56 protein-coding genes and 1 tRNA gene (2 of these 57 running past the window's edge) are annotated in these 56,125 nt (G+C 71.6%); 29 read left to right on the top strand and 28 right to left on the bottom strand.

Translation table 11 applies throughout. The features are described 5' to 3' along the window. Positions 1-1,029, bottom strand: the 5' portion of a protein-coding gene (gene ssd / locus EIY87_RS14935) for a septum site-determining protein Ssd (protein WP_125308295.1). The gene continues 45 nt to the left of window position 1, outside the view; only the first 1,029 of its 1,074 coding nucleotides appear in the window; its start codon is at positions 1,027-1,029; the stop codon falls past the left edge of the window. Between the two features lie 562 nt (positions 1,030-1,591). Here ssd and EIY87_RS14940 point away from each other — a divergent pair. The 8 genes from EIY87_RS14940 (at position 1,592) to EIY87_RS14975 (ending at position 12,184) form a co-directional block, all read left to right on the top strand. Next, positions 1,592-2,422 carry an HAD family hydrolase gene (locus EIY87_RS14940; protein WP_125308296.1) on the top strand — a complete coding sequence of 277 codons (831 nt, stop codon included), beginning with the start codon at positions 1,592-1,594 and terminating at the stop codon, positions 2,420-2,422. 666 nt (positions 2,423-3,088) lie between these two features. Continuing rightward, positions 3,089-4,777, top strand: coding sequence for a glycoside hydrolase family 3 protein (locus tag EIY87_RS14945; RefSeq protein WP_404800058.1), 1,689 nt, complete (start codon positions 3,089-3,091; stop codon positions 4,775-4,777). Continuing rightward, positions 4,774-6,042, top strand: coding sequence for an exo-beta-N-acetylmuramidase NamZ family protein (locus EIY87_RS14950; protein WP_125308297.1), 1,269 nt, complete (start codon positions 4,774-4,776; stop codon positions 6,040-6,042). Before EIY87_RS14945 ends, EIY87_RS14950 begins: the two co-directional genes overlap by 4 nt. Before the next feature lie 47 nt (positions 6,043-6,089). Next, positions 6,090-7,811 (top strand): serine hydrolase, encoded by a 1,722-nt coding sequence (locus EIY87_RS14955; protein ID WP_125309775.1) that lies wholly within the window; start codon positions 6,090-6,092, stop codon positions 7,809-7,811. 238 nt (positions 7,812-8,049) lie between these two features. After that, positions 8,050-9,027: a MurR/RpiR family transcriptional regulator gene (locus tag EIY87_RS14960; RefSeq protein ID WP_449657945.1), complete on the top strand. Its 978-nt coding sequence runs from the start codon at positions 8,050-8,052 to the stop codon at positions 9,025-9,027. A 20-nt stretch (positions 9,028-9,047) separates the two neighbouring features. Further along, positions 9,048-9,977: an N-acetylmuramic acid 6-phosphate etherase gene (locus tag EIY87_RS14965; protein WP_125308298.1), complete on the top strand. Its 930-nt coding sequence runs from the start codon at positions 9,048-9,050 to the stop codon at positions 9,975-9,977. A 61-nt stretch (positions 9,978-10,038) separates the two neighbouring features. Further along, complete coding sequence (locus EIY87_RS14970) at positions 10,039-11,130, top strand: Nickel transporter NicT (protein ID WP_125308299.1); 1,092 nt, start codon at positions 10,039-10,041, stop codon at positions 11,128-11,130. Positions 11,131-11,194: 64 nt separating this feature from the next. Further along, a complete protein-coding gene (locus EIY87_RS14975; protein ID WP_125308300.1) occupies positions 11,195-12,184 on the top strand; it encodes an NAD-dependent epimerase/dehydratase family protein in 990 nt (329 codons plus the stop codon). Here the strand turns inward: EIY87_RS14975 and EIY87_RS14980 are convergent. Continuing rightward, on the bottom strand, positions 12,181-12,903 hold the full coding sequence (locus tag EIY87_RS14980; RefSeq protein ID WP_125308301.1) for a Fic family protein: 723 nt from the start codon (positions 12,901-12,903) through the stop codon (positions 12,181-12,183). The two genes, EIY87_RS14975 and EIY87_RS14980, sit on opposite strands and share 4 nt — an antisense overlap. Beyond that, positions 12,896-13,393 carry a phosphoribosyltransferase gene (locus tag EIY87_RS14985; protein ID WP_125308302.1) on the bottom strand — a complete coding sequence of 166 codons (498 nt, stop codon included), beginning with the start codon at positions 13,391-13,393 and terminating at the stop codon, positions 12,896-12,898. The genes EIY87_RS14980 and EIY87_RS14985 overlap by 8 nt, the downstream gene beginning before the upstream one ends. A 113-nt stretch (positions 13,394-13,506) precedes the next feature. On the opposite strand from EIY87_RS14985, the gene EIY87_RS14990 reads away from it, so the two are divergent. The 3 genes from EIY87_RS14990 to EIY87_RS15000 all read left to right on the top strand — a co-directional run bounded on the left by EIY87_RS14990 (position 13,507) and on the right by EIY87_RS15000 (position 16,811). Then, the gene (locus EIY87_RS14990; RefSeq protein ID WP_125308303.1) at positions 13,507-14,109 is read left to right on the top strand and encodes a GNAT family N-acetyltransferase; all 603 of its coding nucleotides are present in this window, start codon (positions 13,507-13,509) and stop codon (positions 14,107-14,109) included. A 100-nt stretch (positions 14,110-14,209) separates the two neighbouring features. Next, positions 14,210-16,192, top strand: coding sequence for an acetate--CoA ligase (gene acs, locus EIY87_RS14995; protein ID WP_125308304.1), 1,983 nt, complete (start codon positions 14,210-14,212; stop codon positions 16,190-16,192). A gap of 142 nt (positions 16,193-16,334) precedes the next feature. Continuing rightward, positions 16,335-16,811 carry a DUF6319 family protein gene (locus tag EIY87_RS15000; protein ID WP_125308305.1) on the top strand — a complete coding sequence of 159 codons (477 nt, stop codon included), beginning with the start codon at positions 16,335-16,337 and terminating at the stop codon, positions 16,809-16,811. A gap of 54 nt (positions 16,812-16,865) precedes the next feature. On the opposite strand, the gene EIY87_RS15005 is transcribed toward EIY87_RS15000, so the two are convergent. Next, positions 16,866-17,438 carry a DinB family protein gene (locus EIY87_RS15005; protein ID WP_191984095.1) on the bottom strand — a complete coding sequence of 191 codons (573 nt, stop codon included), beginning with the start codon at positions 17,436-17,438 and terminating at the stop codon, positions 16,866-16,868. Positions 17,439-17,445: 7 nt separating this feature from the next. Further along, the gene (locus tag EIY87_RS15010; protein WP_125308307.1) at positions 17,446-17,787 is read right to left on the bottom strand and encodes a cupin domain-containing protein; all 342 of its coding nucleotides are present in this window, start codon (positions 17,785-17,787) and stop codon (positions 17,446-17,448) included. A gap of 130 nt (positions 17,788-17,917) precedes the next feature. Between EIY87_RS15010 and EIY87_RS15015 the strand changes: the two genes are divergently transcribed. Continuing rightward, positions 17,918-18,634 carry a VIT1/CCC1 transporter family protein gene (locus tag EIY87_RS15015; protein WP_125308308.1) on the top strand — a complete coding sequence of 239 codons (717 nt, stop codon included), beginning with the start codon at positions 17,918-17,920 and terminating at the stop codon, positions 18,632-18,634. On the opposite strand, the gene EIY87_RS15020 is transcribed toward EIY87_RS15015, so the two are convergent. After that, positions 18,631-20,088 carry a peptide MFS transporter gene (locus EIY87_RS15020; RefSeq protein ID WP_125308309.1) on the bottom strand — a complete coding sequence of 486 codons (1,458 nt, stop codon included), beginning with the start codon at positions 20,086-20,088 and terminating at the stop codon, positions 18,631-18,633. The genes EIY87_RS15015 and EIY87_RS15020 overlap by 4 nt on opposite strands. A gap of 191 nt (positions 20,089-20,279) precedes the next feature. Here EIY87_RS15020 and nhaA point away from each other — a divergent pair, with 191 nt between their 5' ends. From nhaA to EIY87_RS15035, 3 genes are read left to right on the top strand one after another with little or no spacing between them, the layout of a single operon-like run. Continuing rightward, the gene (gene nhaA / locus EIY87_RS15025) at positions 20,280-21,467 is read left to right on the top strand and encodes a Na+/H+ antiporter NhaA (protein WP_125308310.1); all 1,188 of its coding nucleotides are present in this window, start codon (positions 20,280-20,282) and stop codon (positions 21,465-21,467) included. A gap of 42 nt (positions 21,468-21,509) precedes the next feature. Further along, a complete protein-coding gene (locus EIY87_RS15030) occupies positions 21,510-22,004 on the top strand; it encodes a phage holin family protein (RefSeq protein ID WP_125308311.1) in 495 nt (164 codons plus the stop codon). A gap of 4 nt (positions 22,005-22,008) precedes the next feature. Beyond that, positions 22,009-22,935, top strand: coding sequence for an alpha/beta fold hydrolase (locus EIY87_RS15035; protein WP_125308312.1), 927 nt, complete (start codon positions 22,009-22,011; stop codon positions 22,933-22,935). Here the strand turns inward: EIY87_RS15035 and EIY87_RS15040 are convergent. Further along, the gene (locus tag EIY87_RS15040) at positions 22,922-24,010 is read right to left on the bottom strand and encodes an FAD-dependent monooxygenase (RefSeq protein ID WP_125308313.1); all 1,089 of its coding nucleotides are present in this window, start codon (positions 24,008-24,010) and stop codon (positions 22,922-22,924) included. The genes EIY87_RS15035 and EIY87_RS15040 overlap by 14 nt on opposite strands. A gap of 109 nt (positions 24,011-24,119) precedes the next feature. Here EIY87_RS15040 and EIY87_RS15045 point away from each other — a divergent pair, with 109 nt between their 5' ends. Further along, entirely contained in the window at positions 24,120-25,001 is an 882-nt protein-coding gene (locus EIY87_RS15045; RefSeq protein ID WP_125308314.1) for a GntR family transcriptional regulator, read from the top strand. Here EIY87_RS15045 and EIY87_RS15050 read toward each other — a convergent pair. From EIY87_RS15050 to nth, 4 genes are read right to left on the bottom strand one after another with little or no spacing between them, the layout of a single operon-like run. Next, complete coding sequence (locus EIY87_RS15050; RefSeq protein WP_125308315.1) at positions 24,998-26,182, bottom strand: MarP family serine protease; 1,185 nt, start codon at positions 26,180-26,182, stop codon at positions 24,998-25,000. The genes EIY87_RS15045 and EIY87_RS15050 overlap by 4 nt on opposite strands. 4 nt (positions 26,183-26,186) lie before the next feature. After that, positions 26,187-26,885 (bottom strand): NUDIX hydrolase, encoded by a 699-nt coding sequence (locus EIY87_RS15055; RefSeq protein WP_125308316.1) that lies wholly within the window; start codon positions 26,883-26,885, stop codon positions 26,187-26,189. Beyond that, a complete protein-coding gene (locus EIY87_RS15060; RefSeq protein WP_125308317.1) occupies positions 26,882-27,481 on the bottom strand; it encodes a TlpA family protein disulfide reductase in 600 nt (199 codons plus the stop codon). Before EIY87_RS15060 ends, EIY87_RS15055 begins: the two co-directional genes overlap by 4 nt. Beyond that, positions 27,478-28,161: an endonuclease III gene (gene nth, locus EIY87_RS15065; RefSeq protein WP_125308318.1), complete on the bottom strand. Its 684-nt coding sequence runs from the start codon at positions 28,159-28,161 to the stop codon at positions 27,478-27,480. Before nth ends, EIY87_RS15060 begins: the two co-directional genes overlap by 4 nt. 227 nt (positions 28,162-28,388) lie before the next feature. Between nth and EIY87_RS15070 the strand changes: the two genes are divergently transcribed. The 4 genes from EIY87_RS15070 (at position 28,389) to EIY87_RS15085 (ending at position 32,480) form a co-directional block, all read left to right on the top strand. Continuing rightward, a complete protein-coding gene (locus tag EIY87_RS15070) occupies positions 28,389-28,640 on the top strand; it encodes a hypothetical protein (RefSeq protein WP_013230551.1) in 252 nt (83 codons plus the stop codon). A gap of 150 nt (positions 28,641-28,790) precedes the next feature. Continuing rightward, complete coding sequence (locus EIY87_RS15075; RefSeq protein WP_003081747.1) at positions 28,791-29,465, top strand: Crp/Fnr family transcriptional regulator; 675 nt, start codon at positions 28,791-28,793, stop codon at positions 29,463-29,465. A gap of 404 nt (positions 29,466-29,869) precedes the next feature. Then, positions 29,870-31,123, top strand: coding sequence for an MFS transporter (locus EIY87_RS15080; protein ID WP_404800042.1), 1,254 nt, complete (start codon positions 29,870-29,872; stop codon positions 31,121-31,123). 295 nt (positions 31,124-31,418) lie between these two features. Further along, entirely contained in the window at positions 31,419-32,480 is a 1,062-nt protein-coding gene (locus EIY87_RS15085; RefSeq protein ID WP_125308320.1) for a DNA polymerase III subunit beta, read from the top strand. A 1-nt stretch (position 32,481) separates the two neighbouring features. Here EIY87_RS15085 and EIY87_RS15090 read toward each other — a convergent pair whose 3' ends face one another. Continuing rightward, positions 32,482-33,447 (bottom strand): Lrp/AsnC family transcriptional regulator, encoded by a 966-nt coding sequence (locus tag EIY87_RS15090; protein ID WP_125308321.1) that lies wholly within the window; start codon positions 33,445-33,447, stop codon positions 32,482-32,484. Between the two features lie 83 nt (positions 33,448-33,530). On the opposite strand from EIY87_RS15090, the gene EIY87_RS15095 reads away from it, so the two are divergent. Together EIY87_RS15095 and EIY87_RS15100 are read left to right on the top strand one after the other, a co-directional pair. Next, entirely contained in the window at positions 33,531-34,352 is an 822-nt protein-coding gene (locus EIY87_RS15095) for a VOC family protein (protein ID WP_125308322.1), read from the top strand. Beyond that, on the top strand, positions 34,349-35,515 hold the full coding sequence (locus EIY87_RS15100) for a carboxylesterase family protein (RefSeq protein WP_125308323.1): 1,167 nt from the start codon (positions 34,349-34,351) through the stop codon (positions 35,513-35,515). Before EIY87_RS15095 ends, EIY87_RS15100 begins: the two co-directional genes overlap by 4 nt. Here the strand turns inward: EIY87_RS15100 and EIY87_RS15105 are convergent. From EIY87_RS15105 to EIY87_RS15135, 7 genes are all read right to left on the bottom strand, one after another. Then, complete coding sequence (locus EIY87_RS15105) at positions 35,493-35,747, bottom strand: glutaredoxin domain-containing protein (RefSeq protein WP_125308324.1); 255 nt, start codon at positions 35,745-35,747, stop codon at positions 35,493-35,495. The genes EIY87_RS15100 and EIY87_RS15105 overlap by 23 nt on opposite strands. Then, positions 35,744-36,514 (bottom strand): MBL fold metallo-hydrolase, encoded by a 771-nt coding sequence (locus tag EIY87_RS15110; RefSeq protein WP_125308325.1) that lies wholly within the window; start codon positions 36,512-36,514, stop codon positions 35,744-35,746. The genes EIY87_RS15105 and EIY87_RS15110 overlap by 4 nt, the downstream gene beginning before the upstream one ends. Then, positions 36,511-37,329 carry an NUDIX hydrolase gene (locus tag EIY87_RS15115; protein WP_125308326.1) on the bottom strand — a complete coding sequence of 273 codons (819 nt, stop codon included), beginning with the start codon at positions 37,327-37,329 and terminating at the stop codon, positions 36,511-36,513. Before EIY87_RS15115 ends, EIY87_RS15110 begins: the two co-directional genes overlap by 4 nt. Before the next feature lie 107 nt (positions 37,330-37,436). Then, complete coding sequence (locus EIY87_RS15120) at positions 37,437-38,576, bottom strand: hypothetical protein (RefSeq protein ID WP_125308327.1); 1,140 nt, start codon at positions 38,574-38,576, stop codon at positions 37,437-37,439. A gap of 36 nt (positions 38,577-38,612) precedes the next feature. After that, positions 38,613-39,239, bottom strand: coding sequence for a hypothetical protein (locus EIY87_RS15125; protein WP_086859607.1), 627 nt, complete (start codon positions 39,237-39,239; stop codon positions 38,613-38,615). Next, entirely contained in the window at positions 39,239-39,694 is a 456-nt protein-coding gene (locus EIY87_RS15130; protein ID WP_086840822.1) for a RidA family protein, read from the bottom strand. Before EIY87_RS15130 ends, EIY87_RS15125 begins: the two co-directional genes overlap by 1 nt. A gap of 5 nt (positions 39,695-39,699) precedes the next feature. After that, the gene (locus EIY87_RS15135) at positions 39,700-39,861 is read right to left on the bottom strand and encodes a DUF4177 domain-containing protein (protein ID WP_086679227.1); all 162 of its coding nucleotides are present in this window, start codon (positions 39,859-39,861) and stop codon (positions 39,700-39,702) included. 105 nt (positions 39,862-39,966) lie between these two features. Here EIY87_RS15135 and EIY87_RS15140 point away from each other — a divergent pair, with 105 nt between their 5' ends. Genes EIY87_RS15140 through EIY87_RS15150 form a run of 3 tightly spaced genes read left to right on the top strand, consistent with a single transcriptional unit; the run spans position 39,967 to position 42,350 of the window. Then, positions 39,967-40,215: a hypothetical protein gene (locus EIY87_RS15140; protein ID WP_125308328.1), complete on the top strand. Its 249-nt coding sequence runs from the start codon at positions 39,967-39,969 to the stop codon at positions 40,213-40,215. A gap of 21 nt (positions 40,216-40,236) precedes the next feature. Then, on the top strand, positions 40,237-41,244 hold the full coding sequence (locus EIY87_RS15145) for an ArsA-related P-loop ATPase (protein ID WP_125308329.1): 1,008 nt from the start codon (positions 40,237-40,239) through the stop codon (positions 41,242-41,244). Positions 41,245-41,264: 20 nt separating this feature from the next. Then, a complete protein-coding gene (locus EIY87_RS15150; RefSeq protein WP_191984159.1) occupies positions 41,265-42,350 on the top strand; it encodes an ArsA family ATPase in 1,086 nt (361 codons plus the stop codon). 42 nt (positions 42,351-42,392) lie between these two features. Here EIY87_RS15150 and EIY87_RS15155 read toward each other — a convergent pair whose 3' ends face one another. Then, positions 42,393-42,689, bottom strand: coding sequence for a WhiB family transcriptional regulator (locus EIY87_RS15155; protein WP_125308331.1), 297 nt, complete (start codon positions 42,687-42,689; stop codon positions 42,393-42,395). A 344-nt stretch (positions 42,690-43,033) separates the two neighbouring features. Between EIY87_RS15155 and EIY87_RS15160 the strand changes: the two genes are divergently transcribed. Continuing rightward, the gene (locus EIY87_RS15160; RefSeq protein WP_225439877.1) at positions 43,034-45,211 is read left to right on the top strand and encodes a transglycosylase domain-containing protein; all 2,178 of its coding nucleotides are present in this window, start codon (positions 43,034-43,036) and stop codon (positions 45,209-45,211) included. Between the two features lie 39 nt (positions 45,212-45,250). Here EIY87_RS15160 and EIY87_RS15165 read toward each other — a convergent pair whose 3' ends face one another. Next, the gene (locus EIY87_RS15165) at positions 45,251-47,146 is read right to left on the bottom strand and encodes a serine/threonine-protein kinase (protein WP_125308332.1); all 1,896 of its coding nucleotides are present in this window, start codon (positions 47,144-47,146) and stop codon (positions 45,251-45,253) included. Positions 47,147-47,263: 117 nt separating this feature from the next. Here EIY87_RS15165 and EIY87_RS15170 point away from each other — a divergent pair, with 117 nt between their 5' ends. After that, positions 47,264-48,244, top strand: coding sequence for a metallophosphoesterase (locus EIY87_RS15170; protein WP_191984097.1), 981 nt, complete (start codon positions 47,264-47,266; stop codon positions 48,242-48,244). Positions 48,245-48,273: 29 nt separating this feature from the next. Beyond that, positions 48,274-48,347: transfer RNA gene (locus tag EIY87_RS15175), tRNA-Pro, on the top strand. 41 nt (positions 48,348-48,388) lie between these two features. On the opposite strand, the gene EIY87_RS15180 is transcribed toward EIY87_RS15175, so the two are convergent. Beyond that, positions 48,389-49,153 carry a methyltransferase domain-containing protein gene (locus EIY87_RS15180; protein WP_125308333.1) on the bottom strand — a complete coding sequence of 255 codons (765 nt, stop codon included), beginning with the start codon at positions 49,151-49,153 and terminating at the stop codon, positions 48,389-48,391. A gap of 39 nt (positions 49,154-49,192) precedes the next feature. Here EIY87_RS15180 and EIY87_RS15185 point away from each other — a divergent pair, with 39 nt between their 5' ends. Next, complete coding sequence (locus EIY87_RS15185) at positions 49,193-51,043, top strand: prolyl oligopeptidase family serine peptidase (protein WP_125308334.1); 1,851 nt, start codon at positions 49,193-49,195, stop codon at positions 51,041-51,043. A 63-nt stretch (positions 51,044-51,106) separates the two neighbouring features. On the opposite strand, the gene EIY87_RS15190 is transcribed toward EIY87_RS15185, so the two are convergent. The 6 genes in view from EIY87_RS15190 to EIY87_RS15215 are tightly spaced (at most 23 nt apart) and all read right to left on the bottom strand, a layout consistent with a single transcriptional unit that may run on beyond the window. Then, positions 51,107-51,292, bottom strand: a complete 186-nt coding sequence (locus tag EIY87_RS15190; protein WP_086859558.1) for a tautomerase family protein — start codon at positions 51,290-51,292, stop codon at positions 51,107-51,109. A gap of 9 nt (positions 51,293-51,301) precedes the next feature. Further along, complete coding sequence (locus EIY87_RS15195) at positions 51,302-52,324, bottom strand: GNAT family N-acetyltransferase (RefSeq protein ID WP_191984098.1); 1,023 nt, start codon at positions 52,322-52,324, stop codon at positions 51,302-51,304. Then, positions 52,318-53,361, bottom strand: a complete 1,044-nt coding sequence (locus tag EIY87_RS15200) for a GNAT family N-acetyltransferase (RefSeq protein WP_125308335.1) — start codon at positions 53,359-53,361, stop codon at positions 52,318-52,320. The genes EIY87_RS15195 and EIY87_RS15200 overlap by 7 nt, the downstream gene beginning before the upstream one ends. Continuing rightward, positions 53,358-54,389 carry a hypothetical protein gene (locus EIY87_RS15205; protein WP_125309785.1) on the bottom strand — a complete coding sequence of 344 codons (1,032 nt, stop codon included), beginning with the start codon at positions 54,387-54,389 and terminating at the stop codon, positions 53,358-53,360. Before EIY87_RS15205 ends, EIY87_RS15200 begins: the two co-directional genes overlap by 4 nt. 23 nt (positions 54,390-54,412) lie before the next feature. Then, positions 54,413-55,444 carry a GNAT family N-acetyltransferase gene (locus tag EIY87_RS15210; protein ID WP_125308336.1) on the bottom strand — a complete coding sequence of 344 codons (1,032 nt, stop codon included), beginning with the start codon at positions 55,442-55,444 and terminating at the stop codon, positions 54,413-54,415. Beyond that, positions 55,441-56,125, bottom strand: the 3' portion of a protein-coding gene (locus EIY87_RS15215; RefSeq protein WP_125309787.1) for a hypothetical protein. It continues 23 nt past the right edge of the window; 685 of the gene's 708 nt are visible here — the last part of the coding sequence; its start codon lies off the right edge, out of view; it ends in the stop codon at positions 55,441-55,443. The genes EIY87_RS15210 and EIY87_RS15215 overlap by 4 nt, the downstream gene beginning before the upstream one ends.

Genomic DNA, 56,125 nt, shown 5'->3' on the forward strand with positions numbered 1-56,125 from the left:
TCGGGATGCTGCTTTGACTACCGGGCCCGTCGACTTGGCTGGGAACTCGCCGCGCTCGACTGCTGCGGGGAGGCCGCGTTCCGGGGGCATTGCGGCCAGGAGGGGCGGGCCCAGGAGGCCGGCTGCTTGGGCTCGGCCGGCGTCGGTGCTTGACCGTCCACATGCGACGACGCCGGTTCGGGCCGTCAGTTCCGACAGGCGGCGCAGGACCTGCTTCGCCGCCATGCAGGCGCGGAGTTCGATCGGGACCACCAGTACCACCAGGTCGGCCACCGCGACCGCTTCCGCGGCCGCGTCGGTGAGGGTTCGGGGCAGGTCGCAGACCACCGTGCGGCCCGAACGGCGGCCCGCGGACAGGACCGCCGACAGCGACTCGACCGAGGGGCCTTCGCCCTCGGGGCCGCAGGCCAGTACCGGCAGGCCGCCGCCGCGGTGTCTTCGGCGGGGCAGGGTCGCCGCCAGGGAGGGCAACGAGACTCGGCCCGTCAAGCGGACGTCCGACCAGCGAGGGCCTGGAGCCTTTTCCAAGCCCAGCAACACATCCAGGCCGCCGCCGAGCGGGTCGCAGTCCACCAGGAGGGCGCCGCCGGGGTCTCGGTCGGCCGCCAGTGCCAGCGTCGCCGCGAAGACCGACGCGCCCGCGCCGCCCCGGCCGCCGATCACGCCGAGGACCAGGCCGGGTTCCTCCGCCGGGGTTTCGACGACGTCGGCGAACGCGCCGGCCAGCTCGCTCTCCTCGTCCGGCAACGAGATCACGCGCTCGACGCCGCCGCGGAACGCGTGCTGCCACGTCTCCGGTCCCGGGCTGCCCTTGCAGACCAGAAGGATCCCCCTGCGCCGGGGCAGGGCCGGTGGCAGCCGCACGGCTTCTTCGTCCAGAACCACCAGGGGCGCGCGGGCCCAGTGGCCGTGCGCCGCGGTCAGGTCCGGGGCCCGGTCCAGCTCGCAGCCCGCCACCGCGGCCACGCGCAGTATCTCGTCGAGCACGGTCTCGTCCCCCGCGACCACCAGCGGTCGTTCCCCCGTCATGCGTTCCTCCCCCGTCGTCGGTGCGGGCCGTGGGTGGCCCGGCTTCCACCGTCGCGGGCTGGGGTGCGGGGGCACAACGGGTCGGGCGGCGGGCTGTGGACAACCCGGGTGCTGTGGACAACTTCCGCGCGGGGAGCGGCTCGCGGACCGGTTTTGTCGGTGGGCTGTGGCACGATCGCGCCCGCCCGCGACGCACGTGCGGCGGAAAGGGGCGCGAACCGCCGCAGACGACGACCCGACAGCAGCGCACAGCGGATTCCGGCTGCCCAAAAGGAAACCGGCGAAGGTAAGCGGAAGGTAAGAGGGCGGCCCCCGCCAGGGGGGAGGGACGGGGGCCGCCGTGGGTTCAGCCCCGGGGGGTCGGACTGAACCGGCCCGGTTGGACACCGGGCTCCCTCACTGTAACTCCGCCGGGTGCCGGTTCGCGCGCCGGGCGAGGCACACAGTTCGGTAACGGCACGGCGCGCCGGAAGTGCCTGCCTGTCATGGAATTTCCGGCGGTGCGGCGCGCCCGTGGTGGATCAACGGGACGCGCCGCGATCAAGCTCTTATCCTGGGCGACGTGGCCGAACCGAGCAGTGCGCCGTCGCGCACCCGGAAGCCGGGCCCGGAGCACGCGGTGGCCGCGTTCTTCGACCTGGACAAGACGATCATCGCCTCGTCGAGCGCGCTGGCGTTCAGCAAACCCTTGCTGAGGGAGGGTTTGATCAACCGTCGCGCCGCGTTGCGAAGCGCTTACGCGCAGCTGGTCTTCTCACTCGCCGGCGCCGACGAGAACAAGACCGAGCGGTTGCGCGCCGAGGTTTCCGCGCTGTGCGCGGGCTGGGACGTCGCCCAGGTTTCGGCGATCGTCCGCGAAACCCTGCACGACGTCGTCGACCCGCTCGTGTACGCGGAAGCGGCGGAACTGATCGCGCGCCACCACGCGGACGGCCACGACGTGATCGTGCTTTCGGCGACCGGCGAGGAGGTCGTCGCGCCCGTCGCCGAGATGCTGGGGGCGACCCGCAGCGTCGCGACGCGGATGCAGATCGTCGACGGCCGCTACTCCGGCGAAGTCGACTTCTACTGCTACGGCGCCAACAAAGCCGTCGCCGCGAAGCAGCTCGCCGCGACGCACGGCTACGACCTCGCCGAGTGCTTCGCCTACACCGACTCCAGCACCGACATCCCGCTGCTCGAAGTGGTCGGGCACCCGCACGCGGTCAACCCGGACAAGCTCCTGCGGCGCGAGGCGCTCGACCGCGGCTGGCCGATCCTCGCGTTCGACCGGCCGATGTCGCTGCGCACCCGGATCCCCACCCGATCGGCGGGAATCGTGGCCCTCGGCGTGGGCGCGGTGGCCGCCGGCGCGACCTGGTACGGGCTCAGCCGTCGCCGTCGGTCCCGGTAGCCGTCCAGCCCGCCACCCACACGGCCGTACGGCCGGCACTTTGCTTGCCCCAGCCCTGAATTGTCCGTCGCGCAGGGTGCCGGTGTCACCCGATCCAGCCTCTGTACCGGTGCACCCGTCCGCGCACTTGAAGTGATCGGGCTCACGGCGTAGAAAGTAGGTGCGGACGTTCGGTCGGCCAGGGAGCAGGTAGAAGAGAAGCCTGTTCCACCCCGGCAAACCTCCGTGCGCGGACTCCGGGTACCCACGCGCAGCGCGCCGCGGGAGGCTCGTCGTCTAGGGACTGCGTAGTGGGACGCCACACGCCGAGTCCATGTAGGTACGACCAGAGTTGCACGCTTGGTCGCCCGAGAAGTTCGCGCTTGCAGGCGGCGCCCGTGGCCCTCGGCCACGGGCGCCGCCTCGTCTATGTGCAGGGTTTCCTACCGATCCGGGTACGAACGGCCCGTTGGTGCGGTCGGTCGATGGACATCGACGGATTCGGTGAGTAGCTTCCCGATACTGGCGCCTCCGAGTGGACTTCTGACGTCCGCCGGGCGCCCGCAACTTTCTGGGAGGCTGGTCGTGACGACCCGAAATCGGAGGTTCCATGCGCTCGCCCTGCCCGTCGCGGGGGTGCTCGCGTTCACCGGTGTGGGTGTCGCGACGGCGGCGAGCGCACCGCGGATGAGCGTGGACGCGCAGGCGGAGGCCGCCGCCACGCAGGCGCTGCGCGGGCTGTCGCTGGAGGAGAAGGTCGGGCAGCTGTTCATCACCTGGGTGAACGGCAAGACGGCCGACGAGGTGAACCCGAAGAACCAGACCGACTTCGGCGTCGACACCCCGGCGCAGGTGGTCCGGAAGTACCACCTGGGCGGGGTCATCTACTTCAACAACGACACGCGCGACAACTTCGACGACCCGGTCCAGGTCGCGAAACTGTCGAACGGCCTGCAGAAGGCCGCCATCACCAGCGGGGCGCACATCCCGCTGCAGATCGCCGCCGACCAGGAGGGCGGCACCGTCACGCGGATGGGCGCGCCGGCCACCGAGTTCCCGAACGCCATGGCCATCTCCGCCGGGCGGGACACCGGGCGGGCGACGCAGGCCGCCACGATCCTCGGCAACGAGCTGCGCGCGGTCGGGATCAACCAGGACTTCGCGCCCGATTCGGACGTCAACTCGAACCCCGCCAACCCGGTCATCGGCGTGCGGTCCTTCTCCGGGCAGCCCGGCCTGGCCAGCGACTTCGTCACCGCCGAGCTCAAGGGCTTCCAGCAGTCCGTGGCCGCGACCGCCAAGCACTTCCCCGGGCACGGCGCCGCGCCGACCGACAGCCACACCGGGCTGCCGCGGATCGACAGCACCGAAGCGCAGTGGCGGGCCACCGACGTGCCGCCGTTCAAGGCCGCCATCGCGGCCGGCGTCGACTCGATCATGAGCGCGCACATCCAGTTCCCCAGCCTCGACCCGTCGCTCGAACCCGCGACGCTGTCGAAGCCGATCATCACCGGCAAGCTGCGTGACGAACTCGGGTACAACGGTGTCGTCGTGACCGACGCGCTCGAGATGCAGGGCGTGCGCCAGCTGCACACCGACGCCGAGATCCCGGTGCTCGCGCTCAAGGCCGGCATCGACCAGCTGCTCATGCCGGTGCACCTCGACCTCGCCATCAACTCGGTGCTCAACGCCGTGAAGACCGGCGACATCCCGATGCAGCGGATCGACCAGAGCGTGCTGCGCGTGCTGAAGCTGAAGTTCAAGCGCGGCATCCTGTTCTCGCCGTTCGTCGACGCCAACCGCGTGATGAAGACCGTCGGCATCCCGGCCAGCCTCGCCACGGCGCAGGACATCGCCGACCGGGGCATCACCGCCATCGCGAACGACGCCGGCCTGCTGCCGCTCAAGCAGAAGCCCGCGACCACGCTCGTCACCGGCTGGGGCGTCTCCACGACGGCGACGCTGGCCCAGAAGCTGACCGCGCACGGCACGGCCGCGACCGCCTACCAGACCGGGCAGGCGCCGACGGACGCGCAGATCGCGCAGGCCGTCGCGAACGCCCGGAACACCGACCTGGTGGTCGTGCTGACCAACAACATCGCCACCTTCCCCCGGCAGACCTTGCTGCTCGACGCCCTCCAGGCCACCGGGAAGCCGGTCGTCGCGGTCGCCGCGCAGATCCCCTACGACGCCGGCTACCCGAGCACCGTCAAGACGTGGCTGGCCACGTACGGCTACATCACGCCGACCCTCGAGGCGCTCGCCAAGGTGGTGCTCGGCGAGACGAAGCCGGTCGGGAAGCTGCCGGTCGATGTCCCGGCGGGCGCCGACCTGGGCACCGTCAAGTACCCGTTCGGCCACGGGCTGACCTGGTGACGCTCGACCGGCGCCGCTTCCTGGGCGCGAGCGCGCTGGCCGTTCCCCTCCTGGCGGGCGGTTCGGCCGTCGCCGGAGCCGAGCCGGACCAGGCCGGCCAAGGGCAGGGCCGCGTCCTCACCGGCGCGGAGCAGCTGGCCGCGCAGGGCTGGGGCCCGCTCAAGGGCCGCAAGCTCGGGGTGCTCTCGAACCCCACCGGCGTGCTGCTGAACGGCGACCACATCGTCGACTCGATGGTCGCGGCCGGCGTCAAGCCGGTCGCGGCCTTCGGGCCCGAGCACGGCTTCCGCGGGAGCGCGCAGGCCGGCGGCTCGGAAGGCGACTACACCGACCCCCGCACGGGCGTCCCGGTATACGACGCGTACGGCGTCGACGCGACGAAGCTCGCTTCGCTGTTCACCAAGGCGGGCGTCGACACCGTCGTCTTCGACATCGCCGACGTCGGCGCGCGCTTCTACACCTACATCTGGTCGCTCTACACGGCGATGGTCGCCGCCGCGCAGGTCAAGGCCGCGTTCGTGGTGCTCGACCGGCCGAACCCGATCGGCGGCCGGGCGGCCGGCCCGCTGCTCGACCCGAAGTTCGCCTCGGGGATCGGGCGGAAGCCGATCGTCCAGCAGCACGGCATGACCGCCGGCGAGCTGGCCCGCTTCTTCGCCGAGGAGTTCCTGCCCGGTGACGGCGTGCAGCTGGACCACCTCGAAGTCGTCCAGGTCCGCGGCTGGCAGCGCGACACGCTCTTCGCGCGCACCGGGCTGAACTGGGTGCTGCCGAGCCCGAACATGCCGACCCCGGACACCGCGCTCGTCTACCCCGGCACCGGCATGTTCGAGGGGACGGTGTTCTCCGAAGGCCGCGGGACGACCCGGCCGTTCGAGATCATCGGCGCGCCCGGGCTCGACTGGCGCTGGCGCGAGAAGCTCGAAGACCTGCAGTTGCCCGGGGCGAAGTTCCGCGAGGTCTACTTCGTGCCGACGTTCAGCAAGTTCGTCAACCAGACCTGCGGTGGCGTGCAGCTGAGCGTGAGCGACCCGCGGGCCTTCGACGCGATCCGGACCGCGGTCGCCATGCTCGTCACGGCGAAGGCGCTGCACCCGGACGTCTTCGCGTGGCGCCCGGACAACTACATCGACAAGCTCTCCGGCTCCGACCGGCTGCGGACCGCGATCGACGCCGGGGCGGGCGTCGACGAGGTCACCGGGGCCTGGCGGACCGAGCTCGCCGAGTTCGACCGCAGACGTCGCCACTACCTGCTCTACCGCTGAGGGGGAAGCTCGTGCGTGCTAGGAAGGTCCTCGCCGCGGCCACCGGAGTGCTGGTCGCCTTGACCACGTTGACCTCGGGAGCCAGCGCCATCACCGGACGCCACGACGCCGGCCGCTTCGACCGGCCGCAGCAGGGGTTCGCCCCGGCGTGGACGACGCTGCGCGCCGGGCCCCCGCAGGAGGTCGGCCTCGACCCGGCGCCGCTCGAGGCGGCCGAGGACTTCCTGGCGAGCTGGACCAAGCCGGACACCACCGGGCACCCGCACTTCTCCGGCGCGGTCGGCCTGCTGGCCCACGACGGCGTCGTCGTCGACCGGTACGCGGTCGGCGGCGCGGTCCGGTACGCCGACGCGGCAGGCACCGAACTGCCCGCCGACCAGCAGGTCCCCATGACGAACGACACCATCTTCGACATGGCGTCGATCTCGAAGCTGTTCACCTCGATCGCCGTGCTGCAGCTGGTCGAACGCGGGCAACTCACCATCGACACCCCGGTCAGCCGCTTCTTCCCCGAGTTCGCCACCGGGGACAAAGCCGCCATCACGGTCAAGATGCTGCTCACGCACGTCTCCGGGTTCGACGCCGACCCGATCCCGTCGCTGTGGGCCGGCTACCCGGACATCCCGTCGCGCCGGCAGGCCGTGCTCGACAGCCCGCTGAAGAACAAGCCGGGCACGACGTACCTCTACTCCGACATCAACCTGCTCACCCTCGGCTTCATCGTCGAGAAGCTGACCGGGCAGACCCTGGACAAGGTCGTCCACGACCGGATCACCGCGCCGCTGGGCATGGTCGACACCGGCTACAACCCGCCCGCGTCGAAGCTGAACCGCGTCGCCGCGACGGAGTTCGAGGCCAACCCGCCGCGCGGCATGGTGCGCGGCAGCGTGCACGACGAGAACGCGTGGTCGCTCGGCGGCGTCGCCGGGCACGCCGGGGTGTTCAGCACCGCAGGCGACATGGCGATCCTGGCCCAGACGATGCTCAACGGCGGCAGCTACCGCGGGCACCGGATCCTCGGCGAGGAGACCGTGCGGCAGATGATGCTGACGAACTACAACCAGCAGTTCCCGGACGACGCGCACGGCTTGGGCTTCGAACTCGACCAGCCCTGGTACATGGGCGCGCTGGCGTCGCCGGTCACCGCGGGGCACACCGGCTTCACCGGGACGACGCTGGTCATCGACCCCGAGTCGCGCTCCTTCGCGATCCTGCTGACCAACCGGGTGCACCCGAGCCGGAGCTGGGGTTCGATCAACACCGCCCGCCAGGTGTGGGCGACGTCGCTGGCCAGGGCCATGGCGGTGCGGCCGGCGGTCGGCAAGGACGCCTGGACGAGCACGCTGGGTAACGCCAGCGCCGCCACGCTGAGTACTCGCCCTTTTACTACGGATAGTGATCAAGCTCGCGTGTCCTTTTACGCCTTCGTGGACACCGAAGGCCCGACTGATCCACTTCAGCTGCAAGCCAGCGCCGACGGCGTGAACTGGCAACCGATCGCCGTATCGGTATCGGGACCGGGGGCACCCTCCGGAATGGTGACGTCGCTCTCCGGACACGGCCACCGTGCCTGGTGGAAGGTCATCGGAACGCTGCCCCACGCGGTCTCGGTGAGCCTCCGCTGGCGTTACAGCACCGATCCGAACTACACCGGACGCGGAGTTTCGGTCGACGGTGTGAAAGTCACCGAGAGCGGCCGATCACTCCTCGACGGTGAACGAAATCCGGGCGCTTTCGTCGCGGAGGGTTGGCAGTTGAGCGCTCGGTGACGGATCTGTCGCCGAACGTCCAACAACAACGCGATTTAACCATCCGCTTGCCGCTTGCACCGCGACACTAAGTTGCCAAGTCGTTAGCTTGACCTCGTTAACACGACCGACCTGGTTGGCGACTTTCTGGTCAGTGATTAATCGCAAATCCAGATCCGCAGACACGGACGGGTTGCGATCCGACCGAAGGGTGTGGGTAGCCTTGTCGCAGATGCCAACGGTTAGTAACTTTCCGACGGTGAGTGATACCGAATCCGTAGTCGGCACGGCACCGTCCGAGCCCGTATCGGTCCAGCCGGCCGTGCGGGACGCGGACGCCAGCCCGCTGGTCCGGATCCGGTCCCTGCTCCCCGGTCTGGCCCGCGCCGAGCAGCGCGTGGCGAAGGTGGTGCTGGAAGATCCCGCGTCGGTCGCGAGACGCAGCATCACCGAGGTCGCCCTGGCCGCCAACACGAGCGAGACCACCGTCACGCGGTTCTGCAAGGCCGTCGGCGTCGGCGGGTACCCGCAGCTGCGCATCGCGCTGGCCGCGGACACCGCGCGCACCGAGGCCCGCACGACCCGCAACCTCGGCGGCGAGATCGGCCCGGAGGACGACCTGGCCGCCGTCATCGGCAAGGTCAGCTTCGCCGACGCCCGCGCGGTCGAGGAGACGGCCGACCAGCTCGACGTCGCCACCCTGGAGCGCGTGATCGAGGTCGTCGCGAGCGCCGGCCGCGTCGACGTCTACGGCGTGGGCGCCAGCGCGTTCGTCGCCGCCGACCTGCAGCAGAAGCTGCACCGCATCGGCCGCGTCTGCTTCTCGTGGTCGGACACGCACATCATGCTGACCTCGGCCGCGGTGCTCAGCCCCGGTGACGTCGCCATCGGCGTCTCGCACACCGGCGCGACCACCGACACCGTCGAGGCGCTGCGCGTGGCCCGCGAGCACGGCGCGATCACCATCGCCGTGACGAACTTCCCGCGGTCCCCGATCACCGAGGTCGCCGACTACGTTTTGACGACCGCCGCCCGGGAAACCACCTTCCGTTCGGGAGCCACGGCGAGCCGCATCGCCCAGCTCACCGTCATCGACTGCCTGTTCATCGGCGTCGCGCAGCGGCACATGGACGCGTCGGTCAGCGCCCTGGACGCGACCAGGGACGCGGTCGGCTCGCACCGCTTGGGGGTCAGGCCGGACGGTCGTCGCCGTCCGCGGGAAACCGGCAAGCAATGACCGGAGAAAATGTGAGGCGCATGATGACCGTCCCCACGCAGGCGGTGCACGTCGATTCGCCGACCGAGACCCGCAATCCCCGCACCACGGACATCGACCTGATGTCCACCGCGGGGATCCTGGGCGCGATCAACGCCGAAGACCGCACGGTCGCCGGCGCCGTGGCCGCGGTGCTGCCCCAGGTGGCGCGCGCGGTCGACTACGCGGTCGACGCCCTGCGTGCCGGCGGCCGGGTGCACTACGTCGGCGCCGGGACGTCCGGGCGGCTGGCGACCCTGGACGCGGCCGAGCTGGTGCCGACGTTCAACGTGCCGGCGGACTGGTTCATCGCGCATCACGCCGGCGGCGAAAAGGCCTTGCGCAGCGCCGTCGAAAACGCGGAGGACGACGACGGGGCCGGCGCGGCCGAGATGGCCGCGATGGTCCAGCCGGGCGACTTCGTGCTGGGGCTGACGGCGTCGGGCAGGACGCCGTACGTCTTGGGCGCGCTGGCCGCGGCGTCCCGCCAGGGCGCGCGGACCGGGCTCGTCTCGGGCAACCCGAAGGCCGCCAAGCCGGCGGGCGTCGACGTGCTCATCGCCGTCGACACCGGCCCGGAGGCGATCGCCGGCTCGACCCGGATGAAGGCGGGCACGGCGCAGAAGATGATCCTGACGTCGTTCTCCACGGCGACGATGATCAAGCTGGGCCGGACCTACTCCAACCTGATGGTCAGCATGCGGGCGACGAACGCGAAGCTGCGCGGCCGGACCATCCGGATCCTGCAGGAAGCCACCGGCATGACGATGGCGGACTGCTCGGACGCGCTCACCGAGGCCGGGGGCGACCTCAAGGTGGCGCTGGTGCACTTGCTGTCCGGCGAGGACGTCAAGAGCGCCGCGAAGGCGTTGCACGCGTCCGGCGGGCACGTGCGCAAGGCGCTGGACCTGGTGCGCGTGCGCGCCAGCTGAGATTCATTGCCGTTCATCTGTTCACCTGTCTAACCTCTCAGATGAGGGAAGGCGGGTGGCGATGGCGGGCACGGACGAGGACTCGCGGCGCGGGCTTTCGCGCCGCGAGTGGGTGTCGGTCGGCGGGATGGCGGGGTTCATCCTGCTGCTCAACGTCGTGGGCTGGGTGGTGCTGGCGGTCTTCGTCGCACCCCACCACTACGCGCTGGGCACGACGGGCGTGTTCGGGATCGGGCTGGGCGTCACGGCGTTCACGCTCGGCATGCGGCACGCCTTCGACGCCGACCACATCGCCGCGATCGACGGCACCACCCGCAAGCTGATGGCCGACGGTCAGCGGCCGCTGTCGGTCGGGTTCTGGTTCTCCCTCGGGCACTCGACGATCGTCTTCGGGCTGTGCCTGCTGCTCTCCCTCGGCGTCCGCGCGCTGGCCGGGCAGGTCGAGGACGACTCTTCGGCACTGCACGACGCGACCGGCGTCATCGGGACGTCGGTGTCCGGCGTCTTCCTGTACGTGATCGCGATCCTGAACCTCGTGGTGCTGATCGGCATCCTGCGCGTCTTCAAGCGGATGCGCCACGGCGAGTTCGACGAGGCCGCGCTGGAGCACCAGCTGGACAACCGCGGCGTCATGAACCGGCTGCTGCGCGGCGCGACGAAGTCCGTGCGCAAGCCGTGGCACATCTACCCCGTCGGCGTGCTGTTCGGCCTGGGCTTCGACACCGCCACCGAGATCGGGCTGCTGGTGCTCGCCGCCGGCGCCGCCACGTTCGCGCTGCCCTGGTACGCGATCCTCGTGCTGCCGATCCTGTTCGCCGCCGGGATGAGCCTGTTCGACACCGTGGACGGCTGCTTCATGAACTTCGCCTACGGCTGGGCGTTCGCGAAGCCGGTGCGCAAGATCTTCTACAACATCACGGTGACGACGCTGTCGGTCGCGGTCGCGTTCGTCATCGGGACCATCGAGCTGGTGTCGATCCTCACCGAAAAGCTGGACATCACGTCCGGCCCGCTGGCGGCGATCGCGTCGATCGACCTGGACTACGTCGGGTTCGGGATCGTCGGGTTGTTCGTGCTGACCTGGGTCATCGCGCTGGCGGTGTGGCGGTTCGGGCGCATCGAAGAGAAGTGGTCGGCGAAGCTGTCCGCTTAGGACACGGCGTCCGCTGTCAGCGAATCCGCCTGGCGGGACGGGGATCCCGTGCTTGGCTACCGGGGTGGAGATCCTGGTTCTGGGCGGAACGGCGTGGGTGGGCCGGGAGCTGTCCCGGCAGGCGATCGGACGCGGTCACCGGGTGACCTGCCTCGCGCGCGGTGAGAGCGGCGACGTCGCGGAAGGAGCGACGCTGGTCGCCGCCGACCGGCGCGACCCGTCGGCGTACGAGCCCCTGCTCGGCCGGGTGTGGGACGCGGTCGTCGAGGTGTCGTGGCAGCCGGGCTTCGTGCGTGGCGCGCTCGACGCGCTGGGCCGTAAGGCCGGGCACTGGGTGTACGTCTCGTCCGGGAACGTCTACGCCTCGCACGCCTCGCCGGGTGCCGGCGAGTCCGCGGCCCTGCTCGCCCCGACCGACCGGAGCGAGGCCGGCCGCGAGCTGTACGGCGAGGCGAAGGTCGCCTGCGAGCAGGCGTCGGCGGCCGTGGCGGGCGACCGGCTCCTCATCGCGCGCGCCGGGCTCATCGGCGGACCCGGCGACCACAGCGGGCGCTCCGGGTACTGGGTCGCCCGCGCCGCACGCGATCCGCGCGGGCCGATGCTCGTTCCCGCCACGCCGGCCGCGCCCACCCAGGTGATCGACGTCCGGGACCTCACCTCGTGGCTGCTCGACGCCGCGGAGACCGGCACCACCGGCACGTACAACGCGGTCGGCCCGATCGTCCCGTTCGCGGAGTGGATCGAGCTGTCCCGCGCCGCGGGCGGGCACACCGGCCGGGTAGTCGCCGCCGACTCGGCGTGGCTGCTCGCCCACGGCGTGGCCGAGTACATGGGGCCGGAATCGCTGCCCCTGTGGCTGACCGAGCCGGGCTGGGAAGGGTGGTCGGCGCGGGACGGGTCCGCGGCACGCGCGGTGGGGCTGCGGCACCGGCCCCGCGCGGAGCTGCTGGCCGACACGCTGCGCTGGGAACGCGAGCAGGGCCTGGACCGCGAACGGCGCGCGGGTCTCAGCGCGCAGCGTGAGCGCGAACTGCTCGCGGCTCTCGAAACCTAGGAAGCGGCGTCCGAAATGCTCTTCGCTTCGCGCGCGCCCGCTTCGAAAGCTTCGCAGTTGAAGAGCAGCCACTCGCGTACGCCGTCGGGCTTCCCGCTCGCGAAGCCTTCGGCCGCTTCGAGATAACGCGGCACCCGGCGGAAGAACGCGACTTCGGGAACGCTCAGCGCCTTCGGGTCCAGCCCGGTCGCGACCATCGTCAGGCGGGCGGCCGCGCGCGCGACGACGCCGTCCGCGCTGCCGAAGGGCTTGAGCGCCAACAGTTCCCCGTGCACGACGGCCGTCAGCACCGGGCCCGGCACCGACGTCGCGCCCGTCACCAGCTGGGCCAGCAGCTCCAGGCGGCCGCCGCCGGAATGCGGGCGCCCCAAGGCATCCAGGTCGTCGACGAGGTCCGCCGCGGCCAGGACGTGCAGGCGGGCCAACGCTTGCAGCGGCGCGCGGCGCCACGTCGGGAGGAGCGACTCCAGCGTTTCCGCGACGCGCAGCGCGCCCGCGAGGACCGGGTCGGCGACCGCGCCGTCGGCGGGCAGTTCCGGGTTCGCGCCTTCGATGCCGGCAGACGCGCGGGCGGCGCGCACCGACGCTTCCGCCGCGGTCGCCGCGCCGCCGCGGAGGTTCGCGGGCAGGCGGTGCACCTTGAACACGGCGTCCTGCGCGGACTTCGCGGCCGCGGCGACGCCTTCGAGGTCGAGGAGGGGCTTGAGCGGATCAGGCATCGAGCACCTGGCCTTCGCGGGCGACCACGGGCGGCAGCACCGACCACGGGAAGTTGATCCAGCGGTCGGTGTGCCGCCAGACGTACTCGCACTTGACCGTCGAGTGCGGCTTCTCGTAGACGACGGCCGAGCGCACCTCGGCGACGTGCTCGAGGCAGAAGTCGCGGACCAGCTTGAGCGTCGCACCGGTGTCGGCGACGTCGTCGGCGATCAGCACCTTCTTGCTCGTCAGGTCGACGACGTTGGGCACCGGCGGCAGCATCACCGGCAGGTCGAGGCGCTGGTCGACGCCGGTGTAGAACTCGACGTTCATCACGTGCAGGTTCTTCACGTCGAGCGCGTAGCCGAGCGCGCCGGCGACGAAGAGGCCACCGCGGGCGATGGACAGGATGAGGTCCGGCGCGAAGCCGTCGTCGGCGATGGTGTGAGCCAGTTCACGGCTCGCGGTGCCGAACAGCTCCCAGCTCAGCTCTTCGCGCTCTTCGGCCATCGATCTCGCCCTTCGTCGTGGTCAGCCGAGCATAGGCAACGCCGAAGTGGCCTGCGAAAACGCTTGGAAATTGGCTATCCGGGACAGCCACTGCGGCGGTTACCGTGATCATCGTGAGCGACTGGAACGCGCGACCCACCCTGTCCGGCCGGCACGTCCGCCTGGAGCCGTTGACGACCGAGCACGCCAAGGGCCTGTTCGAGGCGGGCACCGACCCGGGCATCTGGGCGTGGCTCAGCATCCGGCAGCCGGGGGATCTTCCGGCGGCCGAGCGGATGGTCGAGGAGGCCCTCGCCGACCCCGACCGGCGGCCGTTCGCGCAGATCGACGTCGCCTCCGGCCGCGTCGCCGGGACGACGTCGTACTACCAGGTCGTCGAGAAGCACCGGATCCTCGCCATCGGGCACACCTGGATCGGCGCGGACTGGCAGCGGACCGGGCTCAACACCGAGTCGAAGCTGCTGCTGCTCCAGCACGCGTTCGAAACCCTTGGCGCGCAACGGGTCGCGTGGGAGACCGACATCCGCAACCTCCGGTCGCAACGCGCCATCGAACGGCTTGGCGCGCTTCGCGAAGGGGTCCTGCGGGCGCACCGGATCCGGCCGGACGGCTCGTCGCGCGACACCGTCACCTATTCGATGCTGGCGCCGGAGTGGCCGGCGGCGAAGGCTCGGCTGAACGAACGCTTAGTCACCGCGGCTCGCCTGCCTCGGTGAAACGGCGGGGCAACGTGGGTGCAACCTTTTACAAGGCGGACTAACGTCGCTAGCGTGCCGCTAGCCGTCGTTTCGGCGCACTACAGGAGGCCTTGCAACCATGACCGAGCAGTCCCCCGCCCTGGACAACCTGCTCACCGAGAGCCGCACGTTCCCGCCCAGCGACGAATTCGCTGGCCAGGCCAATGCGAAGGCCGATCTCTACGCCGAGGCGGACGCCGATCGCGAAGCGTTCTGGGCCAAGCAGGCGGAGCGGCTGACGTGGGACACGAAGTGGACCACGGTACTGGACTGGACCAATGCACCCTTCGCGAAGTGGTTCGTCGGCGGCAAGCTGAACGTCGCCTACAACTGCGTCGACCGGCACGTCGAGTCCGGCCACGGCGACCAGGTCGCGATCCACTGGGTCGGCGAGCCGGGTGACACCCGGGACATCACCTACGCCGAGCTGAAGACCGAGGTTTCCAAGGCCGCCAACGCACTCGCGTCCCTCGGCGTGACCGCGGGCGACGTCGTGGCGATCCAGCTGCAGATGATCCCCGAGGCCATCTTCGCGATGCTCGCGTGCGCCCGGATCGGCGCGCTGCACAACGTCGTCTTCGGCGGCTTCTCCCCGACCGCGCTGCGCGCCCGCGTCGACGACGCCGCCGCGAAGGTCGTGATCACCTCCGACGGCCAGTTCCGCCGCGGCAAGGCCGCGCCGATGAAGGCCAATGTCGACGAAGCGCTCGAAGGCGCCGAGACCGTCGAAAAGGTCATCGTCGTGAAGCGCACGGGCGACCAGCTCGAGGGCGACGTCCCGTGGACCGACGGCCGCGACCTCTGGTGGCACGAGCTCGTCGACGGACAGTCCGAAGAGCACGCTCCCGAGGCCTTCGACAGCGAGCACCCGCTGTTCATCCTCTACACGTCCGGCACCACCGGGAAGCCGAAGGGCATTCTCCACACGTCGGGCGGCTACCTCACGCAGACGGCGTACACCCACCACAACGTCTTCGACCACAAGGCCGGCGAGGACGTCTACTGGTGCACCGCCGACATCGGCTGGATCACCGGCCACAGCTACATCGTCTACGGCCCGCTCGCCAACCGCGTCACGCAGGTCGTCTACGAAGGCACGCCGAACACCCCGCACGAGGGGCGGCACTGGGAGATCATCCAGAAGTACAAGGTCTCCCTCTACTACACGGCGCCGACGCTCATCCGCACCTTCATGAAGTGGGGCGCGGAAATCCCGGAGAAGTACGACCTGTCGTCGCTGCGCGTGCTGGGTTCGGTCGGCGAGCCGATCAACCCCGAGGCGTGGATCTGGTACCGCGAGAACATCGGCGCGGGCCGCACCCCGATCGTCGACACGTGGTGGCAGACCGAGACCGGCGCGATCATGATCTCGCCGCTGCCGGGTGTCACCGCCACCAAGCCGGGTTCGGCGCAGCGGGCGCTGCCGGGCATCTCCGCGAAGGTCGTCGACGACACCGGCGCCGAGGTCGGGCACGGCGGCGGCGGGTACCTGGTGCTCGACAAGCCGTGGCCGTCGATGCTGCGCGGGGTCTGGGGCGACGAAGAGCGCTTCAAGGAGACCTACTGGTCCCGGTTCAAGGAGCAGGGCTTCTACTTCGCCGGCGACGGCGCGAAGTACGACGACGACGGTGACGTCTGGCTGCTGGGCCGCGTCGACGACGTGATGAACGTGTCCGGCCACCGCATCTCGACGACCGAGGTCGAGTCGGCGCTGGTCTCGCACCCGACGGTGGCCGAGGCCGCGGTCGTCGGCGCGACCGACCCGACGACGGGCCAGGGCATCGTCGCGTTCGTGATCCTGCGCGGCAACGCCGTCGACGGCGGCGAAGAGGCCATCCAGGCCCTGCGCAACCACGTCGCGAAGGAGATCGGGCCGATCGCGAAGCCGCGGCAGATCATGGTCGTGCCGGAGCTGCCGAAGACGCGCTCGGGCAAGATCATGCGCCGCCTGCTGCGCGACGTCGCGGAGAACCGGCAGGTCGGCGACGTCACCACGCTGGCCGACTCGTCGGTGATGGACCTGATCTCGTCGGGCCTGCAGTCGGGCAAGTCCGAGGAGTGAGCTAGCGTTCTCCCGTCAGAGCCCTTCCGGCTTCGCGCCGGGAGGGCTCTGTCATGGCACCCCCGAGCGGCACGCGTCGAACGCATGTTCTACACTGTGCCGCGAACCACACCCCCTTCCCGGGCAAGGAGACGACACGACGATGACCGTGGATGTCCTGACGCACGACGAGGAAACGGCTTCGGCCACCACCGCCGAGGCGCCGGCCGTTGCCACCGACGAGGCGACCGTCACCGAGTCCGCGTCCCCCTCCCCTTCGGAAGGCTCGCCCGAGCCCGCCGAGGAGGAGGCCCCCAAGCCGAAGCGCGGCCGCCCCAAGGGCGCGGCGACGGCGTCGACGGCGAAGAAGACCCGCACGGTCGAACTGACCCTCACGGTCACCGGCACCGCCGACGGCGAGTGGCAGGCCGAGCTGAAGAACGGCTCGAAGTGGGTCGCGAAGGGCCTGGAGATCCCCGCCGCCGCGGTCTCGCGCGCGGCGAAGGAGCTGCACACCGACCTGTCCGGCCCGATCGACGAGGTGATCAACCAGGCCCGCGAGGCGCAGGCCGCGAAGGTCGCCGCGCTGGAGGCCGAGCTCGAGAAGGCCAAGCAGGCCCTCGCCGAGCTGGACGCCTGAGCTTCACCCCCAGGAGACGCCCGGGTCCGCTTCGCGCGGGGCCGGGCGTTTCCGCTACCCGGCCGCGGCCCGGGCCGCCCGCTCGACCTCCGCTCGCCGGTTCTCCCAGAACTCCGCGTCCCGGCCCGCCGCCTCGACTTCGCCGTCCAGCTGTTCCCGCAGGATGTCGGCGTGCCCGGCGTGCCTGCTGGTCTCGGTGAGCACGTGCACCAGGACGTTGAAGAGCAGCACGTCCGGCCGCGGCCACCACGGCACGTGGCCGGGCGCGTCGACGGCGAGCGCGGCGATGGTCGCGTCGGAGTGCGCCCAGGCCCGCCGGTAGCGGCCGGTGATCTCCTCCCGGGTTTCGTGCTCGGTCGCCCACATGTCGGTGCCGCGCCGGGAAAGGTCGTCCCAGCGCGGGACGGGCTCGGGCGACGGCCGGTCGAAGACCTCGCCGAAGTACCGGGACTCCGTCACCGCCAGGTGCTTGACCAGCCCGAGGAGGTTGGTCCCGGTCGTGGTCAGGGGACGGCGGACGTCGTACTCGGAAAGCCCGTCGAGCTTCCCGAGCATCGCCTCGCGGATCTCTCGCAGGTCACTGTGCAGGTACTGCTTCGCGAACTCGTCGATCACGGGGTCCAGCATGCCCGGTTCAGGCGATCGGCGGCCGCTCCGGCAGCGGGGACTTGAACTCCACCCACATCGAGTCCGTCAACGCCTCGACGTGGTGCTCGACCCCGCGCGGGTGCAGGATCGAATCCCCCGGCTCCAGCTCCGCCTCGACGCCGTCCACCGCGCCCCGCAGCCGGCCCGACAGGACGTAGACGATCGAGTCGTGGTCGTGCGCGTGCGGCGGCGACGCCACGCCCGCCGGGTAGTGGATCAAGTACGCCAGTCCGTTCTCGGCCGTCTCCAGCAGCCGGAACCGGCCTTCGCCACCCGTCACCGGGAGGCCTTCCACCGTCAGCAGCGGTTGCCAAACCTGATCCTCCATCCGCCCATGATGGCCCAGGATCGCTGAGAGTCCACACAGGACCGGCTTAGGTTAGGCAGGCGTTAATTAGGCGTACCTGACAAAAAGAACAAGTCTCGCCACGATTCCCGGTTCGTGTTTCACTTGTCCGGTGACCGAAACCGCCGTGGAGCATGCGCACGAACCGCACCAGGACCTGGGTGGGAAGCTGAACTGGCTGCGGGCAGGGGTACTCGGGGCGAACGACGGCATCGTGTCGGTCGCCGGGATCGTCGTCGGGGTCGCGGGGGCGACCACCGAAAGCACCACGATCCTCACCGCCGGAATCGCCGGCCTCGTCGCCGGCGCCTTTTCCATGGCCGGCGGGGAATACGTTTCCGTGAGCACCCAGCGCGACACCGAACAAGCCTTGCTCCGGCTCGAAAAGCAAGAGCTCCGGACCATGCCGGAGGCCGAGGAGCGCGAGCTCGCCGAGATCTACGAAGGCAAGGGCCTTTCACCGGACCTCGCGAGCCGGGTCGCGCGCGAGCTGACCGAAAAGGACGCGCTGCAGGCGCACGCGGAGGCCGAGCTCGGCATCGACCCGGACAACCTGACCAGCCCGTGGCAGGCCGCGTGGGCTTCGCTGGTCGCGTTCTCGATCGGCGCGCTGCTGCCGATCCTGTCCATCGCCTGGGCCGGCGTCTCCCTGCGCGTCTGGGCGTGCGCGGCCGCGGTCGTCGTCGGCCTCACCCTGACCGGCTGGGTCAGCGCGCGGCTCGGGGACGCCAAGGTGGGGCGCGCGATCCTGCGCAACGTCGGGGTCGGCGCCCTCACCATGGTCGTGACCTACTTCGTGGGGGTCGTCTTCGGGGTCACCGTGGGTTAGTGGACGCCCTTCATCAGCTTGCGGATGAACGGAATGGCCAGGAACAGCACCACCCCGACCCCGATCGCGACGCCGCCGACCGTGCTGAAGTACGGCGCTTCGTCGTCGACCGTGTAGTACTCGGCGAGCTTGCCGGACATCGCGGTGCCCAGCGAGATCGACAGGAAGTTCAGCGCCACCATCTGCGTGCGGAACGCCTCCGGCGCGAGCTTCGTCGACAGCGACAGCCCGACCGGCGAGAGGCACAGCTCGGCGATCGTGAAGACGAACAGGATGCCGACCATCGCGAGCATCGGGCTCGCGTTCTCGCCGCTGCCCACCATCGGCAGGAACAGCAGGAACGCGACGCCCATCAGCACCGTGCCGAGGACGAACTTCATCGGCGTCGACGGCTGGCGGTCGCCGAGCTTCGTCCACAGCGCCGCCAGGATCGGCGCGAACACGATGATGAACACCGGGTTGATCGAGTTGACCCAGGACACCGGCATCTCCCAGCCGAACAGGCTGCGGTTCAGCCGCTGGTCGGTGTAGGCCGCGACCACCGTGAACTGCTGCTGGTACAGCGAGAAGAACGCCGCGCTGGCGATGAACATCGGGATGAACGAGAACACCCGGCTGCGCTCGACGCCGGTGATCTTGCGGCTGGTCAGGATGACGAGGAAGTAGATCACCGAGATCACGCCGACCACCCAGACGACGACGTCGGCGAGGTTGCCCGGGTTGACGACACCGGTCGTCACCAGCACGACGATGGCGGCGACCAGCAGCACCGCGGCCGCGATCGCCAGCAGGCGCTGCGACGACGGGAGCGGGTTCGGCACCTCCTTGGCCTTCTCGCCGAGGTTCTTGCGGCCCAGCGTGTACTGGACCAGGCCGAGCGCCATGCCGATCGCGGCGAGGCCGAACCCGAGGTGGAAGCCGACCTCGGTCTGCGCGAGGCCGGTCAGCAGCGGGCCGACGAACGCGCCGAGGTTGACGCCCATGTAGAAGATCGTGAAGCCGGCGTCGCGCCGCTCGTCGCCTTCGGCGTAGAGCGTGCCGACGATCGCCGTCGCGTTGGACTTCAGCCCGCCGCTGCCGATCGCGACGCACACCAGGCCGACGCCGATCCCGGCCAGGCCCGGCAGCAGCGCCAGGCTGATGTGCCCGATCATGATCAGGACGGCGCTGTAGAACAACGTCCGTTCCGAGCCGAGCAGCCGGTCGGCCACCCACGCGCCGACGACCGCCGAGAGGTACACCAGGCCGCCGTACGCGCCGACGATGCCGAGCGCGGACTCCTGCGCGAGGCCCAGACCACCCTGGTCGGCCTTGTAGTAGAGGTAGATCGGCAGGATGCCGAGCATCCCGTAGAACGAGAAGCGTTCCCACATCTCGACGCCGAAGAGGTTCGCCAGCCCTCGTGGGTGCCCGAAGAACCTCGTGTCCTGCTGGACCTCGGTAGAGGTGCTCACAACTTTCGTCTTCCTTTGTCTCGGACTTCGTTGTCGCTTGGCATGCTATGAGCACATCGTGTGACTCACCACCGCCACCCCGTGTGGCGGCGGCCATAACGATCCGTGACAAAGAGGCATTAAAATACCGTCAAAGGTGCGCCGGGAAGTCTGGTCGGCAACAGTGATCAGCGACCCCAGGAGCCGCCGCGATGTCCCGCCCGTTCAGCGAGTTCGCCCGTTACCTGCGCACCGAGACGACCGGTGGCCTGATCCTGCTCGGCGCGACCGCGGTCGCGCTGCTCTGGGCCAACTCGCCGCTGCGGGACAGCTACCACGCCCTGCGCGACTTCCGGATCGGCCCGGAGTTCCTGCACCTCGACCTGACCGTCGGCGACTGGGCCAAGGACGGCCTGCTCGCCCTGTTCTTCTTCGTCGCCGGGCTGGAGCTCAAGCGCGAGCTGGTCATCGGCGAGCTGTCCCGGTTCAAGCAGGCGATCCTGCCGGTCGTCGCCGCCGTCGGCGGCATGATCGTGCCCGCGCTCGTCGCGCTGTCCGTCGGCTGGGGGACGCCGGGCATCGAGCGCGCTTGGGCCATCCCGGTCGCCACGGACATCGCGTTCGCGCTCGGCGTGCTCGCGCTGACCGCGTCGAACCTGCCTTCGAGCGCGCGGGTCTTCCTGCTTTCGCTGGCCGTGGTGGACGACCTCGGCGCGATCATCGTCATCGCCGTGCTGTTCACGACGGGCTTCGACCTGGTCGCGGTGGCCGTCGCCGTCGTGGCGCTCGCGCTGTACGCGTTCCTGCAGCACAAGCGGGTCCGGACGCCGTGGCTGTACGTGCCGCTGGCGCTGGTCACCTGGGTCGCGGTGCACTCGGCGGGCATCCACGCGACGATCGCCGGCGTCGCGCTCGGCCTGCTCACCCGCGTCCGCGCCGACGAAGGCGAGGCCGAGGCCCCCGCGCTGCGGCTCGAGCACCGGCTCCAGCCGTGGTCGGCGGCCGTGGCCGTGCCGGTGTTCGCGCTGTTCGCGGCCGGGATCTCGATCGACGGCGACGCGCTGGGCGCGGTGTTCACGACGGCGCTGCCGCTCGCGGTGCTCGCCGGGCTGCTCGCCGGCAAGGTCGTCGGCATCCTGGGCGCCAGCGCGCTCGCCGTGAAGCTGCGCGCGGCGGAGAAGCCGCGGGGCATGAGCTGGCGCGACCTGGCCGCGTTGTCGGTGCTCGGCGGGGTCGGGTTCACGGTGAGCCTGCTGATCGCGGAGCTGGCGCTGCCCGAGGCGGCGAGCGAGCTGGCGAAGGCGGCGGTACTGATCGCGTCCGCGACGGCGTCCCTGCTGGCGGCGGCGCTGCTACTCCGCCGTAGCAAAGTGCACGCCCGAATCTCCGACACACTGTGACGCCGCCGCGCCCGGTTTCGGGACACATGGCACGATGACCCGGTGAGCAGCCCCAAACACGAACGCACCGGCCCCGACGGCGTGGGGGCCGTGCCTTACCTCCCGCTGTCCTCCGCGAACGACGTCCCCGGCGACCAGTCGCTCGGCCGCCTGGTCGGCGACGCGACCCAGCACATCTCGACCCTGGTCAGGGCCGAGATGGAGCTCGCGAAGTCCGAGCTGGTCGGCGAGGTGAAGAAGGGCCTCAAGGGCGCCGTCTTCTTCCTGATCGCGCTGACGGTCTTCCTGTACAGCACGTTCTTCCTGTTCTTCTTCGCGGCCGAGGGGCTGGCCCAGTGGCTGCGCTACCGCTGGATCGCGTTCGGCATCGTGTTCGTCCTGATGCTGCTGGTCGCGGGCGTGGCCGGGTTCCTCGGCTACCGCAAGGTGAAGAAGTTCAAGGCACCCGAGCGGACCATCGCCAGCGTCAAGGAGACCGCCGCCGCGCTCAAGCCGCAGAAGGCGGCCGACGCCGACCTGACGACCACCCGCGACTGAGGCGTTGCCCGCTTCCCCCGACCCGTCGAGCGTCCGGCTCGACGGCCCGTGGGCCCACCGCGACGTGTCCGCGAACGGCATCCGGCTGCACGTCGCCGAGCTCGGCGACGGCCCGGTCGTGGTGCTGCTCCACGGGTTCGCCGAATTCTGGTGGACCTGGCACCACCAGCTTCGGGCGCTCGCCGACGCCGGGTTCCGCGCGGTCGCCGTCGACCTGCGCGGCTACGGTGACTCGGACAAGCCGCCCCGCGGGTACGACGCCTGGACGCTCGCCGGCGACGTCGGCGGGCTGATCAAGTCCCTCGGGGCACGCCGGGCGCACCTCGTCGGGCACGCGTGGGGCGGCATGCTCGCGTGGACGGTCGCCGCGCTGCACCCCCGGCTCGTGTCGTCGGTGACCGCGATCGGCGCCGCCCACCCGCTCGCCCTGCGCTCCGGCGCCGCCCGCCCGTGGCGTGGCCAGGGCCGCGCGGCCGGGCACCTCTTCCGCTTCCAGGTACCGATGGCGCCGGAGAAGTGGCTCGTGAAGGACGACGCCCAAGCCGTCGAAGACCTCTTCGGCGGCTGGGCCGGAAGCCGGTGGCGGTCCACTTCGGACTTCGTCGACAGCGTCGAGGAGTTCCGGCACGCCATGCTCGTGCCGGGCGTCGCGCACAGCGCGCTCGAGTACTACCGCTGGGCGTTCCGGGCGCAGTTCCGCGGCGAGGGCCGCCGGTTCACCGATGCCGTCGGCAACCGGATCGCGGCGCCGACACTGCAGCTGCACGGCGCCGACGACACCTGCATCCTTCCCGAAACGGCGACGTCGTCGGTGCGCTGGGCGGGCCCGCACGCCGAGCCGGAGCTCTGGCCGGGCGTCGGGCACTTCCCCCACCTCGAAGTCCCGGACCGCACGTCGGCGGCACTGGTGGACTTCCTCAAGCGAGGCTGATGGCGTTCTTCGCCCGGTCCACCGACTCCTCCGAAGGGCCGCCCTCCGGGTTCTCCGTCGCCAGCGCCTGGTTGAGCGCGACGAACGGCCGCATCCGCCGTTCGTAGGCGGCGAACGCTTCTTCGTGGCCGGCGCGGCCCAGCTCCTGCGCGAGGACGTAGGCGCCGACCAGCGCGAGGCTGGTTCCCTGGCCGGACAACGCGGACGCGCAGTAGCCCGCGTCGCCGACGAGCCCCACGCGCCCGGCCGACCAGCGGTCCAGGTGGATCTGGGCCATCGCGTCGAAGTAGAAGACGTCCGCCGACGCCATGGCTTCGAGCAGCTTGGGCACCTCCCAGCCGACGCCGCCGAGCCGTTCGGCGATCAGCCGCTTCTGCTCCGGGACGGTCAGCCGCGGCAGCGGCGCCGAGCCGAACCCGAGCGTCACGCGCAGCTCGGTGTTGTCCCGCACCGGGTACGCGACGCCGCCGGTGTGCTCGTGGCGGAACCAGACCTGCCAGTCCTCGAGGCCGAGGAAGTTGGGCGCCGGGAAGATCGCCAGGTACTGCCCGAGGTGGCGGGCGAACTCCGCCTCCGGCCCGAACGCGAGCCGCCGCACGGCGGAGTGCAGGCCGTCGGCGCCGATGACGAGGTCGAACGTCCGGAACCCGCCGCGTTCGAACTCGACGCGCACGCCGTGCGGCTCTTCGGTCAGCGCCGTGATCGCGTCGCCGAAGACGTACTCGACGTCGGCCGCTTCGTGCAGGATCGCGACGAGGTCGTCGCGCAGCACCTCGAAGTCGTCGTTGTCGAGCCGTCCGCTGCTGTAGGTGTACTCCTCGGACCGGAACAGCTCCCGGCCCTGACCGTCCACCATGGACATCCCGCGCATCCGGGTGCGCCGCGCGCGCATCCGGTCGCCGAGGCCCATCTCGTCGACGACGTCGAGCGCGACCCCGCGCACGTCGATCGCCTGGCCGCCGGTACGCGGACCGGGCGCGCGCTCGACCACGGTCACCGACCAGCCGTCGCGGGCGAGGAACCAGGCCAGGGTGCCGCCGGCGACGCCGGCGCCGGAGATCAGGATGTTCCGCATGTTTCCTCCAGAGTCGTACACTGCTGTGCACCACCGTGGAGTTCGCGCAGGTGCAGCGCCAAATCTGTACTAGTACAGACGGCCTGCTGTGCTAGGTCAGGAGACAGCCGTGAAGTACGTGGTCATCGCCGAGGAACTGCGGGGCCGGATCACGCGCGGCGAGCTGGCGCCGGGCGCGCGGGTGCCGTCGACGCGGCGGCTCGCCACCGACCACGGCGTCGCGATGGCGACCGCGGCGAAGGCGCTCGCCCTGCTGAGTCAGGAAGGTTTGGTGCGCGCGGAACCGCGGTCCGGCACGGTCGTCGCGGGCCGCGAAAGCCGTGGCGGCCAGCGGGGTCTGACCCGCGACCGGCTCGTGCGCACGGCCATCGACATCGCCGACGCCGAGGGGCTGGGCGCGCTGTCGATGCGCGGCGTCGCGGCCCGGCTCGGCGTCGCCCCGATGGCGCCGTACCGGTACGTGCGCGGCCGGGACGAGCTGGTGCTGCTCATGGCCGACGCCGCGTTCGGCGAGCGCGGCTACCCGGCGAAGCCGTCGGGCGACTGGCGCGAGCGGCTGACGCTCGGCGGCCGCACGCTCTGGTCGCTCTTCAAGCGCCACCCGTGGCTGGCGCAGCTCGGGCCGGTCACGCGGCCGCTGCCGCTGCGCAACCTCGCGACCCACGGCGAGTGGGCGCTGTCCGCGCTGGCCGAGCTGGGGGTGGACGCGGCCACCCTCTGCGACCTGCACGTCCTGTTCTTCAGCCACGTCCAGGGCATGGCGATCCACCTGGAACGCGAGCAGAGCGCGCTGGCGTCCTCCGGGCTGACCGAGGACGACTGGATGGACCACCAGGGGCCCGCCGTCGCGGCGATGACGGCCGGGCACCCGACGTTCACGCGGATGCTCGCCGACCTGACCGAAACCGGCTACGACCTGGTGCTCGACGACATCTTCGAGTCGGGCATGCGGGCGCTGCTGGACGGCCTCGCGCTGCGGTTCGGGCGTTAGGCGGCGCAGGAGCCGGTCGACACGTTCGACGTCTGCGACGGCGCCGCGTCGACCTCGGCGCGGACCTGCTCGGCCGTCAGCGTGAAGCCCGTCTCCGGGTCTTCCACCGCCGCGCCGAACACGACGCCGATGACCTTGCCGTCCGGGGTCACCATCGGGCCACCGGAGTTGCCGCTGCGGATCTCCGCGCGGACCGTGAAGACGTCCCGCTGGACGGTGTTGGCCTCGTAGATGTCGGGACCGCGCAGGTTGATCCGGCCGCGCACGCGGGCAGGCGTCGCCCGGTACGGGCCGTCGAGCGGGTAGCCGAGCACGATCGCGCTGTCGCCCGCCCGCGCCGTCTCCGGGGCGAACTGCAGCGGCTCGGCGCGCAGCCGCGGCACGGCGAGCACCGCGATGTCGACCTCCGGGTCGAAGTAGACGACGCGCGCGGGGTAGTCACCCTGGGTCGTCTCGATGCCGACGGTGTCGGTGCCGGCCACGACGTGCGCGTTCGTCATCACCCGCTGCGGCGCGATGACGAACCCGCTGCCTTCGAGGGACCGCGAGCACGAGCTGGCGCTGCCGCGGATCTTGACCACGCTGCCGTGCAGCTCCTGGACGGTCCCGCTGCCCTGCAGGGCCGGGTCCGGCGGCGAGGTGTCCGCCGTCGGCGCCTTGTCGAAGGGATCCATGATGGTGGGGAAGCCGGACGCGTCGAGCAGCTTGCGCAGCTGGCTCGGGAAGCCCTGCGCGGCCGCCGGCATGGTGTCGTTGACCTTGCCGAGCACGACCGAGCCGTTGATCGCCTTGGCCAGGCCCGGCAGGCCGGACACGGTCGTCAGCGGCGTCGCGATCAGCCACGCGACCACGAAGACGACCAGTGCCTGCACGACCGCGCCGAGCGTCTTGTCGACGCCGGAGAGCTTGTCGGGCCGGATCTTCTGGCGGAGCTTGCGCCCCACGTAGACGCCGACGGCCTCGCCGAACGCGACGAGGAACACGACGGTCGCGACCGCGAAGGCGACCTTCCACACCGGGTCGTCGAAGAACGAGACCACCACCGGCGCCAGCTTGATCCCCACGATCGCGCCGAGCACGACCCCGACCAGCGACGGCAGCGCGATGATCACGCCCTGGTACGCGCCGGACACCGCCGCCAGCAACGCGAGCAGCAGGACCAGCACATCGACCCAGTTCACGGCGTCACCTTTCCCCGTCCACCCGCGCCCGGTACGCGGCCAGCGCCTCGTCGAGGTCCCGGACGTCGCCCGGGTCCCAGTCGCGCTCCCAGCCTCCCAGGCTCAGCAGGACCGACAGCAACCCGGCGGTGAACCCCCACACGAACAGGCCGCTGACCTCGAACGCGGGCCCCTTCCACGGCGCGCCTGCCTTCTTGACCGTGAACCGGTTCGCCGGGTCGACCAGGTCGGCGACGGCGACGCGGGCCACGGACGCCGTCTCGGCCGGGTCCACCGCGTGCACCGGCGACGGCTCCGCCCAGTGCGCCAGCACCGGCGTCACCGCGAACCCGGACACCGGGACGAACAGCTCCGGCAGTACCGCGACCGGCCGGACGCCGGACGGGACGACCCCGGTTTCCTCCTCGGCCTCCCGCAGCGCGGTGCCGATCGGGCCGCCGTCGCCCTCCTCGGCGCCGCCGCCGGGGAACGAGACCTGGCCGGCGTGCGAGCCGAGCGTGTCGGCGCGCCGCTGGAGCAGGACGTCGGGTTCTCCGTCGGCTTCGCGCTCGCCGAAGAGGACGAGCACCGCCGCGGCGCGGGTGTACGCGGCTTCGGGCGGGCTGAACCGCGTGAACGTCTTCGCGTCGACCTCGCCGCTGACCTTGACCAGCGGCCGCAGCCACTCGGGGACCGACTCCGGCTCGACCAGTGGTCCGATCACGATGCCCCCTCGACTGCCGCGCGCACCTGGTCAGTGTTCCCGAAGGTGCGGGGATTCGCGATGAACCGGACCTCGCCGCCCGCGGTGACCAGGTAGGACGCCGGGAGCGCGGCGGGCACCTTGAGCGCCGTCCGGACCGGGCCGCTGCCGCCGTCCCCGTCGAACACCGACGGGAGGTGCACGCCCAGCCGCGCGAGGAGGTCCAGGCCGTCCTTCGCCGGGCTCTGCACCTGGACGCCGAGGACGCGCACGGCACCCGGCTGCTTCGCGTACTCCTGGAGCACGGGCAGCTCGGTCCGGCACGGCTGGCACCACGACGCCCACACGTTGACCAGCACCGGAGCGCCGGCGAGAGCCTGGCCGACGTCGACGCCCGCGCCGTCGCCGAGGCACTCCGCCTTGACGCCTTCGAGCTGCTTCACCGGCGGCCCGGAGCCCGGCGCGGGGCACGGCTGGAGCGCCGCCGCCGAGCGGGCGGGCCCGAGGTCCTCGGTCGGCTTCGCGGCGGTGTCGCCACCCCCGCGGGGCAGCAGCGCGACGATCAGCGCCACCGCCAGCACCGCGGCGGCGAGCGCCCATTTGGTGACTCTCGTCACCGGGGCGCCGCCAGGGCGAGGATGTGGTCCTTTTCGACGCCCTTGACCAGTTTCGCGGCTTCTTCGAACCCGGTCGGGCCGGTGCCGTACGACGGGCAGTCCTTGGCCAGCGGGCAGGCGCCGCAGGCGGGCTTCTTGGCGTGGCAGACGCGGCGGCCGTGGAAGATCACCCGGTGCGAGAGCATCGTCCAGTCCTTGCGGGGGATCAGCTCGCCGACCGCGTGCTCGACCTTGACCGGGTCCTCTTCGGTGGTCCAGCCCCAGCGCCGGACCAGGCGGCCGAAGTGCGTGTCGACGGTGATGCCGGGGACGTCGAAGGCGTTCCCGAGCACGACGTTGGCGGTCTTGCGGCCGACGCCGGGCAGGGTGACGAGGTCGTCGAGCTTGGCGGGCACCTCGCCGTCGAAGCGCTCGACCAGCGCCGCGCCGAGCCCCATCACGGAGTTCGCCTTGGCCCGGTAGAAGCCGGTGCTCCGGAGGTACTCCTCCAGCTCGGTGCGGTCGGCGCCCGCGTAGTCGGCGGCGGTCCGGTACCGCTTGAACAGCGCGGGGGTGACGAGGTTCACCCGGACGTCGGTGGTCTGCGCGGACAGCACGACCGCGACCAGCAGTTCCAGCGGCGTGGTGAAGTCGAGCTCACAGTGGGCGCCGGGATACACGTCGTCCAAGCAACGCTTCATCCGCCTGGCGCGTCTCACCAGAGCCAATCGGCTTTCACCAGCGCCCTCACGGGGGGCGTTCGTGGTGGCAGGAGGCACCCCGATAGCCTACGGGCGCCGTCGGACGAGCCGGTCAGTGCACCGGTGGACGACCGACACGCCAGAGCACCACCTCGGCGCAGTTTTCCGGCCGCCATGAGCGAGGATCTGGAGTAGATGCTTTTCACTGAGTGTTTCGGGGTCCGGTCATGACTGTCTGGTTCGTCATCCTGGTCCCCCTCGTGATCATGTTCTTCGCGCTCTTCATGGAGCGCGTGGAAAGCCGGCTCAAGCACGTCGCGGTGCAGGAGAACGAGGTCGAAGAGTTCCTCGAGCAGGCGCAGCCCAACGAGGTCAGGGCGCTCTACGGGCACGGCATCGGCCGCGCGCTGGAGCTGTTCCGGCTGCGTAGGCTGGGCGGACGGGCAGCCAGGCTACGCGCGCGTCGCGTGCGGAGTTAGGCTCCACGTTCGAACGAGATCATCCGGCGGGCGCGCGCGTCCGACGGGCGATCTCGGGAGTACGCCCTAGACTGACGCGCAAGTGATCGGCGTCACGCTCTCCCGGCCCAAGGGGGAGCGTGAACGTTTCTCGACGAGGAGGCACCCGAGGTGGACGAAACCCTGGCCCGTGCGGGCATTTTCCAGGGTGTGGAGCCGGCAGCGGCGGAGGCGCTGGCCCAGACCTTGGAATCCGTGGAGTTCCCCCGCGGCCACGTCATCTTCAACGAGGGCGAACCCGGCGACAAGCTGTACATCATCCAGTCCGGCAAGGTGAAGATCGGCCGCAAGTCCCCGGACGGCCGCGAGAACCTGCTGGGCATCTTCGGCCCGTCCGACATGTTCGGCGAGCTGTCCATCTTCGACCCAGGCCCCAGGACGTCGAGCGCGACCACGGTCACCGAGGTCCGCGCGGTCACCATGGACCGCCCGGCCCTGCGCCAGTGGATTTCGACTCGCCCGGAGATCGCCGAGCAGCTGCTGCGCGTGGTCGCGCGCCGCCTGCGCCGGACGAACAACATGGTCGCCGAGCTGATCTTCACCGACGTCCCCGGCCGCGTGGCGCGCGCGCTGCTGCAGCTCGCGCAGCGGTTCGGCAGCCAGGAGGCGGGCCTGCTGCGGGTCACGCACGACCTGACGCAGGAAGAGATCGCCCAGTACGTCGGCGCGTCCCGCGAGACCGTCAACAAGGCGCTGGCCGACTTCGCCCACCGCGGCTGGCTGCGGCTCGAAGGCAAGAGCGTGCTGATCCTGGACCCGGAGCGCCTGGCCCGCCGCGCTCGCTGACTCCTCCGTTTCAAGGCCGTGAAGGCCACCTTCAGGAACTCTAAGTTCCTCAAGGTGGCCTTCACGGCTTTCCCGGGCAACAACAAAGAGCCGGGCGCCACCCCCGACGTGGCGCACCGGCTCTTCGTTGTTGCGCGGACCATCCCCCGACGATCCGCGCTCCCCGCCCTCCGGACCAGGCCCCGACCCATATGCCGGAGGGAGCTGGGTTCTGTGCTGTTGTTCAACCATCACGGCCCATACCCACGAATTCAAGGCCATTCACTCTCAAGGACGCGGTCGGGGTCGTTTCGTTGCACGAGTTCACGGAGAATATCGTGACTGTTACCCGATCGAGACCTGGTGACGCAGCTGACCCGTAAATAACTGGTACCCACGTACCACTCTGCGTCATACTGGTACGCGTGTCCCACTCCGAAGGTCGTACGTCTCTGGCCGACTACCGCAGCGCGCTGACGACCCGCGCGGCGCGGCGGCCCGTCGTCGCGTCCCTGCTCGCCCGCCTGCCGATCGCCATGATCGGCATCTCGGCCCTGCTCTACGTCCAGCGCGAAACCGGCTCCTTCGCCGCCGCGGGACTCGTCTCGGCAGGTTCACTCGTCGGGGTGTCGGTCGGCGCCGTCGTGCAGGGCAGGCTGATCGACCGGTTCGGGCCGACGCGGCCGCTGCTCGTGGTCGCGCTGTTCTCGGCGCTCTCGATGGCGGCACTGGTGACGGCGATCGAGTCCCACGCGGCGACGCCCGTGCTCGTCGCGCTGGGCGCGGTGACCGGGCTGTCGGAGCCGATGGTCGGGTCGGCATCGCGGGCGCTGTGGACGCGGCTGCTGCCGCCGGGTGGCGCGCGCAACGCGGCGTTCTCCTACGAGGCGATCAGCATGGAGGTCTTCTTCATCCTCGGCCCCGGCGTGGCCGGGCTGCTGGTGCTGGCGCCGTGGGCGGGGACCGGCCTGGTGCTGGGCGTCGCGCTGCAGTTCACCGGCGCGGTGCTGTTCGCGCTGAGCCCGGCGGTGCGGGCGTGGGGCCCGTCGTCGACGTCGTCCGGTTCCCTGCTGGGCGCACTGGCGAGCCCGGGCATGCGAACGCTGGCGCTCGCCGCGCTGGGCTTCGGCGTGGTGATCGGGTTCGTGGAGGTCGCCGTGCCGGCGTCGGCGACCGAGGCCGGCTCACCCTCGTTCGGTGGGCTGCTGCTCTCGGCGTGGTCGCTGAGCTCGGTCGCGTTCGGGGTGGCGTACAGCCTGCGCCCGTGGCCGCGGCAGCTGGGCCAGCGGCTGCCTGCGCTGCTCGGCGGGTTCGGCGCGCTGGTGGCACTGCTCGCGTGGCCGTCCTCGCTGTGGGGCCTGGCCCTGATGATGCTGCTCGCGGGCGCGCTGATCACGCCCCAGTCGACGGCCCACTCGGCGGCGATCGAGCTGGTCGCGCCGGAGGGGACGGCGGCGGAGGCGTTCGGCTGGGTGCTGACGGCGGTGACGCTGGGCCTGGCCGCCGGCCAGTCGGTGAGCGGCTACCTCGTCGAGCACGCCGGCCCTTCGACGGCCTTCCTGGCGGCGAGCGTGGCGGGGCTGGTGCTGGCGGCGGCGGTCTGGCTGCTGCGGGGGACGGTCCGTCCGGCTGTGGCGACCACCGCCCCGGCGCCCGCCCTGGTCGGCGCCGGCCACTGACCCCAGCGCCCCAAGGTGGCCTTGGTTGCGTCTGACGCACCGAAGGCCACATTGATCCAGGACCTCCCGTCTGGGTCCCGGCAAAGTCGCCTGGCCGCGTGGTCTCCCGGCGCCGCGGGAATGTCATGAAAGGGTCGTTCATGTCGTCTGGCGAGGTGAACGACCCTTTCATGACATCGCGGACCGGCCGCACCGGCCCGACTTTGCCGAGACCCTGACCTCCCACGCGCGCGTTTGCGCAGGTCAGCGGCCTCTCGCGCGGTTTTTGTCGGTGCTCGCCGCTAGCTTCTGCGGCATGGACGTCACCGCGCCTGCCCACCGCCTCTCGGCGGCCGTCTCCGCCGCGTCGCGTCTGCTGCCCGCCCGCGCCGGGCTGCGGCTGCGGGCCGACGCGGCGGGGCTGACCGTCGCCGGCAGCGACCCGGATCGCACCGTCCGGTTCGACTGCCCGTCGACCACGCACACCGACGGCTCGGTCGTCGTCCCGGCGGCGCCGCTGGTGGAGACGCTGAAGGTGCTCGACGCCGAACTGGTCCGCCTGGTCGTCGAAGGCAGCCGCCTGGCCCTGCGGCTGGACAACGCCCGCTTCGCCCTCCCACTCCTCCCGGACACCGAGGCGGCCGACGGCCCGCCCGCCCAGGTGTCCGAAGTGGACGGTGCGGCGTTCGCCTCGGCGCTGCGGATCGTGGCGGGAACGGCGGCGAAGGACGACCCCCTCCCGCTGTTCACCGGCGTCCGCCTCCAAGCGGACGGCGACCGCCTGACGCTGACGGCGTCGGACCGCTACCGGATGGCGGTGGCGCGCCTGCCCCTGCTGTCCCCGGGCGAGCTGGACGTCCTGGTCCCGGCGGCCCTGCTGTCCGAAGCGGCCCGCCAAGCCCGCGGCCGCGTCGGCCTGCACGTCGGCCCGGGCCGGTTCGGCGTGAGCTGGCCCGGCGGCCTGGTCGGCACGGCGGTCCTGGACGCGGGCTTCCTGTCCGAGGACTCGATCCACTCGGCCGCGGTCGACACGACGGTGTCCCTACCAGCGGACGCCCTGGCGGCGGCCGTTCGCCGCGTCGGGGTGTACGCGGAGGACCGCCGGGTCCTGACCCTGGAGGTCGGCGACGCCCAGATCCGCCTGGCGAGCGCCCGCCAGGACACGGGCGAAGCGGAGGAAACCCTGAAGGCCGACGTCACCGGCGGCCGGACGTCACCGTCGTTCCAGGCGCGCTACCTGCTCGACGCCCTGCAGGCGTTCGGCGGGGAGCGGGTGGTGCTGTCGATCCAGCCGGGGATGCGGGCGTGCGTCCTGCGAGCAGCGGAGCCGGGGGAGGTGGCACTGACGTACTACCTGATGCCGATGCTCACGAGGTAGCTCACGGTGCCAGCGTGCCGAAGCGCTTCAGCGTCCTGATCATCGGCGCCGTCTCCACCTGCCGCACGCCCGGGAGCCCGCCCAGGTCGTCGGCCAGGTACGAGTACAGCGCCGCGTCGTCGCGGCAGCCGACGTTGGCCACCAGGTTGGCCGGGCCCGTGGTCGCCGCCGCGAAGGCGACCTGGGGGTGGGTGGCCAGGGCTTGGCCTGCCGACTCCAGGGCCGAGGGGGCCACCGTCAGCCAGAGCGTCGCGGTCAGGGGGTAGCCCAGCAGGGCCGCGTCGACCTCGACGTCGAAGTACAGCGCTCCCGACGACCTCAGCGCCTCCAGGCGACGGCGGACCGTCGACTCCGAGCGGCCCGACACCGTGGCCAATGTCGACATGTCGGCCCGGCCGTCGTGGGCCAACGCCGCCAGGAGGGCCGGGTCGCCGGGCTCGGGGCGGTACACCACCCCGGAGGCCGGCTCGCGGCGCAACGCGGCCACCTCCGGAGCCGTCAGCGCGCTCGATCGGCCCGGCCAGCCCGCGGGTCCGCCGGCGAACCGGCGCAGCAGCCGGTACGCCGTCATCGACACCACCCGCGGCGTCTTCGGCAGTTGACCCAGCAGCAGGCCGTCCGCCTGCTCGCGCAGCGGTGCCCGGATGAAGCACACGATCTCCGTGCCGCCGGACATCAAGCTGACCCACTGCGTGTCGTCGCGGCGGGCCAGCGCGGCGGCGATCGCGGCCGCCGCGTCCGGGACGCAGCCGAGGCGGATCAGCCAGTGGACCTGACCCAGCGGCGCCGCTTCCGGGACGCCGACCACGCGCAGCACGCCGGACGAGCGCAGCTTCCGGTAGCGGCGGGCCACCGTCTGGTCCGAGACACCCAGCACCGCCGCGATCGTGCTGAACGACGCGCGGCCGTCGAGCTGCAGCGCGTGCGCCAGCCGCCGGTCGAGGTCGTCGAGCAGGCCGGATTCCACCAGCAGAGCCTATGTGGTGTCGAATTCCGGGCACAAACCCGCCGTGAAAGGAGAAAAGGCCGCCGGGAGACCAAGCTCAAAGCATGCCCATCGACCACACGGTCTTCCTGACCAGGGACTACGCCGAAACCTGGCGGCGCTACGAAGAACTCGGCTTCACGCTGAGCCCGCCGTCGCGGCACTTCGCGTCGCGCACCGGCGACAGCGAACCCGTCCCAAGCTGCACCGCGAACCGCTGTGCCTACTTCGGGGACTCGTTCCTCGAACTGATCGGCATCGTCGACGAAGCCGCCGGGGATCCGTGGCGCGTCCTGCCGATCCTGGACGCCCGCGGCGACGGCCTGCACGGCTGCTCCTTCGGCGTTGTCGACTCCGCGGCGGCCGAGCGCCGGCTCCGCGAAGCCGGGCTCTCGGACTCGGGCGTGCTGAAGCTGCAGCGGGACGTCGAGCTGCCGGAAGGCACGCGCACCGCGCGCTTCCGCAGTGTCCACATCGGACGGGACCACACGCCCGAGGGCATCCTGCACACGGCCGAGCACCTCACCCCGGAGTACATCCACCAGCCGCGCTACCTCGGGCACCCGAACGGCGCCCGCGGCGTCGCCGGGATCCTGCTGGTCGTGCCCGACGCCGAGGTCGCCGCGTACCGGGACCGCTACGCCGTGATCACCGGCGAAAAGCGGCTGGTGGACATCGAAGGCGTGAGCGATCTCGACGCCGTCCTGCCCGGCGAAACCCCGAAAGCACTGCCCTACTTCGCCGCCCACGGCGTGGTCGTCGAGGACCTCTCGAAGGCGCGGAAACTGGTCGAAGCGCACGTCCCGACGATCACCAGGCCGGGCGGGTTCTTCGTCCGCGCCGAAGACGCGGGTGGCGCCGCGCTGTACTTCGAGGAGGCACGATGATCGTCGAAACCACCACCGGACTCGTCCGCGGCGAGCGGGGCGCCTTCCGAGGAATCCCTTACGCCACCGCGAAACGCTTCGAACCGCCACAGAAGCCGAAGCCGTGGAGCGGGGTGAAGGACGCGCTCGAGCCCGGTCCCGCCGCGCCGCAGCCGCCGTCTCGGCTGGAGCACGCGCTCGGGCCGATGCCCCTGCCGCAGAGCGAAGAGTGCTTGTGCCTCAACGTCTTCACGCCGTCGACGACCGGGAGCCGCCCGGTGCTGGTGTGGATTCACGGCGGTGGCTTCTCCAGCGGTTCGGGCGGCCAGGTCTGGTACACCGGCACGCGCCTGGCCCGGGAGGCCGACGCCGTCGTCGTGACGCTCAACTACCGCCTGGGCATCCTCGGGTTCCTGAGCGCCGAAGGGATTCCGCCGAACCTCGGGATCGCCGACCAGCTGGCCGCGCTGGACTGGGTGCGGGACAACATCGCCGCGTTCGGCGGGAACCCGGCCGAACTCACCCTCGGCGGGCAGTCGGCGGGCGCGCAGTCGACACTCGCCCTGTGGTCGTCGCCGCGAGCGCACGGCCTGATCAAGCGGATCGCGCTGCAGAGCGCCCCGCTCGGCATGCGACCGTCCACAAGAGACGAAGCCGCAATGTCCACCGAGAAGTTCACCGAAGCCTTGGGCGGCAACGACATCCGGACCGCCCCGGTCGAGCGGTTGCTGGCCGCGCAGCTCGCGGTCCCGGGCAAGCCGGGCTCGATCGAGCCGCCGTTCCAGCTGGTCGCCGACGACGACCTCGTCGCGGCCGACCTGATCGAGGCCGCACCGCAGGGACCCGCGCTGATCAGCTGGACGCGGGAGGAGCTACGCGCCTTCGTTCCCGACGCGCCCCAAGACGCCATCGAGCAGGCGAACAGCTTCTTCACCAGCGAACGGCTGGTGAAGAAGCTCGACGCCGTCACCTACCGCTTCGACTGGCAGGCGCCCGGCAACCGGTTCGGCGCCTGCCACTGCCTCGACATCCCGTTCCTCTTCGGCACCCACGACGTCTGGCCGGCGCCGATGCTCGAAGGCGCCCCGAAGGGCCTCGAAACGGAGACGGGTTTGCGTGAGGTGTGGGCCGCGTTCCTGCACGGAACGCCGCCCGGCACCATCAGCCCGCCGAAGCTGCCTTGACGGCGGCCTCGACTTCGGCGAAAGAGGGGTTGACCATGGCCGTCGACCCGACGATGACCGTCGGGACCGTCTCGTTCCCGTTCGCGACCTCGCGCACGCGCGCGGCCGCGGCCGGGTCCTCCCAGATGTTGATCTTCCGGACGGTGAAGCCGCTCTTCGACATCGGCCGGTCCAGCGCGGCGCAGAAGCCGCACCCCGGGCGCCAGTAGAACTCGACCTCGACGTTGCTCATCCCTGTTCCTCCGACCGCAAGTAGTCCAGCTGCGCCTGCACGCTCAGTTCGGCGGGCGCCCACAGCGCCCGGTCGACGTCGGCGTACACGACCTCGACGACCTGACGCGGCGTGGCGTCCGCCCCCAGCTCCTGAAGAGCGGAACGCACCTGGTCGATCCGCTGTTCCCGGTGGGCGAGGTACTCACGGGCGGTAGCCGGCAGGTCGGGCAGCTCCGGACCGTGCCCCGGCAGCCCGGTCGTGCCCGGCGGGAGGTCGATGAGCTTGCGCAGCGAGCGCAGGTAGTCGCCGAGGTCGTGCAGCACCGTGGTGCCGCGGCCGAGGATGGTGTCACCGGTCAGCACCTGGCCGTCGAGCACCAGCGAGACGGAGTCGTCGGTGTGGCCGGGGGTGTGCAGGACGCGCAGGGAAAGGCCGCCCGCCTCGATCACCTCGCCGTCCGCGAAGGACGACGCGCCGACGCACAGCGAGGGGTCGAACGCCCGCACCGGCGCGCCGACGCGCTCGGCGAACCACGGCGCGCCCTCGGCGTGGTCGGGGTGGAAGTGCGTGAGGAGCACCAGCTCCACCGGGCCGACGCCGGCCAGCAGCTCGAGGTGCTCGAGGTCGCGGTACCCCGGGTCGACGACCACGGCCGGCGCCGACGGCGTCGCCCGCAGCACCCAGCTGTTGGTCCCTTCGAGCGTCATCGACGACGGGTTGTTCTCCAGCAGCACCGAAGCCGTCCCGGTCACCTGGCGCAGCACGCCGTACGCGGGGGCGCTCATCGCTTCTCCAGCACGACTCGGACGTGGTCGTTCTCGCGGATCAGCGTCGGCGCGATCCGGACGATCTCGCGCGGCGCGGCCAGCACGTCGTCGGCCGTCGCGAACCGCGCGAGTTCGCTCAGCGTCAGCCACGTCGGCGGCATCAGCATCCGCCGTCCTTCGCGCGCGTCGGCGATCGCGTCCTCGGGGCGCTGCCAGCCGGAGCTCGACGCCTCCGACGTCGCCCCGTCGGCCTGCTGGCCCTCCGGCAGCTTCGCGACGTAGAAGCGGGTGTCGTAGCGGCGCGGCTCCTGCTCAGGCGTGATCCAGTGCGCCCACGGGCGGAGGAGATCGGCGCGCAGCGTCAGGCCCGCGTCGGCGAGGAACCCGGCCAGCGACACCTCCCGCGTCTCCAGTGCCTGGCGGGCGGCGGCGTACGGCTCGACGTCGGTGAGCACGGTTTCCGCGCCGCCCGCGAGCAGCACGCCGGACTCCTCGAACGTCTCACGCACCGCCGCGCAGGTCAACGCGCGGGCGAGGGCCTCGTCACAGCCGAACCGCGTGGCCCACCACGACGGCTCCGGGCCGGCCCACGCCACCGACGCGTCCGCGTCGCGCTGGTCGACCCCGCCGCCGGGGAACACGGTCATCCCGCCCGCGAACGGCATGCCCTTGACCCGGTGCTGCAGGAAGACCTCGACGCCGTCGGCGCCGTCCCGGACCAGGATCACCGTCGCCGCGTCCTTCGGCGTCGCCGGCGGGCCGTCGGCGTTGGCGCGGGTCGCTACCCCGGCGCCTACCGGGATGTCGAAGACAAACTCCGTTGGCTGCTCCACCCGGGCAACATACCTCCGCCACCCGACGTCCCGTCGCGCAGTTGTGGCATCCCAGACACAGCGAAAGCGGCACTTTCACGTGAAAGTGCCGCTTTGCGCCGCAAAGCCTAGGGGGCGGTCCAGCCGCGCTGGTCGCCGCCGGAGCGGGAAGCGCCGTTGAGCCGCATCTTCGCCGCCTCGGCCCGCTCGCGCTCGGCCAGCTCGGCGTGCAGCTCGCGCAGCAGCGCCCGGTCGCGCTCGCTCAGGCTCGGGTCGTCGAGGTCCAGCGCCGGCAGCTCGACGACTTCGTGCATCGACGGCTTGCCCGCGGCGATCTCGCGACCCTTCTCCGGGTCTTCGGCCAGCGCCTGCCGCAGCTGCGCGACCTCCGCCGGCGTCAGGTCGGCGGTGCGCTCCGCGCGCGTCTCCGACCGCTCGGACCGCGCCTTGCGGGGCGGCTCCGGCACCGACGGCGGCGACACGATCGGCACCACCGGGGCGACCGGCTCGGGCGGCGCCGTCGTGGTGCTGCTCGACCGCATGCTGTGCCTGCTGCCCGATTCCGCGACCGGCTCCGGCGTCACCGGGGCCGGCGGCTTGACGACCGGGTCGGGCCGAAAGGACGACGCGCTCGACGTCGTGCTCCCGGTCACCCAGGCCGGCGACGCGGCGGCCGAAGCGGCCTGGTGGTACTCGGAGTGCGCCACGCCCGGGCCGCTGACCTCGACGACGGAGTGGATCCCGGCCCGGCGCAGCGCCGTGTCGACGCGGAACGCAACGGCGGGCGGGTTGCCCTCCGGTCCCAGCTCGACGAGCACCACGCGCTGCGGCAGCGCGCCCGGCACGCTGCCGGCCGGCGTGTTGCGCCACACCGCGTGCACCGACCGGACGTCCGGCAGGACCTGCAGCGTCCGGTCGAGCGCCTCGGCGATGCCGAACTCCGGGGAGTTCTCGCCGCTGAACCGGTGCGTGTTGACCGGCTCGGCCTCGTCGACCAGCAGGTCGTTCGCCAGCGTCGCGTCCGAGCGGCTCATCTCGAGCACCAGCGCGAGCTCGCGCTGTTCGGCGGAGCTGACCGGGATCCGGCCCGCGATGAGCGTGCCGGTGGTCAGCTCGACCGCCTCGTCGATGTGGGCCCGGGCGATCAGCTCACGCGCTTCGGTGAGCGCGCTGTCGTCGATCCGGCCCGCCAGGGCCAGCAACAGGTTGTGCAGGCGCAGGGGCACCGAAAACCCGTCCATGGGCGGGCCGTCGTGGACCTCCACCATTGCCTTGCTCCCTCCCAGCTCGCTGGCGGGCGAGCGTTATGCGGCTACTAGCCGGTTCCCCGCCACCGCGCCCACGCAGACCAGCTCTGAGTCGGCCAGCGCGGCCCGGTGGTACCCCGGCAGGTCGAAACGCGGCGGGATGACTTCGACACTGGGCTCTTCGTCGCCCAAGACCCGCAGCACGCGCTGCAGCTCGCCGGTCAACCTCGGCAAACCCGCCTGCGCGGTGATCAGCAGGACGCGCTTGGCGGTCCCCTGCCCGACCACACCGACGTGTCGCCAGCTCTGCCGCACTTCCCCCACGTCCGGGCGTCCCCGCAACGTTGCGTGGATCAACACCGACACGGAGTCGACCGAGTTAACCCATTCGGGCGCACTCGACGTGAATGTGTACCGGTTCTCGGTGACGTCGTCTACCCCCAGCGTCGAACTGACCTGGTGCCAGTCGGCGCCGTGCGGGATGAGACCGGCCACGAGCAGCCGGTACTCCGTCTGGTCGAGGTCGATCCTGTGCTTAAGCAAAGACCTCGGCAGGGTCCGGGCGAGGGTGCCCATCGCGCCCTCGCCGAGCCAGTCGCGGAACCGCCACAGCAGCTGGTCGGGCAGCCGCCCGGCCAGCCGGAGCAGCAGTTCGTGCGTGGACTGCTCGATGTCCGGATCCATCACTGCACCTCCACGATCAGTTCGACCTCCACCGGCGACCCGATGGGCAGCTCCGCGACGCCGACGGCCGAGCGGGCGTGGATGCCCGCGTCCCCGAAGACCTCGCCGAGCAGCTCGGACGCGCCGTTGACGACCGCGGGCTGACCGGTGAAGCCCTCCGCGGAAGCCACGAAGCCGACAACCTTGACGATCCTCGCCACGTTGTCAATGCCGACCAAGGCGTGCACGGCCGCGAGCGCGTTGAGCGCCGACGTGCGGGCGTGCCCCTTCGCCTCTTCGGGGCTGATCTCCGCGCCGACCTTGCCGGTCGCGGCGAGCACGCCGTCGACGAAGGGCAGCTGACCCGAGGTGTAGACGTGCTTCCCGCTCTGGACGGCGGGCACGTAGGCGGCCAGCGGAGCGGCCACGCCGGGCAGCTCGATGCCGAGTTCCTTCAGCCGTTCGCTCCAGCTCACGCGGATCAGCCCTTCGGACGCTTGAGGTACGCGACGTGCTGCTCGCCCGTCGGGTTCGGCAGCACGGTGACCAGCTCCCAGCCGTCCTCGCCCCACTGGTCGAGGATCTGCTTGGTCGCGTGGATCAGCAGAGGGACGGTCGCGTACTCCCACTTGGTGGCGCTCATGGGTCGGGAGCGTAACCAAGCGGGCAAGGGCGCTGGGGGCCGCCGCCGGAAAACGGCGTGCGACGCGCCGTCGTGTGGCTCATCTCACGTCGCTAGCGTTGGCCCGTGGATACCTGGCGCGTGATCGCGACGGCGCTGCTCGCGGCGGCCGGACTGCCCCTCGTGCTCGTCGTGATGGCGAAGGTGCGGGACCGGACGGGGAGCTCCGGCCAGGTCGCCGTCGGCGGCGTGATCACCTTCACGCTCCTGGTCGTGGTGGGCGTGCTCACCCTCACCGTGCTGCCCGGTGCCGTGGCCTGGGCACTGGTCGCGGCGGTCGCCGCTGCGGTCAGCGTCATGCTGCTGGCCAGCTGAGCGCTGATTTAGGGTGAAGAAGTGACCACTCCCCATGCCGGCTGGACCGACGAGCTTGCCCGCGCCCGGCTGCACTTCGTCACCGGCAAGGGCGGGACGGGCAAGACGACGCTGGCCGCCGCGCTCGGCCTCGCGCTCGCCCGCGAAGGCCGTCGCGTGCTGCTCATCGAGGTCGAAGGGCGCCAGGGCATCGCCCAGCTCTTCGACACCGAGCCGCTGCCGTACGCCGAGCAGCGCATCGCGGCCGTGCCCGGCGGGGGCGAGCTGCGCGCGCTGCACATCGACGTCGAAGCCGCGCTGCTCGAGTACTTCGAGATGTTCTACAACCTGGGCTTCGCCGGCCGGACGCTGCGGCGGATGGGCGCGATCGAGTTCGCGACCACGCTCGCTCCCGGGCTCCGCGACGTCCTGCTCACCGGGAAGATCAAGGAGTGCGTCGGCCGCACCGAGTCCGACGGGCGGCACACCTACGACGCCGTCGTCGTCGACTCGCCGCCGACCGGCCGGGTCGTCAAGTTCCTCGACGTCACCAAGGCCCTCACCGACCTGGCGAAGACCGGCCCGATCCGCGGCCAGGCCGAGGGGGTCGTGCGGCTGCTGCACTCCGGCGAGACCGTGATCCACCTGGCGACGCTGCTGGAGGAGATGCCGGTCCGCGAGACCGTCGAGGCGGTGGCCGAGCTGGACGGCGCCGACCTGCGCCCCGGCGCGGTGCTCGTCAACCGCGTCCGGCCGCCGCGGCTGCCGGCCCGCTCGGTGACCGCCGCCGCGGACGGGCGCGTCGATGCTTCCCGCGTCCGCGACGGGCTCGCGACGGCCGGGCTGAAGCTGCCGCAGGAGACGCTGGACGCGCTGGTCGACGAGACGGTCGAGCACGCCGTGCGGGTCGCCGCCGAGCAGCGGGCGCGCGAGCAGCTCGCCGAGGCCGACCTGCCGACCCTCGAACTGCCGGACCTGACCGACGGCGTCGACGTCGCGGCCCTCTACGACCTGGCCGAGGCACTGACCGACCAGGGGGTGCGGGTGTGACCACCATCGACATCGACGCGATGCTCGACGACCCGGATAGCCGCGTGATCGTCTGCTGCGGCTCCGGCGGCGTCGGCAAGACGACGACCGCGGCCGCGCTGGCGTTGCGCGCGGCCGAGCGCGGGCGGCAGACCGTCGTGCTGACCATCGACCCCGCGCGCCGGCTCGCCCAGGCCCTCGGCCTGCGCGAACTCGGCAACCACCCGAAGCAGGTGCAGGTCGAAGGGTTCGAGCCCAAGGGCGAGCTGTGGGCGATGATGCTCGACATGCGCCGCACCTTCGACGACATGGTGCGCGTGCACGCCGGCCCGGAACGCGCCGAGCAGCTGCTGAAGAACCCCTTCTACCAGACCATTTCCACGTCGTTCTCCGGCACGCAGGAGTACATGGCGATGGAGAAGCTGGGCCAGCTCGCGGCCACCGGCGACTGGGACCTGATCATCGTCGACACCCCGCCGAGCCGGTCCGCTTTGGACTTCCTGGACGCGCCGACCCGGCTGTCGTCCGCTTTGGACGGCCGGATGATCCGCCTGCTGACCGGCCCGGCGAAGGCCGGCGGCTGGGGCCTGCGCAAGGTCGTCAACGCGGGGTTCTCGATGTTCGCCAAGGCCGTCTCGACGATCATCGGCGGCCAGCTGCTGACCGACGCGTCGGCGTTCATGCAGGCCTTCGACAGCATGTTCGGCGGCTTCCGCGAGCGCGCCCGCAAGACGGCGGAGCTGCTGCGCTCGTCCGGGACGTCGTTCCTGGTGGTCGCCGCGCCGGAGCCGGACGCGCTGCGCGAGGCGTCCTACTTCGTGGAGCGGCTGTCGTCGGAGTCGATGCCGCTGGCCGGGCTGATCGCGAACCGGACGCACCCGGTGCTGGCTTCGCTGTCGGGCGCGGAGGCGCTGGCCGCGGCCGAGACGCTGCAGAACGCGCCCTTGGCCGAGGCGGTGCTGCGGCTGCACGCCGACCGCGTCGACCTGGCCGCGCGCGAGGAGCGGCTGCTCGCGCGGTTCACCCGGGCGCACCCCGAAGTGGCGCTGGCCCGGGTGCCCGCGCTGGCCGGCGACGTGCACGACCTGGACGGCCTGCGCGACATCGGCACCAAGCTCGCCTCGTGAGTGTTTAGTCGGGTTAGAACCCGACTAAACACTCACGAGCGGTCAGCCGACCTCGACCCGCTCCAGCGCGTCGCGCTTGGCCGCTTCCAGCAGGTCGGCCCAGCTCTCCACGTCGGGGCGGCGGCGCAGCAACGCCCGCCGTTCCCGTTCGGTCATGCCACCCCAGACCCCGAAGTTGATGCGGCCGTCGAGTGCTTCGGCGAGGCATTCCGTGCGGACCGGGCAGCCCAGGCACACGGCCTTGGCCCGGTTCTGCTCGGCACCCCGGACGAACAGGCCGTCCGGATCGGCGTCCCGGCAGGACGCGTTGATTCGCCAGCTCGACTGGTTGGTTTCCATACCCCCAGCTCCCTACCCTGGTGATCGACGCACCAGCGGGGAAAGGCACTGCGCTCCCTGCCCCCGCGAGCGTGTCTCCCTCAGCTCACGTCGGTTACCCGGGCACCTCCCCGGTGCCGGTGCCGCCGAACGGAGCAGGCGAGCTCCCACTCGCGTTGATCCATCCGACGGCTTTTCTTCGTGAGACGTTGACGGACTGTAGGGGCCTTCGGTTCCCCCCGTCGAGACCTAGGATGCCTTCCGTTACCAGATGTCACTGAAGGGGGTCGGTTTTGTCACTGAATTCACACTTGCGGAGACAGGGCGTCACCGTCGCCTGACTCGTTCCGGGTAGCCTGGCCCTCGTGCGAAAAGCGGACGGTTTGTTCAAGCTCATCGGCCTCTGCCTGCTCGCCGGGGTGCTCGTCGCCGGCATGCTCTTCCCGGTCGTGGGGGCGGCCGGTGTCATGTCCAACCAGGCCAGCGAGACCGTGGAGAAGACGTCGTCGGACCTCGCCGACATCCCGCCACCGCTGGTGACGACGGTCACCGACAGCACGGGGAAGCCGATCGCGACGCTGTACGACCAGTACCGGCTGCCGGTCAACGAGAACCAGATCAACGAGGCCATGAAGTGGGCGCTGGTCTCGGTCGAGGACAAGCGGTTCTACGACCACCACGGCGTCGACTGGCAGGGCACGCTGCGCGCGGCCGTCAGCAACAGCACCGGCGCGGACACCCAGGGTGCCTCGACGCTGACCCAGCAGTACGTCAAGAACTACCTGATCAACGTCGTCTACCGGACCGACCAGGTCGGCCAGAAGAAGGCGCAGGAGCAGTCGATCGCCCGCAAGCTCAAGGAAGCGCGGATCGCGATCCAGCTCGAGACGAAGCTGACCAAGCAGCAGATCCTCGCCGGCTACCTCAACATCGTCGAGTTCTCCCGGCAGATCTACGGCATCGGCGCCGCCGCGCACGCGTACTTCAACACCACGCCGGAGAAGCTGACCGTGCCGCAGGCCGCGCTGCTGGCCGGCCTGGTGAACAACCCGATCAACAACGACCCGTGGAAGCACGCGGACAAGGCGACCGCGCGCCGCAACCTGGTCCTCGACCGGATGGTCGAGAACAAGAAGCTGGCGAAGGCCGACGCCGACCGCTTCAAGGGCGAGCCGCTGGGCGTGGTCCCGGACTTCCCGGCGAAGCCGCCGGCCAACTGCATCGGCGCGGGCCCGGAGTCCGGCTTCTTCTGCCAGTACGTCGAGGACTACCTGCTCAAGTCCGGGATGACGAAGGATCAGCTCTACACCGGCGGCTACACGATCAAGAGCACCCTGGACGAGCGCGCCAACCACGAGGCGAAGGTCTCGGCCGAGGCGCAGGTCGACAAGACCCAGAAGTACGTCGCGAACACGCTGTCGCTGATCAGACCGGGCAAGAACCGGCACGAGGTGGTCGCGCTGGCCGCGAACCGCGACTACGGCCAGGACCAAGACGCCGGGCAGACGACGTACGCACTGCCCGCGGGCGTCTACAACACCGGCGGCGCGGGGTCGACGTACAAGATCTTCACGTCGGCCGCGGCGCTCGAGAAGGGCGTGGCGGGTATCTACTCGCCGGTGCAGGTGCCGGACTCGTACACCTCACACGTCTTCCAAGGTGGCGCGAAGACCTGCCCGAAGACCGGTCCGCCCGCCAATTCGAACTGGTACTGCGTCGGAAACGCGGGCGACTACAGCCGGATCGCCGAGGGTGCGACCCTCCAGACCGCACTGGCGACTTCGCCGAACACGGCGTTCGTGGAGCTCGAGGACCGGCTCGGCAGCACCGCACCCGGGATCGACATGGCCAAGCGGCTCGGCATGCGCGACACGATGGCGAGCAACATCGGTGGCGGCCCGGTCGACCCCAAGTCCACCGACGACAAGAAGAGCCAGTCCCAGGCCGAGTACTACGGCCCGAAGCCGGGTTGGCCGGGCTTCGGTGCGTTCACCCTGGGCTTCAGCCCGCTCAGCGGCCTGGAGCTCGGCAACGTCGCCGCGACGATCCTCTCCGGCGGCGTCTGGTGCCCGCCGACCCCGATCGCCGGGGTGAGCGACCGCAACGGCCAGCCGGTGCCGGTCAAGGAAGCGCCGTGTGAACAGGCGGTACCGGAAACTCTGGCGAACACCCTCGCTGTCGGCATGAGCAAGGACGACCAGCCCGGCGGTACCTCGGCGCAAGCGGCGAGCAGCGTCGGCTGGAACCGCCCGATGATCGGCAAGACGGGCACGACCCAGGGCAACGTCTCGGCGACGTTCGTCGGCGGCACCCCCCAGCTGGCGGGCGCGGCGATGACGTTCAAGTTCGGCGGCGGCCAGGGCGGTATTTGCGACTACGGACCGGGCAACGTCCGCGTTTGCGGCAGCGGCGCGAACATCTTCGGTGGCAAGGCCCCGGCGCGGACGTGGTTCGGCGCGATGAAGAACATCCTCGACGCCAGCCAGCCGGTGCTGCCGCTACCGCAACCGGACCCGCAGTACATGGGCGGCGGTGCCCGGTAACGCCGCCAGGAGGGCCCGCGGGAAACCGCGGGCCCTTCTTCAGTTCTTCGGCATCTCCGACAGGACTTCGGTGTTCCACCACTGGTAGAGCTTGTCCAGCTCGTCGTTGGTCGTCACCTTGGTGGAGAGCAGGATGCCCGCCACGAGGGTCTGCTTCTCCGTCCACACCAGCTGGGCCGGGTCGCCGAGGAAGCACGTGAGGTACTCGCCGGGGACCGGGTTCGGGACCTCCGCGCGGTAGTACGTGCCCCAGATCTTCGGGTACTTGTCCGGCCGGCACGCGCCTTGGGCGTCGTTGCGGGTGAGTCCTTGCGTCTTCACGATGTCCTGGAAGAACGCGTCCATCGCCGCCGCGTCCGGGAAGCGCAGGAACCTCGCGCCGGTCGGCTGCTGGAACACCACGTTGCCGATCTTGACGTCGCCGACGTTCGAGTCCGTGCACTCGGCCGCGGCGGCCGCGCCGGGTGGTGCGGCCGCGGGGACGCAGGTGTATTGCTTGTACACCGCGGGAAGCGCGTCGAACAGCTTGGTGTCGGGCGCGGGCTTCGATTCCGAAGTGGACGGTGACGGCTCCGGCGTCGAGGGTGGCGGGGTCGAGTAGACGGTCGTCGGGGTGCTCGGGCCGGGGCCGGCCGACTGGGTGTTGTCCTTGGTCACCACGTAGGTGATCACCAGCGCGACCACGACGACGCCCGCGAGTGCGGCGCACAGCGCGATCCACCGGTTCCGCTGCGCCTTCGGCGGGGCCGGGGCGAGCTTGCCGGACGGGCCGGTGAACCGGACGGGCTGCGGACCCGTCGGCGGTCCCGGGTACGGCCCGGTCGGCGGGCCCATCACCGGCTGGCCGGGCGGGGTCGGCGGCCCGGAGTGCAGGCCGGGCGCCTGCTGAGCGCCCACCGCCGGAGTGCCCGGCGGACCGGAGTGCAGGCCTGCCCGCGCTGCCGGGGTCCCCACCGCCGGAGTGCCCGGCGGACCGGAGTGCAGGCCCGGCGCCTGCTGGACGCCCACCGCGGGACTGCCCGTCGGAGTCGGCGGACCGGTCAACGACGGCGGCGGACCGGCCAACGTCGGCCGTGCGACCGGCGCCGGCAACGTCTTCTGCCACGTCGGAATCGCCGGTGCCGGCGCCGTCACCGCCGCGCGAACCGCGTCCGCGAAGGCCTTCGCCGTCGGGTAGCGGTCGGCCGGGTTCTTCGCCATCCCGTGCGCCACGACGGCGTCCAACGCGACCGGCAGGCCCGGGCGCACCTGCGACGGTGCCGGCGGCGGCGCCGTCAGGTGCGCGCCCATCTGCGCGGCCGCGCCCTCACCCAGGAACGGGCGGCGGCCGGTGACGCACTCGAAGAACACGCACGCGAGCGCGTAGACGTCGACCAGGCCGGTGATCGGGGCCTCGCCGAAGCGTTCCGGGGCCATGTAGTCGAGCGTGCCGATCACGTTGCCGGTGCCGGTGATCGACGTCCCCTCCGCCGTCATCGAGCGCGCGATGCCGAAGTCCACGAGGTACACGAAGTCGGCGCTCGTCACGAGCACGTTGGACGGCTTGACGTCCCGGTGCACCAGGCCGTCTTCGTGGGCCGCGTCGAGCGCGCCCGCGACCTGCTCGACGATCCCGGCCGCGCGCTCGGGCGACAGCGGGCCGTCCTCGAGCAGTTCCTTGAGGTCCTTGCCTTCGACCAGGCGCATGTCGAGGTAGAGGCGGCCGTCGATCTCGCCGTAGGCGTGGATCGGGATGACGTGCGGCTCGCGCAGCCGCGCGACGATCTGCGATTCGCGGCGGAAGCGGGCGCGGAAGGCCTCGTCCGCGACGAACGGGTCGGACAACAGCTTCAGCGCGACGACCCGGTCGTGCGCGGTGTCGTAGGCGCGGTGGACCTCGCCCATTCCCCCTCGGCCGAGCAGGCCTTCGATCTTGTACGGCCCGAACTGCTCCATCGTTCTCCCCAACCCCCCGGTTGGTCACCCTTCTCCGGGCCGACGCAAATGCTAAAGGTCAGGTTCCCCAGAACGGCGGCGAGTTCATCCAACTGTTGAGCACGTATCCTGGAGCCTGTGAGCACGCTCAGTAACACAAGCACGTCGGGGGCGACCGCGAAGCGCCTCGCCGCGGGGACGGTGGCGCTCGGCGTCGCGACCCTCGGTTACGCCGTCGGGATCGAACGGCGCCACTGGACCCTGCGCACCGCCGAGCTGCCGGTGCTGGCGCCCGGGTCCCGGCCCTTCACGATCCTGCACGTCTCCGACCTGCACATGCTGCCCGGCCACCACAGCAAGCAGCGCTGGGTCGCCGCGCTCGACGAGCTGAACCCGGACCTCGTCGTCAACACCGGCGACAACCTCTCGCACCGGACCGCCGTCCCGTCCGTGCTGCGCGCGCTGGGCCCGCTGCTCGACCGGCCGGGGGTGTTCGTCTTCGGCAGCAACGACTACTACGCGCCCAAGCCGAAGAACCCGGCCCGGTACCTGATGCCGAAGGGCAAGAAGAAGCGCATCCATGGCGTCCAGCTGCCCTGGCGCGACCTGCGCGCGGCGTTCGTCGAGCACGGCTGGACCGACCTGACGCACGTCCGCCGCACGATCGACGTCGGCGGGCAGCGGGTGTTCGCGGCCGGCGTCGACGACCCGCACCTGCGCCGCGACCGCTACCCCGACATCGCGGGCCCGGCCGACAGCGGCGCGGCCGTCCGCCTCGGCGTCACGCACTCGCCGGAGCCGCGGGTCCTCGACACGTTCGCCACGGACGGTTACGACCTCGTGCTGGCGGGCCACACGCACGGCGGCCAGCTGCGGCTCCCGGGGTACGGCGCCATCGTCACCAACTGTGACCTGGATCGCAGCCGCGCGCGGGGTGCGTCGCGGTGGGGCGCGCACATGTGGCTGCACGTTTCGGCCGGGCTGGGGACGTCGCCGTGGGCGCCCGCCCGGTTCGCCTGCCCGCCGGAGGCCAGCCTGTTGACGCTGGTCCCGCGCGGTTCGGAGCCCGCGAAGCCGCGAAAGCTGGCCCCGCGGAAAGCCCGAAACACCGTCCGCTAGACTTCTCCACGACCCGTTAAGCAGTACTTCGGGGTGTGGCGCAGCTTGGTAGCGTGCCTCGTTCGGGTCGAGGAGGTCGTGGGTTCGAATCCCGCCACCCCGACGAGTAAGAGCCGGTGTCTTCGGACACCGGCTCTTCTGGTTTCAGCGGGTCGCCGTCACCTCGACCCAGCACTGGCTGAAGTCGCCGTCGCCGCCGCGAGTCCACATCCACGCCGAGCGTGCGGCACTGGCCAGCTGGTCGCGGTCGCGGCCCTCCTCCTTGAGCGCCGCCTCGAGCCGGGCCTCGACGTACTTCGCCAGCTCGCGGTACGTCATGTCGGAGCGGTAGCGGGCGCGCGAGACCACCTCCGTGAACCCCGCCGCCGCGCACTGCTCGGCGATCACCCGGCCCGCGAAGGGGTTGCCGCCCGCTTGGCGCCGCAGCAAGTAGTGGCCGCGGAGCGCCGCGTCGACGTTCGCCGTCTTCGGGCGCAGGCGGGCCTTGCTCCAGTCCGATGTGGACAACGCCAGCCTGCCGCCGGGGCGGAGCACCCGGCGCAGTTCCGCCAGCGCGTCCAACGGAGCCGCCAGGTGCTCGAACAGCGCGTGCGAAAAGGCGACGTCCACACTGCCGGAAGCGAACGGCAAGTCGTACGCCGACGCCACCAGGTAGTCCACTGTGGATCTTCCGGCGCGACGGGCGGCCGCGCGGGCGCGCTCGACCTGACCGGCGTCGCGATCCACCCCCGTGACCCGCGACTCCGGCGCCAGGCCCAGCGTGATCGAGCCCGGGCCGCAGCCGAGGTCGACCACCCACGTCCCCGGGGCGAACAGGGGCTGGGCGAACGCCGCGCGCTCGGCAGCCGTGCGCGCGGACATCATCGAAACCACGTCTCGCCCGTAGCCCGGCGCGTAACCCTCCAGCACCCCGCACACAGTACGGCCAGAAGGTGGCAGGATCGAGGGGTGAGCACGCAGTCAGCGAACCAATATCCGCCCGCGGTGGTCCCGGACCGGCTGTTCGACGACGCCGAAGCCGAGAACCGCTGGCGCGCCCGCTTCCACGCCCCGCGGATCTCCACCCCCGACTGGGCCCGCGACGCCCCCGACGCCAACATCTACGTCTCGAACGCCAGCGGCGTCTGGGAGGTCTACGCCTGGAACCGGGCGACGAACGAACACCGCCGCGTCACCGACCGGCCCAACGGCACCATGCACGCGACGCCGTCCCCGGACGGCGAGTGGATCTGGTGGTTCGACGACACCGACGGCGACGAGTTCGGCTCGTGGGTGCGGGAGCCGTTCGCCGCGACCGAGGGGAGCAAGCCGGAGAAGGGCGTCCCGGACGTCCACGACGGCTACCCGGCCGGGCTGGAGATCGGCGCGAACCTCGTCGCGGTCGGCGTCTCGACCGACGACGGCAGCGAGCTGTTCGCCCGGATCGGCGGTGAGACGCACCGCTTCTACAGCCACGCGGACGACGCCGGCATCGCGTCGCTGTCCCGCGACGAGAGCCTGATCGCGATCTCGCACTCCGAGCACGGCGATTCGCGGCACCCCGCGCTGCGGGTGCTGGCCACCGACGGCTTCGGCACGGTCGCCGAGAAGTGGGACGGCGAAGGCAAGGGCCTGTCCGCGCTGGAGTTCTCGCCGCTGCCCGGCGACCAGCGGCTGCTCGTCCTGCACGAACGCCGGGGCCGCGAGGAGCTGCTCGTCTGGGACGTCCGCGCGGACACCGAGACGGAGATCGAGCTGGACCTGCCCGGCGAGGTCGTCGCCGGCTGGTACCCGGACGCGCGCGCCCTGCTCGTCGTCCACTTCCACGAGGGCCGCAGTTCCTTGTACCGCTACGACCTCGACACGGCCGAATTGTCCTCTGTGGACACGCCGGCCGGCCGGATCGGCGGCGCGGGCGTCCGCCCGGACGGCACGGTCGAGTACTCGTGGTCGAGCGCGGCCGAGCCCACCGCGGTGCGCTCCCGCACCACCGACGGCTCCGACACGATCCTGCTCGAGCCGCCGGGTGACCGGGCGCCGGGGTCCGAGCCGGTGACCGACGCGTTCGTCGAAGGCGTCGGCGGGCGGATCCACGCGCTGGTCTCGCGGCCCTCGAACGCGCCCGACGGCCCGCTGCCCACGGTGTTCTCCCTGCACGGCGGCCCGCACGCGGCCGACGAGGACCGCTTCTCGGCCTACCGCGCGACCTGGCTCGACGCCGGGTTCGCCGTGGTCGAGGTCAACTACCGCGGCTCGACCGGCTACGGCTCGGCCTGGCGCGACGCCATCGAAGGCCGGCCCGGGCTGACCGAGCTGGAGGACGTCGCTTCGGTGCACGACTGGGCCGTCCAAAGTGGACTCAGCGACCCGGCGAAGTGCGTCGTCAACGGCGCTTCCTGGGGCGGCTACCTCTCCCTGCTCGCGCTCGGCACGCAGCCGACGCGGTGGGCGGCGGGCGTCGCCGGGGTGCCGGTGGCGGACTACGTCGCCGCGTACGAGGACGAGATGGAGCAGCTGCGCTCGTTCGACCGCGCGCTCTTCGGCGGCTCGCCGGAGGACGTGCCGGCGGTGTACGCGGAGTGCTCGCCGCTCACGTACGTCGACGCCGTGACGGCGCCGGTGCTGGTGCTGGCCGGCGACAACGACCCGCGCTGCCCGATCCGCCAGATCGAGAACTACCTCGACCGCCTGGCCGGCCGCGACCTCCACCACGAGTTCTACCGCTACGACGCGGGCCACGGCTCGCTGGTGATCGCGGAGACGATCAAGCAGACGTCGATCGAGGTCCACTTCGCCCTGCGCGCCCTCGGCCTCCGCTGACCCACAAGTCCGTGAAGGCCTCCTTACCGGTCATAAATGCCGGTAAGGAGGCCTTCACGGCTTTCAGCGTTCCGAGTGCAGGACGCCGCCGGTGGCCCAGTGGTCCGCGCCGATCTCGACGAGCGTCACCTGGACGCCTTCGGGCTTGCCGCCGCAGGTGCGGACGAAGGCGTCGGTCAGCTCGCGGACCAGTGCGCTCTTCTGGGCGGGGGTGCGGCCGGGGAACATGGCAACGCTGATCATGGGCATGGCGGGAAGCTAACACCACACCGGCACGGCCGCCGCGAACTGCGGGACCAGCCGCGCGCCGAGGGTCGCCTTCATCTCCGTCATCTTCTTGCCGAACACCACCGACGCGCGCCCGTTCGCGATCGCCCAGCGCACCGCCTCGCCGTAGAAGTGGAAGTACAGGTTCGGCCGGCCGCCGTCCTCCGGCGGCAGCGCGCCCCAGTGCCGGGCGATCGGCAGGTCCGGGTGGTCGAGCAGGGTCGCCAGCGCGATCAGCCGCCCGGTGCGGGTGTCGTGGTACTCGATCACCGAGACGTCCGGCTCCCGCAGCAGCGCCGCCAGGTAGCCGGTGAAGTGCGGCAACGGCACGATCGGCACGTCGTGGTGCTTGCGCTCGTTGTGCCGCAGCACCTCGGCGACGGCGACCGGGTCGGCCTCCTCGCCCGGCACGAACCGCACCTCGACCGACGGGTCGGCGTCGAAGGTCCGGAAGATCTTGCGCAGGTTCTGCTTCCGCTTGCGGGCCAGCGAGTTCATCCAGTCGTCGCGGGAGCCGAACGCGGCGACGTCGAGCACCGCGATGTCCTCGGTCCGCCGCACCAGCCGGAACCGGCCGTCGACCGCGGACACGCCGTGCTCGCCGACCTGGCGCACCAGCATCCCGCGGAACCCGCGGCCGAGTTCGGCCCGCATCGCCGGGACGTACGCCTCGAGCAGGCGCGTGACGCCGCCGTCGCCGCCCGCGTCGGCGAACCACCAGCCCGGCTGCGAGCCCGCACCCGGGCCGCGGACGTCGAGGCCGCCGACCCAGCCGCGGCCGGTACCGGCGAACCGGTTCCGCCGCGTCCGGCCGGTGACCCACGCGGCGCTGACCACCCCGCACGGCTCGCCGCCCTCGCGCAGCACGGTCACCGGCTGCGGGGTCCGCGCGGCCCACGCCTGGGTGGCGAGCACCGGCCAGCTCCAGTCCGCGCGCAGGCCGGCCCGCTCGCGCAACGCCGTCCAGTACGCCGGTTCCGCGTCGTGGCGCGGGTCGAGCACGTCGATCACCACCGCGTCACCGGCCTCGGCACGACCACGCCGGTCATCGGGCTCGGGCTGAACCCCAGCGACGCCTTGAGGTCGGTGACCCCGCGGCCCAGCGACAGGAACTTCCGGTTGTTCTCGATCATGTGCCGCACTCCCCGCACGACGACGTCGAAGTAGAGGTGTTTCGGCCGGCCGTCGCCGGGCGGCAGCGCGGCCCAGTGCTGGTGCAGGGGCATCACCGGGTGGTCGAGCAGGTCGGTGAAGGCGAGCAGGCGGCCCTCGGCGTCGTGGTAGGTCGTGGTGACGACGTCGGGGCGGCGGACCAGCTCGCCGAGGTACTCGGCGGTGACCGGGCCGCGCTGGTCGAACTTCACCGGTCCCTTGGTTTCGCGGTGCGCCCGCAGCATCGCGGCCAGCTCTTCGGGGTCGAGGTCGTCCCGCGCGGTGCCCTCGCGGACGACGATCCCCGGGTCCGCGGCGATCTTGCGGATCTGGCCGCGCAGGCTCGAGCGCCGGTTGCGGCTCAGCGACGCGAGCCAGTCGTCGAGGTCGCCGAAGGTGTTCTCCAGTACCAGGGCCGGCTGGATTTCGCGGACGAGCCGCCCGCGCCCGGCCACCAGCCCGGCGGTGTCGGGGGTGGCCGCGCGGTAGACCACGCCGAGGCAGCCCGGGCCGGTGCGCCGGCAGGCCGCGCGTTCGAACCGGCGCAGGATCTCGCGGCGCGCGGCGGCGTCGAGCGCTTCGGCGAACAGCCACGCGGGGTAGCACGACAGCCACGCGTGCTGGACCTCCAGCCAGCGCGGCGTCCACCGCGCGAGGCCGCCGACCGCGCCGGGCTCGGCCGAACCACCGGGGTGGCACACCATCGCGAGCACGGCGGCGACGAGCTCCTCGCCGTCGCTGACGACGGTGAGCAGGTACGGGCTGCGCGACCACCGCGACTCCGTGCACAACAGGCCGTAGTCCCAGGTCAGCGGGGCCTGCTGGGCTTCGAGGAACGCGGCCCAGCCGGCGGGTTCGGGGTCGGTGCGCGGGTCGAGCACCCGGACGGTGAACGTCATCGGCCCAGCACCGGCCTCGGGACGGCCACGGAGAAGAGGCTTCGCGTGCCGAAGCCCAGGGCCTGCTTCTCCGGCAGCATCGCGCGGCCCGCGGTGAGTTCCGGCCGTCCCGCGGCGATCATGTGCGCCACGCAGCGGGCGTAGCAGTCGACATAGAGACCCTTCCGGCCACCGTCGGCGCTCGGGAGCGCGGCCCAGTGGTGCACCGCCGCGCCGTCCGGGTGGTCGATCATCGTGTTGAAGCCGAGCAACCGGCCGTCGCCGGCGCGGTAGGTGCGCGTGATGACGTCCGGGCGCCGGACGAGCGCGTCGAGGTAGGCCGGCGCGATCGGGCTGCGGGTGTCGAGGTGCAGCCCGCCGACGCGGGAGCGCTGCCCACCGGCCCACGCGCGCTCGTCCTGGCGGGCGCGGTGGGCGTTGAGCAGCCCGGCCAGCTCGTGCGGGTCGAGGTCGGTGCGCCCGGGCGCCGCCTCCGTGGCGACGTCCGGGTTCAGGTACTGGCGGACGTCCGGCGCGAGCCCCGCCGCCCATTCGTCCACAGTGGAATAGCGGTTGACCAGCACGGCGGCCGGGTCGATCTCCCGGCTGATTCGGGCCCGGCCCGCCAGCGCGGGCACCAGCTCCGGGTTCATCGCCCGGTAGACGACGCCGAGCAGCCCCGGGCCGACGTACTCGCGCAACGCCCGTTCGAACTGCCGGATCGCCGTGCGCCGGTCGGTGAAGTCCCCGTCGAAGACGCACGCGGGATAGCCGCTGAGCAGCGGGAGGTAGACCTCGGCCCAGCGCGGCCGGAACCGGCCCCCGGAGACCGGTCCGAAGGTCCCCGCGCCCCAGCCCCGGCACACCATCACCGCCAGCGCGCCGACGACCGCCGGGCCCTGCCGGACGACGGCGAGCACCGGCGGGTTCTTCGCCAGCCACGCTTCCCGGCGCAGCAGTTCGTAGTCCCAGACGGGCGGCAGGCACCGGGCGCGGAACGCGGCCCAGCCCTCCGGCGGCGGATCGGTCCGGGGATCGTGGACGTCCACATGCGACACCGCGACGACGGTCTTCACCGGCCCAGCACCGGCCTCGGCACGGCGGCCGTGTAGACCGGCCGGGGCCGGAACCCCAGCTCCTGCTTCAGCTCGATCATGCCGCGACCCGCGGACAGCTCCCGGGCTCCGCGCTTCGCCGTGAAGCGCACCGCGCGCACGTACGAGTCGAAGTACAGCCACTTCTTGCCGCCGGCGGCCGGCGGCAGCGCCGCCCAGTGCTGCAGGACCGGGGTGTCCGGGTGGTCGAGCATGGTCTGCACGGCGAGCAGCTTCCCGCCGGTGTCGGCGTAGGTCAGGGTGTGCACGTCCGGCCGCCGGACGAACCGGTCGAGGAACCCCGCCGACGGCATCGTGCGGGTGTCGAGCGCCAGCCGCCCGTACCGCTCGCGGTGCGCCTGGATCAGCCCGGCCAGCTCGGCGCCGTCGAGGTCGGTGCGGCCCGGGCCGCCGCGGACCACCAGGGAGGCGTCTTCGGCGAGCCGGCGCCGCTGCCGCCGCAACCCCGCCCGCCGCGACTTCGCCAGCGACGCGATCCAGTCCTCTTCGGACTCGAACCGGTTGTCCAGCACCGCCACCGGGTCCACGCGCTTGACGAGCCGGCCGCGGCCCCCGAGGCCGGCGGCGAGGTCCTCGCCGAGCGCGCGGTGGACGACGCCGAGCAGGCCGGGACCGAGGCGGCGGCCCAGTTCCCGCTCGAACTCCCGCACCAGCGCGGCCTGGTCGGCCACGCCAGGGGCGAACGCGATCCCCGGGTAGCCGCTGAGCCACGGCTGGCAGACCTCGGCCCAGAACGGCCGCAGCAACCGCTTCCCCGGCCGCGGCGCGAACCGCGGGGACACGCGCGGACGGCAGACCAGCACGGACACCGCGGCCACGAGCCGATCCCCGTCGGCCGCGACGACCAGCAGCTGCGGGTTGCGGGCACCCCACGCTTCGAGGCCCATCACGCCGTAGTCCCACACCGGGTGCAGCCGCGCGGCCCGGCAGAACTCCGCCCACCCCGCGGGCGCCGGGTCGGCGCGGGGGTCGTGGACCGCGAACCTCATGCCAGGACGACCGGGGTGCCGTGCCGCGGGCAGAACCCGATTTCGCCGCGCACCCCGCCGGCCGGGACGACGTCCACGAACCGCGGGGACGCCTGGCGCAGCAGGGTGAACGCGAGCCCGGCGGTGGTCGGGCGCGCGTAGACGTGCGGCCAGTCGAGGTGCCACCGCCCGCAGTCGCCCAGCGCGCCGAGGTACCCGAGCACCGGGTCGTGCAGCACGCCGTACGGGCCGGCGTCCAGCGAATCGAGTTCGCGGTGCGGCACGGCCTCGACGCGGTGGTCCTCGGTGAACGCCGCGAGCGCCTTGTCGTCGCCGACGGCGAGCACCCGCTGCCCGCGGTCCAGCACGGCCGCGAGCTCGCGCAGCACCGCCGCGCTCGGCGCGTCCGGGTCGGCGACGCAGCCCCGGACCCCCTTCGGCAGGTCGGTGGGCGGACGCAGGTCATCGGGGCCGAGCAGGACGACCAGGCTGCCGGGGCCGGGCCGCCGCGCCGTCCGCAGGACCCGCCCGAGCCCGCGCGCCGGCTCCGGCCGCCGGGCGCCGCCCGCGAGCGGCACGAGGTCGACCAGCTTGTGCACGGCTTCCGCCAGCGGTGCAGCACCACCGTTAGTCCCGGTGCGCCCGGGCACCACGACCGGGTCCTCCCGGCCGTCGAGCGCCCAGCGCTCGCGGTAGAACGGC

It is taken from the genome of Amycolatopsis eburnea, from assembly GCF_003937945.1.
GTDB lineage: Bacteria > Actinomycetota > Actinomycetes > Mycobacteriales > Pseudonocardiaceae > Amycolatopsis > Amycolatopsis eburnea.

Coding starts and splice junctions, on each gene's coding strand:
- EIY87_RS14945 (WP_404800058.1), top strand. CDS start 3,089: ATGAGCGTGGACGCGCAGGCGGAGGCCGCCGCCACGCAGGCGCTGCGC.
- EIY87_RS14965 (WP_125308298.1), top strand. CDS start 9,048: ATGATGACCGTCCCCACGCAGGCGGTGCACGTCGATTCGCCGACCGAG.
- EIY87_RS14970 (WP_125308299.1), top strand. CDS start 10,039: ATGGCGGGCACGGACGAGGACTCGCGGCGCGGGCTTTCGCGCCGCGAG.
- EIY87_RS14980 (WP_125308301.1), bottom strand. CDS start 12,903: ATGCCTGATCCGCTCAAGCCCCTCCTCGACCTCGAAGGCGTCGCCGCG.
- EIY87_RS14985 (WP_125308302.1), bottom strand. CDS start 13,393: ATGGCCGAAGAGCGCGAAGAGCTGAGCTGGGAGCTGTTCGGCACCGCG.
- acs (WP_125308304.1), top strand. CDS start 14,210: ATGACCGAGCAGTCCCCCGCCCTGGACAACCTGCTCACCGAGAGCCGC.
- EIY87_RS15000 (WP_125308305.1), top strand. CDS start 16,335: ATGACCGTGGATGTCCTGACGCACGACGAGGAAACGGCTTCGGCCACC.
- EIY87_RS15005 (WP_191984095.1), bottom strand. CDS start 17,438: ATGCTGGACCCCGTGATCGACGAGTTCGCGAAGCAGTACCTGCACAGT.
- EIY87_RS15010 (WP_125308307.1), bottom strand. CDS start 17,787: ATGGAGGATCAGGTTTGGCAACCGCTGCTGACGGTGGAAGGCCTCCCG.
- nhaA (WP_125308310.1), top strand. CDS start 20,280: ATGTCCCGCCCGTTCAGCGAGTTCGCCCGTTACCTGCGCACCGAGACG.
- EIY87_RS15040 (WP_125308313.1), bottom strand. CDS start 24,010: ATGCGGAACATCCTGATCTCCGGCGCCGGCGTCGCCGGCGGCACCCTG.
- nth (WP_125308318.1), bottom strand. CDS start 28,161: ATGAAGCGTTGCTTGGACGACGTGTATCCCGGCGCCCACTGTGAGCTC.
- EIY87_RS15070 (WP_013230551.1), top strand. CDS start 28,389: ATGACTGTCTGGTTCGTCATCCTGGTCCCCCTCGTGATCATGTTCTTC.
- EIY87_RS15085 (WP_125308320.1), top strand. CDS start 31,419: ATGGACGTCACCGCGCCTGCCCACCGCCTCTCGGCGGCCGTCTCCGCC.
- EIY87_RS15095 (WP_125308322.1), top strand. CDS start 33,531: ATGCCCATCGACCACACGGTCTTCCTGACCAGGGACTACGCCGAAACC.
- EIY87_RS15100 (WP_125308323.1), top strand. CDS start 34,349: ATGATCGTCGAAACCACCACCGGACTCGTCCGCGGCGAGCGGGGCGCC.
- EIY87_RS15105 (WP_125308324.1), bottom strand. CDS start 35,747: ATGAGCAACGTCGAGGTCGAGTTCTACTGGCGCCCGGGGTGCGGCTTC.
- EIY87_RS15110 (WP_125308325.1), bottom strand. CDS start 36,514: ATGAGCGCCCCCGCGTACGGCGTGCTGCGCCAGGTGACCGGGACGGCT.
- EIY87_RS15120 (WP_125308327.1), bottom strand. CDS start 38,576: ATGGTGGAGGTCCACGACGGCCCGCCCATGGACGGGTTTTCGGTGCCC.
- EIY87_RS15125 (WP_086859607.1), bottom strand. CDS start 39,239: ATGGATCCGGACATCGAGCAGTCCACGCACGAACTGCTGCTCCGGCTG.
- EIY87_RS15135 (WP_086679227.1), bottom strand. CDS start 39,861: ATGAGCGCCACCAAGTGGGAGTACGCGACCGTCCCTCTGCTGATCCAC.
- EIY87_RS15150 (WP_191984159.1), top strand. CDS start 41,265: ATGCTCGACGACCCGGATAGCCGCGTGATCGTCTGCTGCGGCTCCGGC.
- EIY87_RS15155 (WP_125308331.1), bottom strand. CDS start 42,689: ATGGAAACCAACCAGTCGAGCTGGCGAATCAACGCGTCCTGCCGGGAC.
- EIY87_RS15165 (WP_125308332.1), bottom strand. CDS start 47,146: ATGGAGCAGTTCGGGCCGTACAAGATCGAAGGCCTGCTCGGCCGAGGG.
- EIY87_RS15190 (WP_086859558.1), bottom strand. CDS start 51,292: ATGCCCATGATCAGCGTTGCCATGTTCCCCGGCCGCACCCCCGCCCAG.
- EIY87_RS15200 (WP_125308335.1), bottom strand. CDS start 53,361: ATGACGTTCACCGTCCGGGTGCTCGACCCGCGCACCGACCCCGAACCC.
- EIY87_RS15210 (WP_125308336.1), bottom strand. CDS start 55,444: ATGAGGTTCGCGGTCCACGACCCCCGCGCCGACCCGGCGCCCGCGGGG.